This is a genomic window from Borrelia persica No12 (genome assembly GCF_000500045.1).
GTDB classification, from domain to species: Bacteria; Spirochaetota; Spirochaetia; order Borreliales; family Borreliaceae; genus Borrelia; species Borrelia persica.
The window spans coordinates 173,014-215,270 of the sequence record NZ_AYOT01000225.1 but is presented as its reverse complement, the minus strand read 5'-3'; the positions used below and the strand labels follow the sequence as shown (position 1 = coordinate 215,270).

General features: G+C 27.6%; 42 protein-coding genes and 4 pseudogenes (1 of these 46 running past the window's edge). 16 read left to right on the top strand and 30 right to left on the bottom strand.

The genetic code is table 11. The annotated features are described in order from the left end of the window. The 5 genes and pseudogenes from U881_RS11240 to U881_RS13415 all read right to left on the bottom strand — a co-directional run. A pseudogene (locus U881_RS11240) lies at positions 1–374 on the bottom strand (hypothetical protein); the annotation flags it as partial. Between the two features lie 192 nt (positions 375–566). Beyond that, complete coding sequence (locus U881_RS11235) at positions 567–977, bottom strand: structural cement protein Gp24 (protein WP_235048175.1); 411 nt, start codon at positions 975–977, stop codon at positions 567–569. Positions 978–990: 13 nt separating this feature from the next. Beyond that, the gene (locus tag U881_RS0109825; protein ID WP_051374068.1) at positions 991–1,605 is read right to left on the bottom strand and encodes a hypothetical protein; all 615 of its coding nucleotides are present in this window, start codon (positions 1,603–1,605) and stop codon (positions 991–993) included. A gap of 169 nt (positions 1,606–1,774) precedes the next feature. Next, entirely contained in the window at positions 1,775–2,350 is a 576-nt protein-coding gene (locus U881_RS11230; protein ID WP_235048174.1) for a DUF1073 domain-containing protein, read from the bottom strand. Between the two features lie 151 nt (positions 2,351–2,501). Continuing rightward, positions 2,502–3,136: pseudogene (locus U881_RS13415) on the bottom strand (variable large family protein); the annotation flags it as partial. Positions 3,137–3,204: 68 nt separating this feature from the next. Between U881_RS13415 and U881_RS13885 the strand changes: the two are divergent. The 3 genes and pseudogenes from U881_RS13885 to U881_RS13805 all read left to right on the top strand — a co-directional run. Continuing rightward, a pseudogene (locus U881_RS13885) lies at positions 3,205–3,457 on the top strand (variable large family protein); the annotation flags it as partial. A 227-nt stretch (positions 3,458–3,684) separates the two neighbouring features. Then, positions 3,685–3,885, top strand: a complete 201-nt coding sequence (locus tag U881_RS12945) for a variable large family protein (protein ID WP_407637315.1) — start codon at positions 3,685–3,687, stop codon at positions 3,883–3,885. Positions 3,886–4,117: 232 nt separating this feature from the next. Further along, a pseudogene (locus U881_RS13805) lies at positions 4,118–4,230 on the top strand (variable large family protein); the annotation flags it as partial. A 930-nt stretch (positions 4,231–5,160) separates the two neighbouring features. Here U881_RS13805 and U881_RS12940 read toward each other — a convergent pair. The 3 genes from U881_RS12940 to U881_RS0109780 form a co-directional block, all read right to left on the bottom strand. After that, a complete protein-coding gene (locus tag U881_RS12940) occupies positions 5,161–5,349 on the bottom strand; it encodes a hypothetical protein (protein WP_024654249.1) in 189 nt (62 codons plus the stop codon). Between the two features lie 251 nt (positions 5,350–5,600). Continuing rightward, the gene (locus tag U881_RS0109785; protein WP_024654248.1) at positions 5,601–6,638 is read right to left on the bottom strand and encodes a glycoside hydrolase family 3 N-terminal domain-containing protein; all 1,038 of its coding nucleotides are present in this window, start codon (positions 6,636–6,638) and stop codon (positions 5,601–5,603) included. Then, positions 6,631–8,085: a UTP--glucose-1-phosphate uridylyltransferase gene (locus tag U881_RS0109780; protein WP_024654247.1), complete on the bottom strand. Its 1,455-nt coding sequence runs from the start codon at positions 8,083–8,085 to the stop codon at positions 6,631–6,633. The genes U881_RS0109785 and U881_RS0109780 overlap by 8 nt, the downstream gene beginning before the upstream one ends. 93 nt (positions 8,086–8,178) lie before the next feature. On the opposite strand from U881_RS0109780, the gene U881_RS0109775 reads away from it, so the two are divergent. Then, positions 8,179–9,969 (top strand): phosphoglucomutase, encoded by a 1,791-nt coding sequence (locus U881_RS0109775; protein ID WP_024654246.1) that lies wholly within the window; start codon positions 8,179–8,181, stop codon positions 9,967–9,969. A 51-nt stretch (positions 9,970–10,020) separates the two neighbouring features. Here U881_RS0109775 and trpS read toward each other — a convergent pair whose 3' ends face one another. From trpS to U881_RS0109760, 3 genes are all read right to left on the bottom strand, one after another. Next, positions 10,021–11,070 carry a tryptophan--tRNA ligase gene (trpS, locus tag U881_RS0109770; protein ID WP_024654245.1) on the bottom strand — a complete coding sequence of 350 codons (1,050 nt, stop codon included), beginning with the start codon at positions 11,068–11,070 and terminating at the stop codon, positions 10,021–10,023. After that, positions 11,070–12,149, bottom strand: coding sequence for an AI-2E family transporter (locus U881_RS0109765; protein WP_024654244.1), 1,080 nt, complete (start codon positions 12,147–12,149; stop codon positions 11,070–11,072). Before U881_RS0109765 ends, trpS begins: the two co-directional genes overlap by 1 nt. 106 nt (positions 12,150–12,255) lie before the next feature. Then, positions 12,256–13,113 (bottom strand): HAD family hydrolase, encoded by an 858-nt coding sequence (locus U881_RS0109760; RefSeq protein WP_024654243.1) that lies wholly within the window; start codon positions 13,111–13,113, stop codon positions 12,256–12,258. 124 nt (positions 13,114–13,237) lie between these two features. Between U881_RS0109760 and cdaA the strand changes: the two genes are divergently transcribed. The 7 genes from cdaA to priA are packed head-to-tail and all read left to right on the top strand — an operon-like array spanning position 13,238 to position 19,515. Continuing rightward, complete coding sequence (gene cdaA, locus U881_RS0109755) at positions 13,238–14,008, top strand: diadenylate cyclase CdaA (protein ID WP_024654242.1); 771 nt, start codon at positions 13,238–13,240, stop codon at positions 14,006–14,008. Positions 14,009–14,011: 3 nt separating this feature from the next. Continuing rightward, the gene (locus U881_RS0109750; protein WP_024654241.1) at positions 14,012–15,007 is read left to right on the top strand and encodes a YbbR-like domain-containing protein; all 996 of its coding nucleotides are present in this window, start codon (positions 14,012–14,014) and stop codon (positions 15,005–15,007) included. 1 nt (position 15,008) lies between these two features. Further along, positions 15,009–15,386 (top strand): 4'-phosphopantetheinyl transferase superfamily protein, encoded by a 378-nt coding sequence (locus U881_RS0109745; protein ID WP_024654240.1) that lies wholly within the window; start codon positions 15,009–15,011, stop codon positions 15,384–15,386. 3 nt (positions 15,387–15,389) lie between these two features. Next, a complete protein-coding gene (locus tag U881_RS0109740; RefSeq protein WP_024654239.1) occupies positions 15,390–16,241 on the top strand; it encodes a DUF2225 domain-containing protein in 852 nt (283 codons plus the stop codon). After that, entirely contained in the window at positions 16,238–16,975 is a 738-nt protein-coding gene (gene truA / locus U881_RS0109735) for a tRNA pseudouridine(38-40) synthase TruA (RefSeq protein WP_024654238.1), read from the top strand. Before U881_RS0109740 ends, truA begins: the two co-directional genes overlap by 4 nt. Beyond that, complete coding sequence (locus U881_RS0109730; RefSeq protein ID WP_024654237.1) at positions 16,968–17,546, top strand: uracil-DNA glycosylase family protein; 579 nt, start codon at positions 16,968–16,970, stop codon at positions 17,544–17,546. The genes truA and U881_RS0109730 overlap by 8 nt, the downstream gene beginning before the upstream one ends. Then, positions 17,539–19,515, top strand: coding sequence for a replication restart helicase PriA (gene priA, locus U881_RS0109725; protein WP_024654236.1), 1,977 nt, complete (start codon positions 17,539–17,541; stop codon positions 19,513–19,515). Before U881_RS0109730 ends, priA begins: the two co-directional genes overlap by 8 nt. Here priA and udk read toward each other — a convergent pair. Together udk and U881_RS0109715 are read right to left on the bottom strand one after the other, a co-directional pair. After that, complete coding sequence (gene udk, locus U881_RS0109720) at positions 19,512–20,132, bottom strand: uridine kinase (RefSeq protein ID WP_024654235.1); 621 nt, start codon at positions 20,130–20,132, stop codon at positions 19,512–19,514. The two genes, priA and udk, sit on opposite strands and share 4 nt — an antisense overlap. Then, positions 20,125–20,514, bottom strand: a complete 390-nt coding sequence (locus tag U881_RS0109715; RefSeq protein WP_024654234.1) for a rhodanese-like domain-containing protein — start codon at positions 20,512–20,514, stop codon at positions 20,125–20,127. Before U881_RS0109715 ends, udk begins: the two co-directional genes overlap by 8 nt. Before the next feature lie 125 nt (positions 20,515–20,639). Here U881_RS0109715 and U881_RS0109710 point away from each other — a divergent pair, with 125 nt between their 5' ends. Then, a complete protein-coding gene (locus U881_RS0109710; protein ID WP_024654233.1) occupies positions 20,640–21,605 on the top strand; it encodes a YitT family protein in 966 nt (321 codons plus the stop codon). Between the two features lie 12 nt (positions 21,606–21,617). On the opposite strand, the gene U881_RS0109705 is transcribed toward U881_RS0109710, so the two are convergent. The 8 genes from U881_RS0109705 to U881_RS0109670 form a co-directional block, all read right to left on the bottom strand. Further along, positions 21,618–22,598 (bottom strand): RluA family pseudouridine synthase, encoded by a 981-nt coding sequence (locus U881_RS0109705; RefSeq protein ID WP_024654232.1) that lies wholly within the window; start codon positions 22,596–22,598, stop codon positions 21,618–21,620. Further along, positions 22,598–23,101 (bottom strand): hypothetical protein, encoded by a 504-nt coding sequence (locus U881_RS0109700; protein ID WP_024654231.1) that lies wholly within the window; start codon positions 23,099–23,101, stop codon positions 22,598–22,600. Before U881_RS0109700 ends, U881_RS0109705 begins: the two co-directional genes overlap by 1 nt. A gap of 9 nt (positions 23,102–23,110) precedes the next feature. Beyond that, on the bottom strand, positions 23,111–24,775 hold the full coding sequence (locus U881_RS0109695; protein WP_024654230.1) for a diphosphate--fructose-6-phosphate 1-phosphotransferase: 1,665 nt from the start codon (positions 24,773–24,775) through the stop codon (positions 23,111–23,113). Between the two features lie 69 nt (positions 24,776–24,844). Next, on the bottom strand, positions 24,845–25,882 hold the full coding sequence (gene queA, locus U881_RS0109690) for a tRNA preQ1(34) S-adenosylmethionine ribosyltransferase-isomerase QueA (RefSeq protein ID WP_024654229.1): 1,038 nt from the start codon (positions 25,880–25,882) through the stop codon (positions 24,845–24,847). Between the two features lies 1 nt (position 25,883). Beyond that, positions 25,884–26,906 carry a Holliday junction branch migration DNA helicase RuvB gene (gene ruvB / locus U881_RS0109685; protein ID WP_024654228.1) on the bottom strand — a complete coding sequence of 341 codons (1,023 nt, stop codon included), beginning with the start codon at positions 26,904–26,906 and terminating at the stop codon, positions 25,884–25,886. Positions 26,907–26,960: 54 nt separating this feature from the next. Next, positions 26,961–27,551, bottom strand: a complete 591-nt coding sequence (gene ruvA / locus U881_RS0109680; RefSeq protein WP_024654227.1) for a Holliday junction branch migration protein RuvA — start codon at positions 27,549–27,551, stop codon at positions 26,961–26,963. An 86-nt stretch (positions 27,552–27,637) separates the two neighbouring features. Next, entirely contained in the window at positions 27,638–28,369 is a 732-nt protein-coding gene (locus tag U881_RS0109675; protein ID WP_024654226.1) for a YebC/PmpR family DNA-binding transcriptional regulator, read from the bottom strand. After that, a complete protein-coding gene (locus U881_RS0109670; RefSeq protein ID WP_024654225.1) occupies positions 28,370–29,275 on the bottom strand; it encodes a bifunctional 5,10-methylenetetrahydrofolate dehydrogenase/5,10-methenyltetrahydrofolate cyclohydrolase in 906 nt (301 codons plus the stop codon). Between the two features lie 160 nt (positions 29,276–29,435). Between U881_RS0109670 and U881_RS0109665 the strand changes: the two genes are divergently transcribed. Continuing rightward, entirely contained in the window at positions 29,436–30,071 is a 636-nt protein-coding gene (locus U881_RS0109665; RefSeq protein WP_024654224.1) for a BB0027 family outer member beta-barrel protein, read from the top strand. A 7-nt stretch (positions 30,072–30,078) separates the two neighbouring features. Further along, positions 30,079–31,110 carry an outer membrane protein assembly factor BamB gene (gene bamB, locus U881_RS0109660; protein WP_024654223.1) on the top strand — a complete coding sequence of 344 codons (1,032 nt, stop codon included), beginning with the start codon at positions 30,079–30,081 and terminating at the stop codon, positions 31,108–31,110. On the opposite strand, the gene U881_RS0109655 is transcribed toward bamB, so the two are convergent. From U881_RS0109655 to lepB (U881_RS0109645), 3 genes are read right to left on the bottom strand one after another with little or no spacing between them, the layout of a single operon-like run. Continuing rightward, positions 31,096–31,527 carry a DUF188 domain-containing protein gene (locus tag U881_RS0109655; RefSeq protein ID WP_024654222.1) on the bottom strand — a complete coding sequence of 144 codons (432 nt, stop codon included), beginning with the start codon at positions 31,525–31,527 and terminating at the stop codon, positions 31,096–31,098. The two genes, bamB and U881_RS0109655, sit on opposite strands and share 15 nt — an antisense overlap. Beyond that, on the bottom strand, positions 31,517–32,152 hold the full coding sequence (gene lepB / locus U881_RS0109650; RefSeq protein WP_024654221.1) for a signal peptidase I: 636 nt from the start codon (positions 32,150–32,152) through the stop codon (positions 31,517–31,519). Before lepB (U881_RS0109650) ends, U881_RS0109655 begins: the two co-directional genes overlap by 11 nt. Next, complete coding sequence (gene lepB / locus U881_RS0109645; protein ID WP_024654220.1) at positions 32,153–33,133, bottom strand: signal peptidase I; 981 nt, start codon at positions 33,131–33,133, stop codon at positions 32,153–32,155. A 194-nt stretch (positions 33,134–33,327) separates the two neighbouring features. Here lepB (U881_RS0109645) and U881_RS0109640 point away from each other — a divergent pair, with 194 nt between their 5' ends. Together U881_RS0109640 and smpB are read left to right on the top strand one after the other, a co-directional pair. Next, on the top strand, positions 33,328–34,803 hold the full coding sequence (locus U881_RS0109640; RefSeq protein ID WP_024654219.1) for an SUMF1/EgtB/PvdO family nonheme iron enzyme: 1,476 nt from the start codon (positions 33,328–33,330) through the stop codon (positions 34,801–34,803). Further along, the gene (gene smpB / locus U881_RS0109635) at positions 34,800–35,249 is read left to right on the top strand and encodes an SsrA-binding protein SmpB (protein ID WP_024654218.1); all 450 of its coding nucleotides are present in this window, start codon (positions 34,800–34,802) and stop codon (positions 35,247–35,249) included. Before U881_RS0109640 ends, smpB begins: the two co-directional genes overlap by 4 nt. A gap of 156 nt (positions 35,250–35,405) precedes the next feature. Here the strand turns inward: smpB and U881_RS0109630 are convergent, their stop codons facing one another. The 6 genes from U881_RS0109630 to U881_RS0109605 all read right to left on the bottom strand — a co-directional run. After that, positions 35,406–35,951 (bottom strand): P13 family porin, encoded by a 546-nt coding sequence (locus U881_RS0109630; protein WP_024654217.1) that lies wholly within the window; start codon positions 35,949–35,951, stop codon positions 35,406–35,408. Between the two features lie 101 nt (positions 35,952–36,052). Beyond that, complete coding sequence (locus tag U881_RS0109625) at positions 36,053–37,936, bottom strand: DNA topoisomerase IV subunit A (RefSeq protein WP_024654216.1); 1,884 nt, start codon at positions 37,934–37,936, stop codon at positions 36,053–36,055. After that, positions 37,936–39,732, bottom strand: a complete 1,797-nt coding sequence (locus U881_RS0109620) for a DNA topoisomerase IV subunit B (RefSeq protein ID WP_024654215.1) — start codon at positions 39,730–39,732, stop codon at positions 37,936–37,938. Before U881_RS0109620 ends, U881_RS0109625 begins: the two co-directional genes overlap by 1 nt. 11 nt (positions 39,733–39,743) lie before the next feature. Then, positions 39,744–40,496 (bottom strand): lysophospholipid acyltransferase family protein, encoded by a 753-nt coding sequence (locus U881_RS0109615; protein ID WP_024654214.1) that lies wholly within the window; start codon positions 40,494–40,496, stop codon positions 39,744–39,746. 7 nt (positions 40,497–40,503) lie between these two features. Next, a complete protein-coding gene (locus U881_RS0109610) occupies positions 40,504–41,964 on the bottom strand; it encodes a pallilysin-related adhesin (RefSeq protein ID WP_024654213.1) in 1,461 nt (486 codons plus the stop codon). 64 nt (positions 41,965–42,028) lie between these two features. Next, a protein-coding gene (locus U881_RS0109605; RefSeq protein WP_024654212.1) for a peptidylprolyl isomerase crosses the window boundary here: on the bottom strand, positions 42,029–42,257 show its final stretch. 1,283 nt of this gene lie beyond the right edge of the window; only the last 229 of its 1,512 coding nucleotides appear in the window; the start codon falls outside the window, past its right edge — the gene reads right to left on this strand; its stop codon occupies positions 42,029–42,031.

The following is a 42,257-nucleotide window of genomic DNA, read 5'->3' as shown; positions in this document are numbered from 1 at the left end:
TTGTACTCCTCAGATTTACGTTTAGCTTCCACAACCTTTTGATGTAGAGTAGTTCCAGTAGTTAATGATGAAACCTGTGTACCCGATAACTTACTTCTACCAGAAAGTGTTGCAATACCCTCCATATTGCTCTCTTTTTTTCCAAAAATAACTGCATGATAAACATCTTTCATAAGAGCAAGTTCCAAATTAGCCTTTACCTCATCCTCACTAATCATACCATGCTCTAAACCCCTTAGAAAAATTCTTCGTTCAAATACATGCATTTTATACGAAACTTCTTTGAAGTTATTCCCATTATTATAATATTCAAAATCGGAAATAACATTATGTTCCATAACTGCCTTGCGAGCAACATAACATCCTTGTCTCAAATCACTCCTACTAATCACCTTATAAGGTTATGAGTTCTTCAATACCTTTTTTTGCTAAATTTACAATATCTCCAATATAAGTACCAGTTGTTTCAGCAAAAATGCCTCTACCCATCTCGATTCCTCCTTTGTCTTAATTTTTTTTAGTCAATCTATTTATAAAGAAGCTTTCCTCGCACCACTAGAATTATACTAAAATCCTAGTTGAATATCTAATAACACCACCTTACTTGTATTACTAATACTCACATCCTTGCTCCTACCAACCTGAATCCCCTCTTTTCCCTTGGTAAAATTACCGTCTTTAAATAAAACATACTGACCAATTTTAGGATTTGAAAAGTCAGTACCAAGGTTCACTACAACTTCACCTCTTCTTCTGATAGGAATCAATTCACCTGGTGCATAATTTTCTGTTTCATGAGATGGTATGTTTGTCTTTCGCATAGCAAATCCACGAAAAATTTCTTTGTCTGTAGTACTAGACGTTGCTTTCTTTACCAAAATATCTCCCATAGGAAATGATTTGGTTGATACTACTAAATCCCCAGGAGCTATAACATCTGAGTCAGTGGCTACAATTGCAGTCTCAGTCTCATGCAATCCAGACTTATGCTCATATCCCTGGTGTAAATTTTTTCTGATTGAGTAAAATCAAAACTAGGCATGTACACCCCCCCCTAGAAAGCAATCTTTCTTTATACCTCTGAGCTTTGGTATTATTAATAACCTGCCCAATATTTTTATTACGCACATTAACCATTTGTTTGTAAGCCGTAAGCTCTTGAACAAGTAAACTTATATTTTCGATTTGAGAATCAAGATCTCCAGATTCATCAACTTTAAATTTAATATTGTATTTTCTTTTCATTGCGTCTAAAAATGCCAATTTAGCATCCTTAATACTACCTACATTAGCAAATGGAGGAGTAATTTCATATTGTTCGCATGCCTTCTCCAAGTTTGCTAACAATTTAGAATCTTTAAACGCATCAACTTCTGCCTGCTTCTCAACTTGTTTCCTAGCTTTAGTGAAATTGCTTTCAACCTCAGCCAACCTTCTCTCAAAATCTTCTCGTGAAATCATATCTGGCAATTTCTTAGAATCTGCAACCAATTTCTCATATTCATCAACAGAAATTGTAACTAATTCTTTAGAATTGCTGATATTAGTGTTATTAACATCATAAGAAGCCTCAGCCGAAGAGGCTTCTTGTTCATTATTAATCATTATTCCCTCCTTTAAAATTTTTTTTACTCTAAATCTTCATGAACTCTGAAATCTGTGACTGAATTTTTGAAAAAAGCTCAGAATCACCCATTTCTTTTGACTTTTCTAAAAGATCAACATACAAAGACAAAGTACGTGCCTCCTTCTCATTAATCTCAGCTTGCTCTTTCTAACTAATCGGCTTTACTGCTTTAAATTGCCAATTAGATTCAAGCCCAAATTTATGTAAAACCTCATTAATAAAAGGTTCAACCATAAGCCTACATATTTGCTCAATATTTAGATAAAAAATATCGTAATTTCCAACACTTCCCTCTCCAGATGGAAATGTAGGATATAGTACTTCTTTCGGAATTCCAAAATATAGTGTTATATCCGAAACAATAATATCAAATGCATCCCTTATTGGACTTACAGATCGCGTAATATTAGCAATCTCATCTTTTCTACCAAGTATCATCATCTTATGATTGCTGTCTAAAACTCCATCTATATTTTTCTTAAGTTCAGCAAGATCATACGCTTTCATATCTTTAACAGAAGAAAGAATTACTGAATTTTTAAAAGTGAAATTATTCACCTCTAAAAATTCAACAGTCTTATTAAGCAATGAATTCATAATCATACTGCTCTTTTCTAATGCTCTAAAATTCAAAAAAGAAGACTTCATTTTTACAATACGAATAGGATGAATATTATCAAAAGAATAATCATTAGCATCACACACCTCACCAATGTGAAACAAAGACAGAAAAATCCACGCTTAAGTGGTGGTGTACTAGGATCTTCCTTATGATTAATATCTCTAGAAAAAGCAAATCCTGCATATATTTCCGCAACCTGATGAGACAGTCTAAAAGGATCGCCTATCAATGAATCACTAGCCAGAATATAAGGTGTACTGCAATGCCCCCTATTCCTTGCACTTCTTTCCCTCCACCTGTAACATTATCTGCTGCTCCTGCTGCTAGCTTACCTGTCTTAACCAATGAACGCGTAAAGCTATCCCTCCTGCTATTGCTGATGCTTTTGGATTGACATTATTTGCTAGATTAGCAATTAGCATCTGATCCTCCTTTTGCAAAAGAAATTGCACTTGTATTTGCAGTTGCAGATAGTATCAATGATGCTTTACTAGCATTATTTGCTCCTGGATTATTACCACTTGTAGCCAATATCTTAGCTCCATCCTTATTATGCACACCTCCATATAGTAAAACCTACTTCTAACGCTTTAACACCCTAATTTGTTGTTGCTTTTACTATCTCCTGCAATGATTTAAGAGTTTTCCTCAATCCTATTTCATCTACTTGCGTTCTTAAACCAGCAGAATTATTTGCATAACCTACTACATTATTATCACCTATTGTTCCTAACAAATTTACATTTGTTTTTAATATGTTTAAAGTAGCCTTAGCCTCATCAACTTCTTCTCTAATTTCTTGGGATTTAGAACTATTTACTGCTTTTTTGCTACTTCTTCTAACTCATTGATGCTTGTTGAAACTTATCTCCTAGACTGCTAAAATATTAAAGGATAGAGTTTTGCTCAAAAGGAAGAAACAGAGATTGATGCTTATAATGAGGTTGAGATTGCTGAAGTGGGTAAAGATATATTAGAGGATAAAAATAGTTTTTTAGATTCTTTAGTTAAGATCTAGTAAGGATTTCAGAAAATTTTTGGTGTTTTTGGAAATATTGGTAATGCATTAAGATTTAATGCTGTTAACTCTGAGGATAAGAAAAGTAAGGTGGAAGATACATTTTAAGACTATTGAAGATGGATTAAAGAATACTAAGGGTAAATTATATGAGTTAGTAGAACAAATTATTGCTACTCCTAATTCAGATATTAAAGGAGTGGAAGTTGTTATCCAAGGTGCTAGTGCAGTGATTGTAAAGATAATTTATTCTTTAAGCAAATTGATTGGTACGATTGGTGATATCAATATTAAAGATAATCATTTCTTAGAATGATGATAATATTGCCAGAAAATTAGCTACTGGTATTCCTAGTCATGCAATGATTCTGGCAGCTACCAATGCAGATTTTGTAGCAGCTGTGTCACTAAAAGGCTATAACTAAGAATGGTAATTTTAGTGCTGCTGGTGGCGATATTGGCATTGTTAAATCGGTTGTAGTGATTGCAATAAATAAGTTACTAGGAATATTGGATGTAATAATTAGGACAGCAATTAATTTTGAATTTGATAAAATGAAAGAGGCTGTTAAGAGAATGAAATACTATTCATTCATATTTCTTTTGTTTTTGAAATAACCTTTTAAAAAAAGAAGAGGTCTTTTAAAGAAAAAAGAGAGGAGAAGCACAGAAAGAAGGTATAGAGAAGATAAGGAGAATAATTATCATCAGTTTAGTGATGGTGATGATGGGATGTAATAGTAAGGTGCAAAGAACACTTATGGAGGTACAATAAAATTAGTTGAAGATGTAATTAAAGGGGCTAAATGATGTTTTAAACAACTAATTGGTGTTTTAACTAAACTTGCTGGTGTCACTAATGGTTGGAAAGAGTGCAAAGAATGCTTTTTTGCTTTTTTGGAATTAGTTTCGGATGTTTTGGGCTTTACTTTTAAAGTAGATACAAAGAAGGATGAAGTAGGAAGAATCTGACAAATACTTCTTTATTCTATAATGCAACAAATTGGTATCTTGATTCATTATGACTTTATAATATACGATTGTCATCTTCTAAACCGTAACTTCGGTTTTCAACTGCTCTTACTACAATCAACACCACCACATCAAAACATCAACTTTTCTGCAAAAACTTATGACAAGCATTTTCTAGAATACAGAATCACTAATAGTATCCTCAAACATTAAGCTCAAAAACTCTCAAAACTCATCCACGAGATCATAAATTGCATTACAAGTCCTATCACTAACAATACAATCTTATAATGACTATTGTAAATGGCAATATAAAATATAATTTAGAATGCTTTTCAACATTATAATTTGCAATTCCTCTATGAAAATAGATTGAATAAAAATAAAGCAAAAATTATTAATAAAAATATCAAGTTCTTTTACACTTTGTAAATTCACACCTAGTCAGAAATATTTCATAACAAAAAAGCAGAACTATCTATTAACATGTTAATAAATCCTACCTATTTCAACAAAAGTTGAAATACAATTTCTTATATAACAATAAAATGTTACACTTTTTTTACACAATATGAAAAACTTAAAACTCATAATTTGTCTAATATTAACAGTATATTCCCATATCTGGTGTTTTAAAAACAACAATCATTCATTTACAAATATAAAACCATTACAAATAGGAATCATTCAACATAATTATATTAATTTAACTCCTTACAATCAAAATAACAAATATCATGCATTTATTGGATTAAGCATAACTTACAATGAATGGATCAACATCAATATCATTCCAATACACTTTTATCCGCAAAGTTCAACTCTATTATCAAATTTATATTTCAACCTCTCTATATCCCTTTACATATTAAAATATCAAATACAAATATATTCTTTTATTATTAATATACTCATAGGTACTCAATTACCTATAACCCTTAGAACGGCAATTATTACCGGTAACAATATCTCTGCTTTCCTTTTTCCTGCTTTACCTTTTCTTTCCATTAAATTTGACATTCCAATCAATAATGTATTCTCTTTAACTTCTACTTTCTCTTCTTCTCTCAGTGAATATTTCTTAGTTGATATAGCTATAATATTCTCCATATAATTACCATTAATATTTTATCCCACTAAATAAGATTAATTAACAACTCTCACAAACAACAAAATTACTCCACCTTTTTATATATAAGTATTTTAACTTAAGTCACCATAAAACATAGACTTAAACCTTTTTTTAAGGGCTATATCAAAATATAACCCACATTACACACGAAAATGAATTATATTAAATTATAAAAATAATCATTATCAATGATTATTTTTACTTAAATTTTTTCAATAAACAAAAAATGTTATTTTTCTATATCAAATCCTGTAAAACCCTCTGGAATAAGCACAATATCAATACCTGAATTTAACGACTTTTTAATAGCATGCTCTAAACTAAAATTATTCACAATCGCACCCATATCATATGCATCAGTCATTATAATGCTAAAAATATTTAGACTATTTCTTACAATATCTACAATATCTTTTGACATACTACTAACATCTTTAGAAATCTTAGGCACAAGTACATGAGCAAGCATAAGAAATTTTGCTTCTTTTCCAAAAACAAATGGTACAAAATTATTTAACATCAAAAAATTTTTACTATAAGGCAACAAAGCTAAATCTTTATGAGTATCTACCTTAGTACCTCCAAGTCCAGGAAAGTGTTTAACCACAGCAAAAACTCCTTCTCTTTGAATTCCATCAACAAACGCCTCTACCATAAGACCAATATTGTAAAACGAATGCCCAAAAGTTCTATTACCCAGTGGACTATCAGGCGTCAATTTAGCATCTGCTACAGGTGCCATGTTTACATTTATACCAAGACGTCTAAGTTGTTTCCCAAGAATTTCACCAATCTTATATGCAAGTTGAACATCTCCTGTCTTCCCAACAAATTCCATAGAAGGAAAATTATAAACTCCTAATTGCTCATTTTCACTAGCTCTACTAACCAATCCTCCTTCTTCATCAACAGCAATCAAAATTTCAGAACCAAGATATTCTCTCAATTGCCCAATTAATTCTTTAGTTTGCTTAGCATCTTTAAAATTTTCCCTAAACAAAATAACTCCCACTGGATCTATTTCTTGTATTTTAACAAGTTCACTTTTAGTAAGTGATTGCACAGCACCAGGATTAGAAACATTTCTAATACCAATAAAAATACAATTTTGATTTAAAATATCTTTAAAACTAACTTTTCCTAAAAACTTATCAACATCTATAAGATCAAATTTATCACTTTCAAAATAATCATAATCTATCTCTGGAATAGCTCCCAATACAATAAAACTAAAAAATAAAAATACAAATAACTTCAATTTACACATCCCATTTACCTTGTTTCAAAACTAAATCATATTTACTCTGCAAAATATTATTAAGAGCAATATTTAAATATTTTGCAATATCAGAAAAGGTATTTAAAAATTTATCATTCATATAATTACTCATAACAAGTGTATTAATAAACAATTTAGCAGGTAAAAATCTATCTTCCCTACTTACTTTAAAAATCAATGGATTATCTATCATCTTTATAACTTCCCAAGTTATTTGCTCAATTGAAGTATACTTACCAAAATCTTTAGTATGTTCAATAACTCTTATAGGCATATCTGATATTATTCTATCAATATTTTCTATTAAATATTCTAAATTAAAAAGACCTGTAGCACAATTAAAAAAAATCTTACCCCCTTTACACTCACATTTTAATACTGTTTCCCTAGAAATAGCACTACCAATATCAACACAAGTTAAATGATTATCATCATCTACAATTAAAATCCCTCCCTTAGTATCTAGTGATGTCTTAAGGCTAAATTCAAATCCAGCAGAACAATTAGTTATAGCCATTATAGCAAGTGTTTTTAAGTTAACAGTAAAACCAATATTATCAACATTACCAATATATACAAATTTTTTTCCTGAATTATAAAGCTTGACATAAATATCCCTTAAAACTTTAAAATTTTGACCATGTCCCGCAGGTAAAGTTAAAAAAGTCTTCTTACCATTATTGACATAATTAAAATACTCATAATGACCATCACCTAACTCTTTATAACAATATATCAAAGGCTGAATTGCTGTTAAAATATCTGATTTGCCAAAATTACAATAATTCAAACCTTTAATCAAATCACTATCAAAAATAGTATCTAAAAAATCAGAAATTAATTTATAAGTCTTAACACTAGTCATCTGAAAAATAGAAGGTTTAATACTCTTCCCATAAAGTTCAAAATACTGCTTAGAAAGCAGTAAAAGATGTCGCATTTTTAATGCCAAAAATGAAAATCCATAACTACCATCCTCATTAACATACGCAGGTGTAATTCCCTTAGGCAAATGTCCAAAAAACTCCTTAGCTTCTAATATTTTATTTTCATATAAAAAATACAATTCATTATTAAAATCACTATTTTTAAGTATATCAAAATAACTGGTTGCAGAGCCCCCATTTAAAATACCAAACGAAAAATAAGGATAAAGTGACAACCCTATCTTTTCCAAATTATCAGCAGTGAAAATATAAAAATCACCTTCTGAGGAAAACAAAAACTTTGTATAATCATCAATATATTTTTTCAAATTATGTTCAACGAGTTCCTTTTTAAATTTTAATTTAACAGAATTATCAGTAAGACTTAAAATATTACCATAATTTTCATTTGGAAAATTTTTAAAAGATATGTTTAATGCTTTAATTTGATGCATATTAAGCATATCAAGTATTTCTTTAGAAAAAATTTTATCTATTACTTCACACATACTAAAAAACCTCATTTAAACATAAGGTAAATAAGTATAATTATATTTTAATATTAATATTTATTATAGTACTATACTAATTAAGAGAAAAATATGTTAAAAAATTATATATTAAACATGACAAACTTAAAAAAGTCTATTAACGAAATGATACTCTCTCCTTCAGGATTTAGAAAAATATTTGCACAATCAAAAGAAGAAAATTCAATGGATTATAAAATAAATGACGATGATAAAATATTGGTCGCAATCATATCGCTTACAATATCTAATTATTTGAAAGACAAACCAAAAGAATACATCAATGTTGGATTAGACTCAAGAGCAACGGGAGACATAATATCACAAATAATAATTAAGACCTTAATTTTAAATAATGACAAAATAAATTTCTTTGGCATACTTCCAATACCAGAAATTTTAGCTTATACAAAACTTAGTAAAAATTCAAAAGGTTTTATATATATTTCTGCTAGCCACAATCCTAAAGGATATAATGGTATTAAAACTGGACTAGACGATGGGGGTGTCTTAAATTCAAAGGAAATAAAGAAAATAATAGATAAAATTAAATCTAATATAGAAAATGAAAATTTCATAAAAAGCCTAATAACAAACTTACAAAACTTCAACAATAATATTACTTACTTAAAAACATATAAAGCAATAATCACTTCAAAGGAAAAATCTAAAACACAATCCTATAACTCATATAAATCACTAATGCAGCAAATCATATATTCGGATAAGGATAATCAAAAAAATATTGATATATTAAAAACAAATATCAAAAAAGAGCCTATGGGAATAATAGGAGAAATGAACGGTGGGTCTCGTATTAATTCAATTGATAAAGAAATGCTTGAATCTTTAGGAATAAAATTAGAACTTCATAACACTGAAATCGGTATTTTCAAGCATGGAATGACTCCTGAAGGAGAATCTTTAAACATGTGCAAACAAATATTAGAACAAAAATTTCAAAAAGACAATTCATTTCAATTAGGATATGTACCCGATTGTGATGGAGATCGAGGAAATTTAGTTACAATCAAAAAAAATGGACAAGCAAAGATTATTCCATCGCAAACAATATTTGCACTCTCAGTGCTCTCAGAACTTAGCTATCTTTATCATATAGGAATCAAAGAAAACTTGGCTGTAGTGGTTAATGACGCAACCTCTCTAAACATCGAAAAAATAGCCTCACTATTTAATACAAAAGTTTATAGAGTCGAAGTTGGAGAAGCAAATTTAACAGAAATGGCTGATATTTTACGAAAAAAAGGACTAATAATAAAAATCTTTGGAGAGGGATCAAATGGAGGAAATATTACATACCCTTCAAAAGTAAGAGACCCACTTGCAACAGTCTTGAGTATTATAAAATTACTTAAAATCAAAAATCTTTACAAGATATGGTGCACATTATCTAACAATTCATATAACGAACATTATAATCTTGATGATATACTTAAGACAGTAAATTTTTACAATAATGTAGAAGTATCATCAAAAAAAGCTATGCTTAAAATAAACGTAAAAAATCAAGAAATACTAAAAACTAACTATGAAAAATTACTAAAACAAGAATTCAACAAAAACAACACGGCAATACATAAATTACCAATACATAGTTATGAAATCATCAATTATGAAGGAATAACACAAACTACCACCAGAACCGGCAATTCATCAGGAGGATTTAAAGTCTTATTAAAAAATGACAAACATGAAATAATTGGAAGTTTATGGATGCGTGGTTCACAAACAGAACCTATATTCAGAGTATTAAGCGAAGTTAAATCCGAATATAAAAACTTACTATATACCATTTTGGACTTCCATAAATATCTAATACAAACTGCAAATTCCGTAATATAAATAAAACGCACAGTCTGATCTATGAAGACAATTTATATTACGGACTATTCTTTATCTATTTTTCATAATTTTTTCTACATTTCTCCTAATTCCATTCCATGTTTTTGATATACCAATTAAGTTTTTAGCATCCCTTACAACTTCTAATGCAACTTTTCGAGTCTTATTTGTACCTTCAAAAATTATCTCATCAACATAACCCTTCTTTGCTTTAAAAAATTCTCTTCTATCTCTAATCGGAATTAAAAATTGATCTAAGACCTTAAAAAGTCGCTCCTTAACTTCAACGTCTCCAATTGTACCTTTTTGATATCTACTCTTAAGTTCACAAAGTTCATCAACATCATTATTGAAAAAATCATGATAAATAAAAACAGGATTACCATCAACTTTTCCTGGTACGTCTGCTCTTATTCTGTTTGGGTCTGTAAACATAGACATAACTTTTTTGTGTAATAATTTCACATCATCATTTAAAAATATTGCATTTCCAAGACTTTTACTCATTTTAGTTTTACCATCAATCCCCACAAGAGTCTGAGAATCTGTAAAGACAGCTTCAGGAATTGGAAAAAAATCTTCACCATAAAGAAAATTAAATTTTCTAGCAAGTTCTCTTGTAAGTTCAATATGAGCTTCATTATCACGTCCAACAGGAACTAAATTAGCCTTTGTCATCAAAATATCTGCACTCATTAAAACAGGATAGCCTAAAAGACCATAAGGAATCTCACTAAGTCCAGCATTAATACTCATGTCTTTTATACTAGGAATCCTTTGTAAACGATTAACCATAACAATCATTGATAATATTAAATTTAATTCTAAAAGCTCAGGTATAGCTGATTGCAAATAAATATTCACTCTCTCAGGATCAATTCCACAAGCCAAATAGTCCAAAACCATCTCTCTAACGTTAACTGATATTTCACTAATGCTTTTTAAGTCTGACTTTGTAGTAAGTGTATGTAAATCCGCTATAATAATATAAGTCTCATACTCTTCCTGATACTTTAATCTATTAACAATAGAACCCATATAATGTCCCAAATGAAGAGAGCCCGTAGGTCTGTCTCCAGTAAGCATAACTTTCTTTTGCATCAATTATCCTTATTATCAACATCATCAACGGTTAATATCTTAGAACCGCTTAAAAATACAGAAAAAGGTCGCAAATAGGCTATATTATCTACTATTACTTTTATAACAACTGTAAAAGGATAGGCTATTAAAAGTCCCACAACACCCCAAAGCCATCCCCAAAAGAAAAGAAAACAAAGTAATAAAAAAGGCGAAAGATCAAGTCTATGTCCCTGCATCTTCGGCTCAAGAATATTTCCAATCAACATCTGCACAAATGTATTATATATAAATATATAAAGCACTAAATTTAAATCAGGATAAAACTGTACCAAAGCAGCTATCATAATAAAAAAAACAGCCAAAATTGAACCTATACTTGGAATAAAATTAAAAACAAATGTAAGCACAGCCCACACGCGAGGAAAATCTTGTCCAAATAATTTCAAGCCTATAAATACTAACAATCCTGTAAGGAAACTAACAAAAACCTTAATTCCCAAATACTTACTAATTTGATTATTTATTGTATTTAAAACCTCAATAAACATACTTGAAACAGACTGTTTAAACGCATTTTTGACTTTTATATCAAAAATATGTATTTCCGATAACAAAAAATACAATAATAAAAATAACACCACCAAACTGCTTGCAAATCCAATAATTTCATTAGATATCCGAGTTAAGAAAGGATAAATATACTTAGAAAAATCAATATTGCTAATAATAGTACTATCTAATTTATATTTTTCAAGAATATCTCCTATAATAAAAATTAATTGTTTTTGATAATAAGGAAGTTGATCAATTAAAACAGTAACACTATAATAAACAAAACTAAAAACCAAATAAAAAAATAAAAAAAGAACAAAAAAAATGATACAAACAATTAAAACTCTTGGTATTTTTAACTTTTTAAGAAAAGTATAAATAGGATAGACCAAAAATCCAAGAAATAGTGCAATAGATAAAGGTTTAAATATTGTTTGTGCCACCTTTAAAATGGTAATCAACATTATAATTAATGCTACAACATAAAAAACCGACTGCAACTTAACAAATTTTAATCTATCAGTTGATTTGAGCTCTAAAGCCATTTCAATTCCCCCCATTTAAATCACATTGTGCAAAATACTTAAAAGTAAGCAAAGTCAATACAAAACTTAACCTTACCCATTAAACCTTAAATTAAGTCTATACAATTTAGATAGTTAAAGAAATTTTTTCCATTATCCAATTATACAACTTAGTTCCCTTAGAATAATTAGCCTCAGCTAAATCTCCTACCCTTTTATCCTTAACTAACTTCTTAGCATTTTCATTATTTCCATAATAAACTGTTAATGTATTCCTATAGTGATTTAAATTATTATTCAAAATTTCAAAAGCTGGAATATCATTAAAACCATCTGCAATATAAAACATATTTTCAAAAGGAATTTCTCTTCTACTTTTTGGAATTCGTTTATTAACTTTATCATAGGAACCCTTATTTAATTCAAAAATCACTCTAGTCTTTATTGTGTGATCTACAAAATAACATACACTACTTAAAACCTTATTTGATGAAAACTTATTATCTAAATTTTTATAATAAGGCAAAAGATATGAATCTATAAATTCACAAGCCCAAACCTTAGTAACATAAGAAGCAATACTACTACCCAAAATCATCTGTCTAAAACCACTAGAGACAATATAAATATTTATAACTGCATCTGATTCCTTTAAAGTTCTATTTATATGATTTATTTCTTTAAACAAATCAATCACACCTTCAAAAAATTTTAATCTTGAGCCTAATTCAAACAATACTTTATTATTTAATCCCCTAAAAATACCTTCTCTTACATAAGTTAAAAAATGTGATAAATATATCATCTCATTAGCAATGAGATTACAATGATTTTCGTTATAAGTAACAGATAAATTTTCAACTTCACTCCAAAACAAATTAGCATCAACATTATACTCATCAAACAGCACTTGTTGCATGTTACCATAAATTAAAGTATCATCAAAATCAAATATAAAAGCTATAATTTTTTCTTTTCTACCCATAAATAAAAAATAAATTTAATTTAAGATCAACTTGTATTAAAATATATATACAAGTATGAATATATTCAATATATTATGTATAGTAAAATTACATTATATAAACATAAGTTAAAAAGAAATGCTTATGATAGATATGGATAGCATAAATCAAATCAAAGATATTGTCTCTAGAATACTAGATGTAAGTTTAATTAGCATTTTAGTTTATTACATCTATAAAAATGTAATCAATTCCTATTCAGTAAATTTACTTAAAGGAATGATTATAATTACATCCATTGGTATAATATCCTATTATCTTAATTTATATACAATAAGTTGGTTATTAACTTACATAGCAAATATATTGCCAATTGCAATGCTTATATTATTTCATCAAGAAATCAAAAAAATAATAATGCAAATTGGAAATTTTAACCTATCTTTCAAATTCGCAAACAACAAAGAAGAAACCATAAGAACTATTACCGAAATCATCAAAGCAATCAAACATTTATCAGAAAATAAATCTGGTAGTTTAATTTGCATAGAAAAGAAAATACAATTAGACCAAATAATAAATAAAGGTATAAAATTAGATTCTATAGTATCTAACGAAATTTTAATATCAATTTTTGATTACGAAACACCTTTACATGATGGAGCAGTGATAATTAGCAATAATAAAATAGTATACGCCGGTTCTTTTTTGCCATTATCTAATGTAGAATCTATTAGCAAAACATTTGGAACAAGACATAGAGCAGGACTTGGAATTTCTGAAAATTCAGATGCAATAACAATAATAACCTCTGAAGAAACTGGCTCTATTTCGCTAACAAGAAATGGAAAACTAGAATATAATTTAAGCTTAAATGAAATCAAAAAAAAGTTAAATATTGCATTAATAGAATGAATAATGATTATAACTAAGAAACTTATAAACATAATTAAATTACTATTTGAAGATTGGCAAAACAAAGCCATTTCTATCCTAATAGCTATAATTATGTTCGTTACATTTTACTTTAATAGCATAGAATCGATCAAAATAGAAAAAAACTTTACCATTTCATTGGAAAATGAAATTACATTGGGTAAAATGCCTGATTTCAATAAAATATTACTTACAGTCAAAATCAACAAAAAAGACTTAAAATATTTAGATCTCGATCGAATAGTCTTATTAATCGAAGCTAAAAATATCAAAGAAGCTGGGGAATACGAATTACCAATAAAAATCAAAAACTTTAATCCTATTCCTATAGTTGAATATCAACTTTCAAAAAATAAAATAACACTAAATCTTGACAAAAAAATTTCAAAATTAGTCAAAATTGAACCTAAATTTAAACTAATTGAAAAAGAAGGCAAGGGGGAATATTTCATTGCCAAATACAACATAATACCTGAAAGATTAACAATACATGGTCCTGAAAAAGTAATAAAAACAATAAATGCAATTAAAACAAAAATCAAAGAATTTGACACAAACACTGTCTTTATCTCTGATCATCTTGAAGTAATCTCTCCAGATCAATTAATAACACTTGATAAAAATCACGTAATAGTTAACATCACATTAGGTAAAAAATATATACAAACAACAATAACAAAACCTAATTTAATTTTTAATAATCTAAAAAATGGATTAGAAATAAAAAATAAAGAACAAATTCTAAACCCAGAAAATGAGATGTTTATCAAAATAAGAAGTGGATTATCAGAAAAAATAACTAAAATGCATATAAATAACAATAATATCAATCTAAATCTAGATTTAAGTCAAATTGAAAATCCCGGAATTTATGACATTAAAACAGATATAATACTTAAAAATAACACCTATGGCATAGAAGTATATGAATATCAACCTAAAACAATACAAGTAGAAATAATAGCAAGTGAACAATAAAATGACGAAATCAATAGGATGTGATATAATAAAAGTTACAAGACTTAATAGTTTTTTAAGAGATAAAAAAAAATTAGAAAGATTTTTTACACAAAGAGAAATTGAAAGCTTAAAAATGAAAGGAAAAGGAATTTTAGAAAGCCTAGCTGGTAAGTTCTCAGCAAAAGAATCATTACTCAAGGCATTAAGTCCACTAGTAAACAGCCAAATAAAATATTCACTTAAAGATATTGAAATTATAAGCTTACCAAGGAATAATGTAACGTTTCAATTACACAATGACCTTAAAAATTTAATCGAAAAAATGAATCTAAAATTATATTTAACAATTTCGCATGAACGGGAGTATGCTGTTACATTTGTAATAGTAGAAAATTAATGTATGAAAAAAATATCATATTTTACAAAAGAAGAAATTGAGTGTCCTTTATGTAAAGAAAAATTTAGAAAAGAAGAATTATTAACAGGAGGTAGCAGATTAATATCTGGAAAACTCAAAGTCGATCTAAAGAGAGAATATGTCCCTAATGAAAAGTATGGTGATATTTATCCCAGAATATATTCAATAATAGTATGTCCAAATTGTCATCTGGCGGCTTTCCCCAATGAATTTAATGAAATAACGCTTGTTAATAATAAAATAAAACAATTCTTAATAGATCATACTAATGAACGAAAAAAAATAAAAGAAATTTTTGAAAATGATCTAAACTTTAATCAACCAAGAAGACTTCAAGAAGGAGCTGCAAGTTATATACTTGCAATAATGTGCTATGAACATTTAGACAAAAATTATAACCCAACTCTAAATCAAGCAAAATGTGCAATAAGAGCAGCTTGGATATTTGAAGATCTAGACAAAAAATATCCAAAGAAAAACTATAATTATTTGCAAAGAATATTCTATTACAAGGCAGCATATCTTTATAAATTAACAATAGAAAAAGAACAAAATAATTTAGAACCCATTAATGCTGAAATAATCTTTGGTCCTGATACAGACAAAAATTATGGATATGACAGTGTTTTATACTTATCAGGATTATTAGAATATTTTTATGGAAACAAAGAAAATAAACAATACAGATATAAACAACTAACCGAAATAAAAACTCTCATGTCAAAAATAGCCGGCATGGGAAAATCATCAAAAGAAAAACCTTCAATACTTTTAGATAAAATAAAAGAAGTTTATTTTAAGATATCAAAAGAAATAAAAACTTTAAATAAATGAGAAAAATACTTGCAGAAATAGCATACGATGGCTCACTATATTACGGTTTTCAAACTCAACCTACAAAACCAACAATTCAAGGAGAAATAGAAAAAGCACTAGAAAAAATAAATAAAACAAAAGTTAAAATTCAATCAGCAGGCAGAACAGACAAAGGAGTTCACGCAAAAAGACAAATAATATCTTTTGATGTAAAAATAAATATCGGCCTTAAAAATTTAAAGATAGCTATAAATTCTCTATTAAAAAACGATATTAGAATAATTAAATTAAAATACGTATCAAATGAATTCCAACCCAGATTTCATGCCAAGAGAAGAAAATATAGCTATTACATACTTAACAATGAAAATCATTATCCTTGGGAAGAATACAAAGCCTACTATGTAAGGAAAAAATTAAATATTAATAGATTAAATGCAATGGCCACAATGTTAATTGGTTTACATGATTTTACGACTTTTTCGTGCATAAGAGATAAAACAAATTCAAAATTAAAAGAAATTTATCTAGCTAAATTTAAGAAAAAAAACAAATTCATAGTCTTTGAAATAATAGGCTCCTCATTTTTATGGAAAATGGTAAGATCAATAGTCGGAACAATAATTGATATAGAAATCAAAAATGAACCTATTGATACTTTCATAAAAATCTTAAAGTCACAAAATAGAAAATTTACACGAACAACAGCACCTGCAAAAGCTTTATTTTTAGATAGGGTTTTTTATGAATAAAAACAAACTAATAACAAAAATAATATTATTAAACATACTCAAAAATAATATATCGGGAAACATTTATTACAACTATAAAGAAGAAGCTAAAAAAATTAAAAATAAAATAATAAAAGTTAAGAATAGCAAAATATTAAAACAAATAAATATCAACAAAACTCAACTAACAAAATTACCAGAATATCTAGAATACAACACAAAGAAAAACAATAAACAAAATTCCTTAATAATATACATAGATAAAAAACATTTAAATCAAGACACAAACGAAATAATCAAAAAATGGTGTGAGAGTATTAACATATTAAATTATAAAATCATAGATAACCCTAATACTCTAACTTCAGAGATTGATAATCAGCAACCTAAAGCAATTCTTGCTTGCGAAGAAGTAGAATTATTTTTAAATCAAAACTTAAGAATTCAAATCGTTAGAGGATTTGAACTAAAATTTAAAAAAATTCCAATAGTATTTACACATCTTCCTACAAACCAAATAAGCAATCCAGAACTTAAAAAAGAAATCTGGCACGACCTAAAAATAATAAAAGGTATAATAAAATATGGATAACAACTTGGATCACAATTTTTACTATGAAATTGCATTTAATATACCAATTAATAAGCTTTTTCTCTATAAGTACAAATTAACACTGGAAACAGGAATAAGAGTAATAACAAACTTTAATGGAAAAGAAACAATTGGAATAATCATTAAAAGATATTCTCAAGAAGAACTTAAGGAAAATTTTACATTTGAAGTAAAAGACATATTAAGAGCCATTGAAGCTCATGCAATAATAACAGAACATAATATTAATCTTGCACGTTGGATTAGTAAAAAAACATTCTCGGGATTTGGAGAAACTTTATTTTGTGGATTACCTAAAATTTCAACCTCAAATAGAAAAATAAAAGACAATAAGTACGAAAATCCAAAATCTAAAATACCTATTCAATTAAATGAAGAACAAAATAACATTTATCAAGATATTATTGAGTCAAATAAACAAAATACATTTTACCTATTTGGTGTTCCTGGTTCTGGAAAAACAGAGATATTTATTAAATTATGTGCAAATTATTTAGAACAAAAAAAACAAATAATTTTTTTAGTTCCTGAAATTTCATTAGGTTCTCAAATAATTCAAAGACTCAAAGCAAATTTAAGCACAAACCAAATTTATGAATATAACTCTAAAGTATCCAATACCAATAAAATTTTAATATGGAATAAAGTCAAAAATGGAGAAAGCTTAATTATACTTGGTGTTAAAAGCATATTAATGCTGCCATTTACAAATTTAGGATTAATAATAATGGATGAAGAACATGAACACACATATAAATCCGAAAACACCCCAAGATTTCACTCAAGACATATAGGCTTCTTCTTACAAAACACATTCAATGCCAAATTTGTAATGGGAAGCGCAACCCCATCACTCGAAGCATATCTTGCCATGGAAAACAATCAAATTAAAAAAATGATTTTAAAAAATAAATTTTTAGCAAAAACATTTAAAGAACTTAAAATAATAGATATGAAAAAAGAACCTCAAATAATATCTTCAGAATTACTTTATAGTATACAAAAAAGTTTACTTGAAAAAAGACAAGCATTAATATTTATAAATAAAAGAGGATACTCAAAAACACTTGAATGCAAAATTTGTGGGTATATAACTTGTTGTTCCAATTGTTCTTTTAATTTAACTTATCATAAAAATGAAAACAAGCTTATTTGTCATTACTGTAATTATAAAATAAATATAATAAACACTTGCCCTAAGTGTAACTCAAAAGACATAACATATAAAACATATGGTATTCAATTTATAGAAAAAGAATTAAAAAAATTTTTACCAAATGCAAAAATAGCAAGAACAGACTCCGATCTTACTCAAAAAGAAATTATTCAATCCATAAATGCATTTGAAAATGGACAATTAGATATATTAATTGGAACACAAATTATTGCAAAAGGTTTTAATTTTAAACAGATCAAAACCTTAGGTATCATCAATGCAGACATTGGAATAGATTTTCCTGATTTTAGAAGTAGTGAAAAAATTTTTGCAATAATTTCACAAGTGTTAGGAAGAGCTGCAAGATTTCAAAGTGATAATACAATTATTATTCAAACAAAAAATCCAGATTACTATGCTATAAAATATGCGTATGAAGGCAAATACGAAGAATTTTATCAAGAAGAAATAAAAATTCGCAAAGAATTGAATTATCCTCCCTTTAGAAAAATCGTTAGAATAGTAGTTAGAAGTCAAAAACAAGAAACTGCCAAACATAAATGTTTAGAATTTTTCGAAAAATCTAAAGAAATTTTAGATGATAAAATAGAATATCTTGGTCCATCAAAAGCGCCCATGTCAAAAATATCCAAATACTACAGATATAACATTATATATTTATCAAAAACATTCACTCCACTTGAAAAATTAATACAATATACAAAAGAAAGAATAAAAAATACAAAAGATACCTATATTGAAATAGACTACTATCCGCTTTCACTGCTTTAAAAAAAGCTTGAACTATCCTTTTCAAGGGTCTTTAAAAAAGATGAAAGTACATAAAGTGCTTTATCATTGTGCCCTCCTTCAGGAATAATGAGATCAGCATATTCTTTAGTAGGCTCAATAAATCTGTAATATCCCGCTCTAGTTGTACGTAAATATTGTTCAATAACAGACTCCAATGTACGACCTCTCTTAGACATATCTCGTTCAAGCCTTCTAATAAATCTAATATCATTAGGAGTGTCTATATATATTTTCAAATCTATTAAATTACGTACACGCTCCTCAACAAAAATCATAATACCTTCAACAATCACAATAGGAGTCGGAACTATTTCAATAGTTTCATCCCTTCTTTTATGATTAATAAAATCATAAAGGGGCATATAAATTGATTTATTCTCTTTTAACTTTTTTAACTGCTCATAAAACAAATTGTTATCAAAAGCGTCTGGATGATCGAAATTAACATCTAAAAACTCATACTCATAATCCCCAACACTCTTATAATAATTATCCTGAGATATAAGAACAAATTCAGGAATAACTTCACTAATTTTATTAACAATTGTAGTTTTACCACTCCCAGATCCACCAGATATCCCGATAATCTTAACCATTAATCTCTTCTTTAGATCCAGGCAATTTAGGCATATTTCTCAACGTTCCTGCTACAAACACGTTTTTAAACCCTAATCCTTTTAAAATCTTTTCAGCTTCAAAAGACTTACTAAAACTTTTACCATAAATGATTATTTGGGTATCACTACTACCTAACTTATCTTTTTTTGCAAATAAATTCTTAAAAGGAATATTAATTGCTTTTGTATAATGAGATTTACTGTATTCTTTAGGAGATCTAATATCCAATATTTTTGCACCATTTTTAATTTTTTCTAGTAAAGCTAAGTTTGTTCTCTTCATTTTTAAAATAATAAAAAACCAAATATAAAAAAAGAGAAAAACTACTAAACATATAAGCTTTATATAACTGACAATCATATCTTTTATAAAACAATAATATCAAAAAAAAAGAAATAATTGCAATAAAATTGAATTGTTTTTTAGTAAAATTAGTATAAAATTCAGATGAATCAATAATTTATGCTAAAGAGTGAATAACAAAAATGAAGAAAAAAAAGAATAAATGGACTAGGCTAAAGCAAAAATTTAAATTTATTATGCTTAAAATATTAAGAAAACAACTTAAAAATATTCTTAAAGATCCAAAACTAATATTAATTAGCACATTACAAATAATAACGGGCTCACTCTTAATGGCAATATCTACAAATATTTTATACATACCACATGGACTCTTAAGTGGTGGAGTTGCAGGGATTGCACTGATGTTACACTATCTTGTAAATTTTAATTTAGGACTTACAATATTCGTACTCAACATCCCATTATTTATCATTGGAATTAAATTTTTAAACATAACTTTTGTAATTCAAAGTTGGATTGCAATGGCTCTATATTCTTTAATAGTCAACTACTCGCAATTTTTGCAATACAAAATGCAACTAAATGACATGATACTCGTATCAATTCTAGCAGGCTTAATATCAGGTCTTGGACTTGGCTTAATATTTAAAGCAAAAGGCTCATCAGGAGGTTCAGATATCATTGCTATGATAATTAAAGAAAAATATTCAATCAGTATTGGAACTACAAACTTTCTCTTCAATCTTGCAGTATTATTGATTGCAGCAAGCTTCTTTAATATCGAAATTGCTCTTTATACCCTAATTGCTTCATTTGTAACAGCCGTAATGACAGACAAAACAAGTACAGGATTTGGTAATCAAAAAGCAATTCTCATCATCTCAGACAAAGGAAAAGAAATATCCTACTTACTTACAAATAAATTAAAAGTAGCAGCCACACTACTTGAAGGCAAAGGTGCTTGGATTGGAAACGACAAAACCATAGTTTTCATCGTAGTTCCCACAATGCGTATGTCTCGAATCAAGTACATCTCTCAAAAAGTCGATCCCAACTGCTTTATTACAGTAATTAATACGAACGAAATAACTGGTGGAAAAAAAATCATTGAATCAAGTACAATCAAAAACGACATTGAAACTTAAAGATATTGAAACTTAAAATTTGTCTAAAAAAACACTTAAATCATTAACAAGCAAACTCAATGTTGCTTCATCATAAAAATTCAATAAAAAATCAATAAATCTTTTAGGAAATACTGAAGTAAATTTCTTTAAAAAACCTTCTCTAATGCTAATTTCAAGTTTAAAGGAATGAAGCATCAAAGATACTTCTTTAAATTCTTGATCTACCCTAGAGTAAAGACTATCCCCTAATATCGGATGATTTAAATACTTCATATGAACTCTTAATTGATGAGTACGCCCTGTCTTAGGTTTAAGAGCCACTAAGGAATAATTTCTCATGCTAGCTAATACCTTATACTCAGTTAACGCCTTCTTTCCCATACTTTCATGCACAGTAAATTTTTTTCTATCATATTTATCTCTGTCTATAAAAGTATCAATAATACCATAATCAACCTTAAAATTACCTTTAACAAGTGCAATATAAATCTTTTTAACAAATCTCTCTTTAAACTGTTTAGATAAAAAATTTAAAGTTTCCAAATTTTTAGCACAAATCATGACACCAGAGGTATCTTTATCCAACCTATGAACAATTCCAGGTCTAATTTTATTTTCTTGAAAATTATATCTTAAATCCGATACATGATGTAATAAAAAATTTACAACAGTATTTTCTGAATCAGATATACCAGGATGGCTTAAAATTCCTTGAGGTTTATTTACAACAATAACACTCATGTCTTCATAAAGAATACTAATAGGCAAATTCAAAGGCATTAAATATTCTCCCAAATCCACTTCTTCATTAAATTCTATTAATATTTTATCATTTATAAAAACAGGTTTTGATAATTTTATTGAAGTCAAATTACCATTATTAAGTTTAAAAGCTTTAACCTCTCTTTTTTTAATTTGACTCCTAGTAAAAAAACATAAATTTTCAGACAAATAAATATCTAATCTTTGAGAATCCTGTTCTACAATAAACTCTTTTTTAAGTTTTTTCATTAATAAATCAAACTATCAATCAAAGAAATAATTAACGATATGGCAAGCCCAACTGATGCTGAGATTACAAATCTATTGAAATTTTCATCTTTAGAAAGTTCAAGACCACTTGAGAAAGGATTTGGAAAACTCTTTGCATCTTCATGATTAAAATAATAAGACAAATCAAAACAAAATAAACCTACAAATAAAACTATGGGGAAAGCTCCAATACTTATTGCTGAGAACCTAAATATTTTTTTACCCCAATTAGACTCAATAGTCTTTTCTATGTTTAAATCCTCATTTTCCTGAATATCTTTATAAAAAAAATCATCATCAAATTTAAGTCCATCAAAAATCTTATTGTCAAAATTAAAATCACTTTCGCTGGAATAAATTTTACTATCCAGCGACAATTTTCGACTTAAATCCAAATATTCAAAATCAAATTTAGAATAATCTAAAGAATTTGAATAAAGAATAAAAACATTAAAAAGAAAAAATAAAAATCTAATCATCATATCAATGATTCATGTTTCCAATTCTAATTTCAATGTCAAAGTTATCTCATCAACAAGTTCAGACACACCAAAATATTGAATAGGACCTGGAAAGACATACAAGTTATTTACTTCCCATTCTCCACGATGCTTTACAAATTCATTAAAAGGTGCTCCATTTAAATCAACAAGAGTTTTTTTAATAACAGGTTTTAAAACACCATATCTCTCCTCCATATTCATCATCATTGTTAAAGGCACTCCACCTGCAATCCATTCAATAGCATTTTTATTTAAATTTTTAACAGTAGACATATAACCTGTCAAACCATTTAAAACAAGCACTGCAGCAGTATATCCCAAACTATAACAATAATCACTATCAAAATTTGATGGAGCAACACTTCTACCCTCATAACCAAAAAAATGATCAATTGGAGAAAATTTACCACTATATTCACCAAGTTGTTTTAACTCTTCCAACTTAACACTAACCATTTCCATAAATAATTTCTCAGTAGGCACTCGTGAAACATTAAAATTACCATGAGGATCTCGTTCTAAAACAGAATTTACAAGTTCAATTTGAATAAATACCGGCAAAGATACGTAAACTTTTTTCATATAATCACTAAGCTTTGAGATAAAAACTTTTCTTATATCCTCAACATTTAATCCCTGAAACTCCCCTTCATTATTATCAAATATGCCACACAATTCAATCATCAAAGATTTAACTTCAGGAATAAATTCAATAACACCTTCAGGAATTATAATAACACCAAAATTATATCCTTTTAATGAACGTTTTACCACAACAGAAGCTATATCGCCAACAATATCTGATAAAGTTTTCTTTTGTGCTAAAACTTCCTCAGATATAATACAAATATTAGGATGAGTCTTTAATGCACACTCAAGAGCAACATGAGAGGCACTTCTTCCCATTATCTTTACAAAATGCCAATATTTTCCAGCAGACATAGCATCACGACATAAATTACCCACCATTTCAGAATAAATCTTAGTAGCAGAATCAAATCCAAATGAAATTTGAATATGCTCATTTTTCAAATCAGCATCAATTGTTTTTGGAACACCAATAACTTGAATATCATGACATTTCCTCTTAAAAAACTCTGCCAATAAAGCCGCATTAGTATTTGAATCATCTCCACCAATAACAATAAGAGCATTAAGATCATTTTTCAGAACAACTGACAAAACCTGTTCATATTGAGCATCGGTTTCTATTTTAGTTCGACCTGAAGATACAATATCAAAACCACCTGTATTTCTATAAGCATTTATTAAATCTTGTGTAATTTCAATTTTTTTATCATCCAACAAACCTGAAGGACCACCTTTAAATCCAAAAATTTTTGAATTTGAATTAAATTTTTTTATTGCATCAAAAACACCAGCAACAACATTATGTCCTCCAGGAGCAGGTCCACCTGATAAAATTATTCCCACATTTAAAACCTTGCTAAAATCCAAATTTGAAGGACCTTGAGTAAAAGTAACAACCGGAAGTCCATAAGTATTTTTAAAAACTTCTCTTAAAGCATCTCTATTTCCAAGAGCTTCTGTATTTTCACCAAACACAATACTGATATTTTTAAAATCATCCATTAAAATTTTTGGTAATTTTGGAATATAACTGTATCTTTCGTTTTGCAAAATCGAAATCATATACCTTCTCCTTTTAAGATGTATCTAAATTATTACTAAATAAATACTAAAATAATTAATCATTAATATCTATATATGACTTAAAAATAAAGTAGCATCACCATAAGAAAAAAATCTGTAATTCATTGCTACAGCTTCTCTATAAGCATTCAATACAAAATCTTTACCACCAAACGAAGAGACTAACATTAACAGAGTTGATTCTGGTGTATGAAAATTCGTAAAAAGCATATCAACAAATTTAAACTCATAATTTTTACCTGGATAAATAAAAAGATTGGTTTTCTGTTCACCTCTAGCAAACCCCCTTTGTTTATCATAAGCAGATTCTAATGCTCTAAGAGTAGTAGTTCCAACAGTTAAGATCTTCTTACCTAAAGACTTTGCTCGCTCAAGTCTAAAAGCTACAGAATCTTTTATTGAAAAATTTTCAAAATGCATCCGATGTTCCTCTACTGTTTTAGTTCTAACAGGAAGGAAAGTCCCAAGACCAACATGAAGTGTAATAAAATCGTATTCAATATTATTTTTATCCAACTTAGAAAACAACTCCTCACTGAAATGTAAACCTGCCGTAGCTGATGCTGCTGAACCAATATATTTCGAATAAATATTCTGATAACGCTCTTCATCCTCTTTATCATAATCTCTCCTAATATAAGGTGGCAAAGGAATCAATCCATATTGCTCAAAATAAGATTCATCCACACATCTACTAAACTTGAGTGTAAACTCATTATCTGATTTTGACATTATCTGAGCTGACAAATCCTGAGGAAATGTGTAAACTTTGTCAATTTTTTGTCTCTTAGCCTTAGAAATCAAAGATGTAAATGTATCTCCTGACAATCTGTCTAAAATCAAAAATTCAACCTTACCCCCACAATCTGTCTTAGCATATATTCTTGATTTTCTAACTCTTGAATCATTAAATACTAAAAAAGTATTGTTATCAATATATTTAAAAATGTCACTTATTGAATCATTATGATAGACTTTTTGACTAACAGAATCCATAACCATTAATTTTGCCAAACCTCTTCTTTCGCTTGGATACTGTGCTATTAAATTACGTGGTAAATCAAAATAAAATTCTTTAGTGTTCATTCTACTTACTCATATTGAAAACAGGCTGATTCTTTTTATTTAAATTCAAATGAAAATATGCAAAATCAGTAGCTCTACGTCCTCTGCTAGTTCTTTCAATAAAACCCCTTAAAATAAGATAAGGTTCATAAAAATTTTCAAGAGAATCTGATGTCTCACCAACAGAAATTGCCAAGTTTTCAATACCAACAGGACCACCTTTAAATTTTAATATCAAATTTCTTAAAATAGTTCTATCTTGTTCATCAAGTCCTTCATGATCAATTTTTAACATTTTAAGTCCAGTATTGACAACGTCCTCTGTAATTAAATTATAACCACCAAATTGAGCAAAATCTCTCATTCGCCTTAAAAGCCTATTTGCTATACGAGGAGTCCCTCTTGAACTTTTTGCAAGAAGACAGGCAGCTTTATCATCTAATTTAATATCTAAGATAAGGGAACTTCTATGTATAATTTGTGCAAGTTCATCCTCATTATAAAGATCAAATCTAGATACGATTCCAAATCTTGCATAAAAGGGCGATGCCACTTTTCCCGGCTTTGTAGTAGCTCCAATTAAAGTAAATTTAGGAATTGACATTCTTACAGTCCTTGCAGTAGAACCTTGTCCCACTATCCAATCTATCTTATAATCTTCCATTGCAATATAAAGCATTTCCTCTATCACAGGCTTAAGTCTGTGTATTTCATCAATAAATAAAACACTCCTATCATCAAGAGTTGTTAAAATACCAACAATATCTTTTGGTTTATCAAAAGCTGGTGCTGAGGTTATCTTAATTGTCGTATTCATTTCAAGAGCAATAATACTAGCCAGAGTAGTCTTTCCAAGCCCCGGAGGACCACTTAAAAATACATGATCAAGTACCTCATTTCTATCTCTAGACGCTTTTATGAAAATACTTAAATTTTCTTTAATATGAGATTGCCCAAAAAAATCTTTAAGAAATTTTGGCCTAAGTTCATTTTCATTATTGTCATAAAAACAATTTTTCTCAGAATTTAAAAAGCCCAAATCCATCTAAATTCCCCCCTCTCTTTATTAAAAGATTGACTAATACCTTTAAAATCAAATCTAAAACGAAAGCCTTTTTAAAGTTTCTCTAAATAAAAATTGCTCCTGATCATCTTCTTTTAACATTAAAAATGTATCACTAAACATAATTTCTTTAAATGCAATTACAACCAATTTTCTATCAAAACCCATATTAACAATTGACTGTTCAAGATCTTTAAATTTTAATAAATCTAAATTTGATTCATCACTCTTTAAAAGCTTGCCTCTAAGTTTTAAGAATATTTTTCCCGCTATTTTATTTCCAATGCCTTTAACATTAGAAATAAGTTTAATATCTTCTCTTTCAATTGCACTTCTAAATTCATCATATTTAATTTTAGATAATATTTTCAAAGCTGCCTTTGGCCCTATACCATCAACACTAATAAGATTTTCAAAAACTTCTCTCTCTAATGCATTTAAAAATCCAAAAAGTTTAACATCATCATCTCTAAAATGTAGATAAGTTAACATTGCAACATCTTCTAATAAACCCAATTCCATATTACAAAAAGAGCTAACTAAAATCTCAAATTCAAATGCAAGAGCAGTAATGATAACACTAGATTCTTTTTTATCTACAATTTTACCATAAATCTTATTGATCATAGAATTAAATTATAATACATAAAAATTCAAGCTTATATTATTTAAAAATAAAAGTAAGGTAAAAAAATCAAAGTTTTGATAATATACTAATCAATCTCATCAATAATTTCTAAATTATGAACAACTTCTTGTACATCATCAAAATCTTCCAATTTTTCAATAAGAGCAAGTACCTTATCCATTTGCTCTCTATTTAAAGAAACCTTACTCTCAGGCACAAGAGCAATCTCTGAAATATCTTCCTCAAACTTAGTTCTCAAAATAGATAAAACGGTCTCAAAATTATCAGCACCTGTTATCACTTCTACCTGAGAACCTTCACTATAAATATCTTCCGCACCTACTTCTAATGCAAGTTCCATTATTTCATCTTCAAGATATTTATCTAAATTATAAGAAATCAATCCCTTCTTATGAAACATATAAGATACAGAACCTGGCGCCCCAAGAGAGCCACCACTTTTTGATAGAACACTTCTCACTTCACTTGCCGTTCTATTTTTATTATCAGTTAAACATTTAATTATTAAAGCCACACCATAAGGAGCATAAGCTTCATAAGTAAGCTCAAAATATTCAACTCCTGCATTGTCTCCAATACCCTTTTTTATTGCCTTTTCAATATTATCTTTAGGCATATTAGAAACTCTAGCTTTATTAACAGCAAGTCGCAATCGGGGATTAGAGTCAATATCGCCTCCCCTAATTTTTGCAGCAATGCTTATTTCACGAATCAATTTAGTAAAAATCTTATTTTTCTTAGCATCAAGAGTACCTTTCTTCCTCTTTATAGTTGACCATTTACTATGACCAGACATTTAAACCTCCACCAATTTCACTAATTTTTCTAAAAGATCAAAATTATTATGTCTAATTAAATAAGCTTTAATTGTATTAAACATCAACATCAAAACCGTAACAGGACCAATTCCACCTACTACAGGAGTAATAAACTCAACACGATCCTTAATAGGCTCAAAATCAACATCTCCTACAAGAACACTATTATTATTAACTTCTACTCTAGAAATACCAATATCAATAATATAAGGTTGCCCAACTATCATACTAGCATCTATCAATTTAGGCTTTCCAACAGCAGAAATAATAACATCTGCTTGTTTTACATAAAAATCTAAATTGATAGTTTTGCTATGACAAGTAATTACAGTCGCATTATAAGGTTTACAAGAAAGCAAAATAGAAATAGGTCTTCCAACAAGCGCACTTCTTCCAATAACAACAACAGTTTTGCCAGAAATTTTTATCTTATAATCAAACAGAATTTTCAATACAGCAAGAGCTGTACAAGGAATAAAACCTTTCTTATCACCCAAAATCAACTTACCCAAATTAATAGCAGAAAGTCCATCTACATCCTTTATACTTAATATGCTATTTAAAATCGTATTCACATCTATCTTATTATCAAGAGGTAACTGAACAATAATCCCATCAGTATCATCATTTGTATTTTCCACTTCAATTAATCGCAAAATATCATCTTGATGTGAATCCTCAGTTAACCTAACAACATTAAAATTAATGCCAATTTCTTTAGATACTCTTTCCTTAACCGAAACGTAAAGTTCACTTGCAGGATTATTATTTGCCAAAATCACTTTTAGACAAACTTTATTTACTAAATCATGATGGATTAAAAACTTTTTCAATAACAAATAATATCGCCTTGCAAAACTCTTACCATCAAAAACATTGCCCAAATTAAGCCCTCCACCAATTTAGCTTGAAGTATTATACATTATACTATACTTGTACTTTTAAGCATAAATAAAAATAAATGCACATAAAAATTAATTGTAATAAAACATATTTTTCAATATAATAACTTTTAAAGAAAGAATTTTCGAAATATGGAATATGATGAAGAAAAATTTTTTAATAGGACCTATTTTAATAGTATTGTTACAGATAAATGTAAAAAGAATAGAAGCATATTCGATTGACAGAAACGGAAATTCTATTATGGAAATAGACTTAAGTCTAGGATTTCCTCTCTTTTTCAATGATTTATCAAATATCTTTTCTCCAAACCTGTATCCTGGTGGTATTGGAGCAGTTAAATATAAATATCATATTCTAAACAATTTGGCCATAGGCGCTGAACTTAGGTATCTATTTCATTTTGATATTAATCACTCATTTAATCTATTAAACCCTGATGCTGGCATAGGCAAAACATTCAATACAGGAATCATTACACTCCTAACAACTTATGTATTCGATATAGGCGAGCTCTTTCAAATACCAATATTTTCAAATATAGGATTTAACTTAAGTTTTTATGGAGACAAAAGTGATAGTATTTCAAATTTAAGAACATTTGATTCAATGCCTGTAATATCTATAGGTTCTGGAATATTATGGAATTTCAATTATCAATGGGCCTTAGGAATCACAACTTCATGGTGGACAATGTTTGAATTTGGAAATTCAGCTAAAACTGCCCATTTTTTACTAATATCACTTTCCGTAATAGTCAATATCAACAAATTGTAGGTAGATTATGAAAAAAAAAGATTGCAAAAAATTAATTATAATAATACTAATATTGTTAAATCTATCATGCTCAAGTGAATCTATATTTTCTCAACTCAGCAAATTACAAAAAATCAATAGCAATAGTAATATTTTAGACAGTTCAAGCCCAAGTGGTATTTCGTTAATAAATGGAACTCTTTATATTGCAGCCATGCATCTATTTAAAAAAGAAAATGGCAATGTCACAAGGGTAAATTTCAGTAATTCTTATGAATTTGTAATTGATCTTGTCAATGTGTCAGGAAAAACATATTTGCTAGTGCAAAACAAAAATGCACAACTAGAATTATACTCTTTTGAAAACAATAATTGGAAACTTTTATTTCAAAAGAATTTAACCCCGATCAAATTCTTAAAATCTATAGGTACAAGCGGCATTACTGAAGCTTATATCCTAGCAGTAGAAAACAATGGAAAACAAATGATTCTAGATACAACAGGCAATAATCAAACCCCTCAAAGTGCAACTCAAAATGATAAATTTTACCAAATATCAAATAACAATAAATTGATTACAGGAAGGTTTGCAAAAATCTGGAAACTAAATGGTGGTAGCACTACAAATGTTCACACAAAAAACGAAATAATGGCAATAATAGATACAAACATTAGGGGGGATCAAGAAACTCTAGTGTTTACTGGAAGAGATTCTGAAACATCAGACAATAAATTTGAAATATACTCAAGTAAAGACAATTATCAATCTCCCATATTCAATCGTGAAAGCATAGGAGAATTTACTGCATATTTTGCAAGAGAATTTCATGGAATAATACTTATTGGAAGCAACAATGGATTTGTAGAACTTATTAAAGATAAAAACAATTTTCTTCTACAATCACCTTCACAATCCGTATTACCGGGTCCTTATAATGGGTCACAATTAAGCAAAACCAGACTTAATGACATTATACCCATATCAAACGAAGTAATTTACATACTAACACAAGGAAAAGGATTATGGAAAATTGAAAATAAAAAGCTAATTAAAGAATAAATGATAAAAATTCATTGTAAAATTTGAATATTTAATTTTATTATTTTCTTTATAAAAAAATTTTCTAATTTTAATATCCAAATTAATATTTAATTTAGCCCTGAAGTATAAATAATTTATATTATCCCTATCAAAAATTTGACCCTCATCATTCATAACTTTAATTTGAAAATCTAATAAATTTTTAACAAAAAATATGTCTCTGGTAATCACCATACTATCTTTATCAACCAATTTTAAAATACAAGAATCAACATCATTTACAACTTTAACAAAAGTGTTTTTAGATATCTTTAATTTTAATTGCCTATTTGCGACCAAAATAAGTTCCACGCTTTTATCTAAAACAAAATTTTGCAAAAATTTTATTATTCCCAAATTACAAGAATCAGCATCAACAAAAATTTTATTTAACAACCTTATAATCCATTATTCTTAATAATAAAAAAGATAAAATATCAGATTGATTCACAGGACCAAATACCCTAGAATCATTTAAGATACTTGAATTCTCATTTAAAAGGAAAAATTCATTCTTCTTTAAAGCAAAACATTTAACCACATTATCAAAAGCAAAAAAATCACTTAATTTATAACCTTGCATCAAATTATCATTCAAATAATAAGAATTATTAACCTGTCTATAGACTAAAACATCAAAACCCTTAACATATACTAAATCTCCTTGAGTAGCAACTATTTTGGCAATCTTATAACTCTTCATATTAAAAATTTTATTTAAAAAAAATAAGTCTTTAAAGAATTTTAAAACAAAATTGTCCTTTAAATTTGAATCTTCATAAAGAACAATATCATTTAATGCTAATGGAATAAAGAAAGCCCGCATATACTTTGAGACAAAAACCAAACTATTACCATTTGTTATTGAAAAAAACATTTCATTACCTTGAAAAGTAAAAATTTGAAAAACAAATTTTGTAAAAAAATAATTAAATATTAAAAACAATAAAATAATTTTAAAAAAATTTTTTCTTATTTGTTTTCTTAAAAGCCTCTGTTCAAAAGTCAAATACGCAGCCATTTAAATTAAACCTATTCTAGAAAAAGGAAAATACATAAAAAAAGCCCTACCAAGAATCTTCTTCTTATCTATAACACCGAAAAATCTTCCATCATAAGAATTATCCCTATTATCTCCAACAGGTAAAAAATATCCATAAGGTACATATATTCCATAATCTCTCATTATTGCTTTTTCCATGTAATAATCAACATATGGCATAAAAGCTACTAAATAACGATATTCAAGTCTTTCAATTTCAAATCTATCAACTTCTCTAACATTAAAAAATGAAAAATCAGATATATTCTCTAAATTAACACTTAACTGGTTTAATGCAAGAAACATAGCAAGATTATCATAAACCTTATAATCTGAATCTTCTATAATTTTTTTACTAGTAAAAGTATATCCCAATGAAGATTTATAAACATCTTCCTCCATAAATCCTTCCTCCCCTTCTCTCTTTACAAATGCCAATCCATTCTTAAATCTTACAAGCTTACCATCTGCAAATAACGCTCTTTTGACAAGAAATCTAACATTAGGATTTCCATCTTCATCCTTATCAAGATCAACAAAACTAAAAGTCAACATATAAAGCAATCTATGTAAAATATCAAAAAAAAGCCCTTTAGATTTATATTCTACATTTTCAAAAATCACAATATCTGATTCATATGGTTCCTTAATTCCACCTATCTTCCATATTCCGGGTAAAAGTTCAGGGCCATAAGAAAATTTATCCACAAACAACAAATCTCCAATTTGCAAAGTATTTTCCATTGAACTTGATGGAATTTTATATGCCTGCAAAAAATATTGATTTATGCCCAAAACAAAAATCGAAGCACCTAAAAGTTCAAATACAAAATTAAGCATAAAACCTCGCTTTTTAGCTTTCAATTTATAAGCATACTTCTTCTGTTTCCTATAAGTTAAATATCTCTCAACAATTTTCACTAAAAAATGAGCAAAATGATCCACTTTTTCTAAAAACATAAATTTGTCCTCAACATTAAATTATACATAAAATTAAAAAGTATTAATATCTCTATAAACAAAGCTTCATATTCAAGAAAACAAAAATTAAAACTAAGCATAAATTATAATAATATATTTTTTCAAAACTAATATTAACAAAGAAATATGGCAATATTGAATTTCTTTTAATACTTCTTTATAATTCACTATGTATGCTCAAAGAAAATGACAGTCTTAACATTACGAAAGAATCACTTACAGTAAAATTAAAGCCAATATTAGGAATAACTCCAAAAGTTTATGTTTTCTTTATAATTATTATCCTTCCTTTGATATTATTACTCACTTTAAGCATCAACGCCAAATTAAACAATCCTGGAGCATATGTAAAAATAAAAACTAATATCAAGAATTCATATATTTACATAGATGAAAAATATATTGGAAGAACTCCTCTAAACAAATACATAAGTGCTACCAAAGGAACTTTAAAAATTCAAAGATTTGGATTTGAAACTTACGAAAAAGAAATTGAAATACAAAATAAATTTTTTACAAGTTATAAATTCAATATTGACTTAAAATTAACAGCTCCTGAACAAATTATTGCAAAAAGACAAAAAGAACTTTCAGTTATGACAAAAATTAAAAATACTAACGACAATATAAAATTAATACCCGTATTCTCACTTATTGTAAATGATTTACAAAATAATCCAGAATATATCAAAAAATTTTTTCACACCTCAATTTCACACATAAACTCAAATATGATGTTTAAAGACTTTCTATTAGCATATAAAACTATATACTCAATAAATAACAATGACAATAAGGAGATATGGGAATCTTTAAAACAAAATTTTAATCTAAAAGATAGGTCAATCATTTGGTTTTTTAAAAATTTAGATACAAAGCAACAAAAACAAATAGTTAATGAAAGATGGTTTCAAACACTTATAGAAAAGTTAAAAAATGAAAACCAAATATTAAACTTTGAAACTCAAAATATAAATCTATCTCTAAATAACTTCAAGAAAATAACACACAATAATATTGAAAGCATCAAAAATTATAAATTACAATCACAAAACCTTACACTCAAGACTACCTATAAGTTAAAAGAGTTTTTAATCCAGAATAAAAATATAACTAAAATTGAATATCAAAATTTTTTAGACCAAAATCCTAAATGGACACTAAATAACAAAAATAACCTTATCAAAGAAGAACTTGTAGATGAAAGTTATCTTAAAACCTTTAATCAAATGCCTTTAAATGAAGATGTCACACACATATCTTATTATGCTGCAATAGAATACGCTAAATGGTATTCTTCAACTTTACCTAAAGGATTTAAAGCAAGACTCCCTATATCTCAAGAATGGGAATTATATCAGAAAGAAGTACCAAAATCTATAGATAATTTAAATATAAATGAAATATCTAAAAAAGTTGGATTTTGGAATTTAATGCAAAACTCAAGCTTGAATGAATTCATATTATTTCAAGGCAAAAATGAAATATATTCTGAAAATAATAATTTTAACTCACTAATTACAGAAATTAGGACTTATAATTATGATAACAATGCAACACTTAAATCTTCAACACAAGCTTCTTTTTTAAAATATTGGTGTTCCCCTAACATCGGATTTAGACTAGTAATTGAAAAGGAAGAAATGTGAGCTCAATACTGCTTGAAAACAAAAAAGCAAGATTTAACTACTTTATTGAAGATAGGATAAATTGTGGTATCGTATTAAAAGGAACTGAAGTAAAATCTATTAAATCAAAAAAATTCTCTTTCAATGATAGCTTTGCCAATATCAAAAAAGATGAAATATGGCTTGAAAATTTGCATATAGCAAAATACAAAGAGGGCAATATTTTCAATCACGAAGAAATGAGACGCAGAAAACTACTTATAACAAAAAAGGAAATACAAAAATTAAAAAAATTTAAAGAAAAAGAAGGATATACATTGGTTCCTATATCGATATATCTTAAAAATTCACTAATAAAAGTCGAACTTGGAATATGTAAAGGAAAAAAATTATTTGACAAAAGAGAAGTGCTGAAACAAAAAAGCATCAAAAAAGATTTAAGTCGTGAAATTAAGCAATACAAGTAACTGAAAAATAAATTATAAACTAAATATCTCTATTAAAAAATAATTAACAAAATCTACTTTCAAAGAATATTAAAATAAATACTGATAATATAAACAAAGAGTAGCCATAATATTACTACTATAACTACTCAATAAGTTTAATCTCAATTCTTATAATCAATACTTCTTAGTAAAAGAAAGTTCAAATACAACTCCAGAATTTCCATCGAAACTTAAATCAACTTCAGGCTGAAAACCGCCCAACGCAATGCCTAAATTTTCTTGCAGTCTCTTATTATAGTTATTCGCATATGTAAAAGGAATTATAACTTCAGCAATCCTTGTTAAAAACATAGTTACTCCCCCTAATGCAATTAAAGAAAACCCAAGTACTGGTAAGTCTTTTGATTTATGTTGAGAAACAGAATATATACCACCCCCCATTAAACCCAAACCTAAAGCATCAAAACCCAAAATCAAAAATCCCCCAGCAAGATCACCTTGAACAAAAGATCCTATACCAAAACCTACAAATAAATTCAACAAAAAAGGAATTAATGCGTTTTGTTTATAACTTTCATAAAGCAATAATTTTTCTACACTACCACTACCACTAGCATTTGCGCTCTTACCTCCAATATCCGATTTCATTTCATCATAATCTTTAGCAAAACTTATAAAACTACAAGAGAAAAGCAATACTAAAATCAATACTCTTTTCATAAACACCCCCAAAATAAACTGTTTAATGTTTGCATTATATACATATTAAAGAAATTGTTCAATGACTAATTTTGTATTTAATTTAACTTATTTAATTTAACTTATTTAAATTTAACTTTTTTAATAATACTACTTGAAATTCTCTTACCTACAGACATTCGAGACTTAACCATAAAATTACTAATATCAATCATTTTAACAATATCTCTACTGTTAGAAAATTCTACAAATTTTGCATTAAAAGCAAAATCTATAAATTCATCATCTTTATTTAAAAAATCATAAACTTTATCCGTTAAAAACTTATCTATTTTAAATCTTTTAACATAATAAAAATTATCAGTTTTATTAAGATAAATTATAGAAAACACCTGCTCCTTAGAATTATTTATATCATAAACTAAAACATTAACATTATTCTTTTCAATAAAGGTCTTATCCTCAATATTTTTTAAAATATAGGAACTTTTTTTAAAAATTAATATCTTATCATAATAGCTGGCATTACCAATAAATTCACCATCAATAAGACTACTTCCAACAAACCCTGCCTTTAAATTCACATAAATTTTCATATTCTTAGTAGCAATTTCTCTGGCATTTTTTGATTCAATAAGAGATATTTCTGTCTTTCTATTATACATTTTTGAATATTTGGCAAGCAGTTTATCAATAAAATCTATTGCATAAGTTTTAATTGCCTCAATATTATTCTCCACACGCTTTAATTCTTTACGTAAAACATGAATCTCTTTATCATTCTTATTAATATCAAACATACTTATTTTTCTAATAGGAATTTTAAGTAAATTCTCTATATCAGCTAAAACAATTTCTCTAGAAAAACTACCTCTATATTTTAAAATCTCATTCATTATAATATTAACAACATCGGATTCTTTAGAAATATCTTCAAGAACTTTATAGATTTTATTTTCAATAAATATTTGCTCCAAAGTTCTAGAAAATATTTTTTCAAGTATTTTATTTTTTTCAAGTTCAAGTTCCATTTTTAAAACCTTTTGTAAATGCTCAGCATGAAACTTTATAATATCTGTAACAGTATAAATAACAGGATATCTATCACTTAGTAAAAGCAAATTAACAGAAATAGAAACTTGACAATTTGTATAATGATAAAGTTTTTCAATAACCTCATTGGCATAAACTCCCCTGGGAAGAGTCAATTCAATCTCTACATTTTCTGTAGTAAAATCATTAATGCTTGAAACTTTAATATAATTTTTACGAATAGCTTTTTCAATTGATGCTATTAAACTCTCCGTAGTCTCTCCGAATGGTAATTCTTTTATCAAAATAGCCTTATTATCATCTGTAGGCTCAATTCTTGCACGAACCAAAACTTTCCCATTCCCATCAGCATATTCATTAACATCAACTATTCCACCCGTAGGGAAATCAGGATAAAGCTTATAAGATTCACCAAGTAGCTCACTTTTAACAGCTCTTAAAATCTCATTAAAATTATGGGGAAGAATTTTAGCAGCCATACCAACAGCAATTCCTTCGCTTCCCTGAATAAGTATTACAGGAATCTTAGCAGGAAAAATCAAAGGCTCATCATTACGACCATCATAAGAAGGTTCATAACTCGTTATTTCTTTACTATAAAGAACTTCAAATGCCAGAGGTGTTAACCGACATTCGATATAACGAGATGCGGAAGCAGGGTCACCTGTTAAAAGATTACCAAAATTACCCTGCTTTTCAATAAACAAATCTTTATTTGCCATATTAACAAGCGCTTCATAAATTGAAGTATCTCCATGAGGATGATATTTCATTGTATTTCCAACAACATTTGCAACCTTATGAAAATTACCATCGTTCATTTCAAAAAGAGAATGTATTATCCGTCTCTGTACAGGCTTAAACCCATCAATAACACTAGCAATTGCACGATCTTTAATAACATAAGATGAGTACTGTAAAAAATTATCTTTAAGTAATGTTTTAATATTCATTAAATTAAATTCTCCATAATAAAGTTTCGTCTCTCGGGAGTATTTGGCCCCATATAAAATCCAAGTTGCTCTTTTATTTCTTTAATATTAATAAGATCTACCTTTGTAAGTTTAATATTGGCAACATCAATAAAACCCCTAAATTCACTTGGAGAAATTTCTCCAAGTCCTTTAAATCTTGTAACCTCAGGATTTTTAAGTTTAAGAAGAGCTCTCTGTTTCTCTTCCTCAGAATAACAATAGATAGTAACACTCTTATTCCTTACTCTAAAGAGAGGTGTCTCTAAAATATGCATATGTCCATTTAAAACCAAATCTTCAAAATAAGTCAAGAAAAAAGTTAAAAGCAAATTCCTAATATGAAATCCATCAAAATCTGCATCTGTAGCAATTACTACTTTATTATATCTTAAATTTTCAATTGATTCCTCAATACCAAGAGCTACCATCATGTTATAAAGTTCTTCATTTTTATAAATCTCGGATCTATTTTTCTCAAACATATTTTGTGGTTTTCCACGAAGAGAAAATATAGCCTGTGTATATACATCTCTACAAGACACCATTGATCCTGTTGCAGAATCTCCTTCTGTTAAGAAAATCATAGTTGAATCAGAATGCATACTTTTTTCATTGAAGTGAAATTTACAATCTTTAAGCTTAGGAATTTTAAAAGATATCTTTTTTGCTCTCTCTTTTGCCTCTTTTCGCACACTGCTTAATTCTTTTCTAAGACGTTCATTATCAACAACTTTACTCTCAATTATTTTTGCAAGGGTTTTATCTTTATATAGAATCTCTAAAATTACCCTTTGTACTTCTTTAGCAACATTACTTCTAGTGTCAATATTACCAAGTTTATTTTTAGTCTGACTTTCAAACATTGGATCCTTTATTTTAATTGAAAGAGTTGCCACAAGTCCTTCCCTAATATCAGTAGATGAATATGTTTTTTTGAAAAAATCATTAATGGCTCTTGCAAAACCTTCTCTAAAACCTGTCTGATGCGTTCCTCCATCACTAGTATATTGACCATTTACAAATGAAAAATATGTCTCACCATAATTATTTGTATGAGAAAATGCAAACTCTAAAGTCTTACTAGAATAATAAACGAAATCATAAAGCAAATCTTCATACTGAATCTCGGCTCTTATAAAATCAAGAAGCCCATTATGAGATTGAAAAATCTGCTCATTATAATTAATTTTTAAGCCTTTATTTAAACAAGCATAATGAAAAAATCTTCTTTGTAAAAAATCTTCATTATATTTATATTTGCCAAAAATATCTGTATCGGCCAAAAATTCAATATAAGTACCATTTTGCTCATCAGATTTACCTTCTGTAGTGTTAATTAACTTTCCTTTTGAAAAAACAGCCTCAAAAAAATTGCCTTCTCTGATTGACCTTATCAAAAATTTTGAGCTTAAAGCATTAACAGCTTTAGTCCCAACTCCATTAAGTCCTACAGAAAATTGAAAAACATCATCATTATACTTAGCGCCGGTATTAATAACAGAAACACTCTCAACAACCTTTCCAAGAGGAATTCCACGACCATAATCTCTTACAGTAATGACATTATCCTCTTTTTTTATAACAATTTCCCTTCCATAACCCATAATAAATTCATCAATTGAATTATCAACGATCTCTTTAACTAAAATATAAATACCATCATCAATATTAGAACCATCCCCTAATCTTCCAATATACATTCCAGATCGCAATCTAATATGTTCAAGAGAAGATAAGGTAACAATTTTACTCTCATCATAACAATTTGTTTTCATTTAAATTCCTATCAACAATTATATTGAATTTTCATTTTTTCTAATTTTTTAACTATCTTATCTCTAACAATAACATGAAGCTGTTTTTTTTCAACATCTGTTAAATTAGAAACATATATTAAAGAATGGATATGCACATATACTGACAATCCTGAATTTAATATTAAATTTTTAACAAAAATTTTATGTGTATTAAGCAAAGTCACAGGAACAATTGGAGAATTTGTTCTTAAGGCCAAATTAATAGAACCTCTTTTAAAATCTTTTGTCTCACTACCTCTATTTCTGGTTCCCTCAGGAAAAATTCCAATAGCTCCACCTTGCTGAATAATATTGGTTGCCTTTTTTTGCACAATAGCAGAAGATTTTATACTACTTCTATTTACAAAAATAGCTCCCATAGAAATTAATAAAAAATTAAGTAAAGGAATATTTAAAAGTGATCTCTTAGCAACTATTACAAAAGACCTCATAAAAATATGAATTAAAAAAATAGGATCCATTGAAGCAATATGATTTGCAATAATTACCACACCACCAACTTCTTGCAAAAAAGAATCATCATCCCGCGTAACAACAACCTTAATTCCAGAAAACCATAAACAACTCTTAATAGCAAATCTAATTAATACAAAACTAAACTTTATAAAGCTATTTTCAAATCCAAGTATCCTAAAAATTAAAAATACTGGAAATAAAACAGTAAAAACTAATACAAAGAAAAAAAAATTAATATAAGTAATAACACTTCTTAATATTTTCATATAATTTTTACCCTAACTTTTCTATTCTCTCAAGCTTCAATTTTTGTCTTTTTAACAAATTAACTTCATCTTTCAAAATTTTAATAGGATGAAGAATAATCGTAGAAAATTTTTGATTATGAACTATTCTTTCACTATATTCAACAACAAAAGACTCACTTATCTTTCCTTCATCTATGCTAATTTCATATTCAAGAACTAAATTATTATCTAAATTAAAAACATTAAAAATTCCATAATAAATATTATTTCCAACAATATAAGTAAGGCTAGGATAAGAAAAATCATAAATAATGTCTTTATAGACATAATTACCGTTTGGAATAAACAAAAAATTTCGAACATTATCACCTAAAACAGAATTATTAAACCGCTTAAAAACACCCGAAAACCCGTACTTATCATAAGCATCTGTTCCCGTGTCAATTTTTATTTCAATATTATCAATATCAACAATTTTAATCCAAAAATTATATACTATCAAATCTGAAAAAATAGATTTAGTACTAATATTAAGAATATTATAAGCAGGTCTTGAAATATATTCAATATGCGCAATTTCTTGAGAATTATTCTTAAAAATACTAATTTCATTAAAATGTCTATTAAACGATAAAAGCAAAATATCATCACGGTTTAATTTTTTTGAACGTTGATGTGAATCATTATCATACCAAACACCATATAAAAATTTATAAACTTCATCTTTAGGCAAATTTTTTAAAGTTTTATACACATCATTATCTAACCGTCTCACCTTCTCACTGGCAGATAAAGAATAATATTTACCTTGTGCTTGAGAATATTCATACTTTTCTATCTTACTTACTATGATATCCTCACCCTGCTTTTCATATCTCTCCAAAGAAATAGAATAACTTTCTCTTGATTTTTTATCATCATAAGCAGAAGATCTAGCATACTTATTTATAATAATGTTTCCATTTACTTTATCAAAAAATATAGGTCGATACGATGAAACATCATTAGCAACGGCTCTTTTAAACACATACAAAACAGCATCTTCATCTAAGAAACCTTGAACAACTATATCAAAATCATAATCACCCGTAATATCTTCAAGATACATATTATAAGAATTTTTAGAATCAATATTTACCTGTGTTTTAAAGAGAATAACTGCTTCATGACTCTTAGGATCAAAACCAATAATAAATAAATGTGTTTTAAGATCTGCAAAATTTTGCGCCAAAACCACTTGCTCAAAATAAACATCTAAGTTTAAATTCTCCTGATGAACTGATAAAATTTTATAACCCTTAAGATCAATTAAAGACCCAAACACATTCTCTCCAGCATCTTCACTTACATTTACGTCAGAATAATTTACCTTATCAATACTAATTTTTTTATTAAAATCTTTATTAAATATAATAAAATCCTTATTGCCTTTAACACAAGAAAGTAAAACTAAAAAAAGAAATATAAATTTTTTTTTGAAATACATATCACATGATTTTTTATATCTACATTACAATAAATAAAGTATATAAAAAAACCTAAACCATACCTTAATTTCCAGCATTTAAACTAATATTCTGCAAAGAAAAAAATGCCTCATTAAAATTTTCTTTAAAATTATCTTTATTTAAAATATTATCTAATACCAATTTATTATTTGCTTGATAAAAACTATCAAGAACATGATCTCCTTGAATTAAATCATTAGACTCATGGGAATCATTAAAAGTTGAACGCAAAGAAAATGAATAAACCTTATGATTTGCCAAAAAGGGTTTA

Coding starts and splice junctions, on each gene's coding strand:
- cdaA (WP_024654242.1), top strand. CDS start 13,238: ATGATAGATATGGATAGCATAAATCAAATCAAAGATATTGTCTCTAGA.
- U881_RS12940 (WP_024654249.1), bottom strand. CDS start 5,349: ATGGAGAATATTATAGCTATATCAACTAAGAAATATTCACTGAGAGAA.
- U881_RS0109695 (WP_024654230.1), bottom strand. CDS start 24,775: ATGATTTCGATTTTGCAAAACGAAAGATACAGTTATATTCCAAAATTA.
- lepB (WP_024654220.1), bottom strand. CDS start 33,133: ATGTTTTTAGAAAAAGTGGATCATTTTGCTCATTTTTTAGTGAAAATT.
- U881_RS0109615 (WP_024654214.1), bottom strand. CDS start 40,496: ATGAAAATATTAAGAAGTGTTATTACTTATATTAATTTTTTTTTCTTT.
- U881_RS0109705 (WP_024654232.1), bottom strand. CDS start 22,598: ATGAAAAAACTTAAAAAAGAGTTTATTGTAGAACAGGATTCTCAAAGA.
- priA (WP_024654236.1), top strand. CDS start 17,539: ATGGATAACAACTTGGATCACAATTTTTACTATGAAATTGCATTTAAT.
- U881_RS0109640 (WP_024654219.1), top strand. CDS start 33,328: ATGCTCAAAGAAAATGACAGTCTTAACATTACGAAAGAATCACTTACA.
- U881_RS0109730 (WP_024654237.1), top strand. CDS start 16,968: ATGAATAAAAACAAACTAATAACAAAAATAATATTATTAAACATACTC.
- trpS (WP_024654245.1), bottom strand. CDS start 11,070: ATGCAAAAGAAAGTTATGCTTACTGGAGACAGACCTACGGGCTCTCTT.
- U881_RS0109765 (WP_024654244.1), bottom strand. CDS start 12,149: ATGGCTTTAGAGCTCAAATCAACTGATAGATTAAAATTTGTTAAGTTG.
- U881_RS0109780 (WP_024654247.1), bottom strand. CDS start 8,085: ATGTGTGAAGTAATAGATAAAATTTTTTCTAAAGAAATACTTGATATG.
- queA (WP_024654229.1), bottom strand. CDS start 25,882: ATGAACACTAAAGAATTTTATTTTGATTTACCACGTAATTTAATAGCA.
- U881_RS0109750 (WP_024654241.1), top strand. CDS start 14,012: ATGATTATAACTAAGAAACTTATAAACATAATTAAATTACTATTTGAA.
- U881_RS0109825 (WP_051374068.1), bottom strand. CDS start 1,605: ATGATTAATAATGAACAAGAAGCCTCTTCGGCTGAGGCTTCTTATGAT.
- bamB (WP_024654223.1), top strand. CDS start 30,079: ATGAAAAAAAAAGATTGCAAAAAATTAATTATAATAATACTAATATTG.
- U881_RS0109775 (WP_024654246.1), top strand. CDS start 8,179: ATGTTAAAAAATTATATATTAAACATGACAAACTTAAAAAAGTCTATT.
- U881_RS0109760 (WP_024654243.1), bottom strand. CDS start 13,113: ATGGGTAGAAAAGAAAAAATTATAGCTTTTATATTTGATTTTGATGAT.
- ruvB (WP_024654228.1), bottom strand. CDS start 26,906: ATGGATTTGGGCTTTTTAAATTCTGAGAAAAATTGTTTTTATGACAAT.
- U881_RS0109625 (WP_024654216.1), bottom strand. CDS start 37,936: ATGAATATTAAAACATTACTTAAAGATAATTTTTTACAGTACTCATCT.
- U881_RS0109700 (WP_024654231.1), bottom strand. CDS start 23,101: ATGATGATTAGATTTTTATTTTTTCTTTTTAATGTTTTTATTCTTTAT.
- U881_RS0109745 (WP_024654240.1), top strand. CDS start 15,009: ATGACGAAATCAATAGGATGTGATATAATAAAAGTTACAAGACTTAAT.
- U881_RS0109630 (WP_024654217.1), bottom strand. CDS start 35,951: ATGAAAAGAGTATTGATTTTAGTATTGCTTTTCTCTTGTAGTTTTATA.
- U881_RS0109740 (WP_024654239.1), top strand. CDS start 15,390: ATGAAAAAAATATCATATTTTACAAAAGAAGAAATTGAGTGTCCTTTA.
- lepB (WP_024654221.1), bottom strand. CDS start 32,152: ATGGCTGCGTATTTGACTTTTGAACAGAGGCTTTTAAGAAAACAAATA.
- truA (WP_024654238.1), top strand. CDS start 16,238: ATGAGAAAAATACTTGCAGAAATAGCATACGATGGCTCACTATATTAC.
- udk (WP_024654235.1), bottom strand. CDS start 20,132: ATGGTTAAGATTATCGGGATATCTGGTGGATCTGGGAGTGGTAAAACT.
- U881_RS0109665 (WP_024654224.1), top strand. CDS start 29,436: ATGAAGAAAAATTTTTTAATAGGACCTATTTTAATAGTATTGTTACAG.
- U881_RS0109715 (WP_024654234.1), bottom strand. CDS start 20,514: ATGATTGTCAGTTATATAAAGCTTATATGTTTAGTAGTTTTTCTCTTT.
- U881_RS0109785 (WP_024654248.1), bottom strand. CDS start 6,638: ATGTGTAAATTGAAGTTATTTGTATTTTTATTTTTTAGTTTTATTGTA.
- ruvA (WP_024654227.1), bottom strand. CDS start 27,551: ATGATCAATAAGATTTATGGTAAAATTGTAGATAAAAAAGAATCTAGT.
- U881_RS0109710 (WP_024654233.1), top strand. CDS start 20,640: ATGAAGAAAAAAAAGAATAAATGGACTAGGCTAAAGCAAAAATTTAAA.
- U881_RS0109620 (WP_024654215.1), bottom strand. CDS start 39,732: ATGAAAACAAATTGTTATGATGAGAGTAAAATTGTTACCTTATCTTCT.
- U881_RS0109610 (WP_024654213.1), bottom strand. CDS start 41,964: ATGTATTTCAAAAAAAAATTTATATTTCTTTTTTTAGTTTTACTTTCT.
- U881_RS0109675 (WP_024654226.1), bottom strand. CDS start 28,369: ATGTCTGGTCATAGTAAATGGTCAACTATAAAGAGGAAGAAAGGTACT.